Annotated in this window: 53 protein-coding genes, 1 tRNA gene and 1 other annotated feature (1 of these 55 running past the window's edge); of the genes, 51 read left to right on the forward strand and 3 right to left on the reverse strand. The window is 35.0% G+C overall.

Annotated elements, in window-relative coordinates; translation table 11 throughout:
• The first annotated feature begins 192 nt into the window (after positions 1-192).
• The 4 genes from GXX20_01785 to GXX20_01800 all read left to right on the forward strand — a co-directional run bounded on the left by GXX20_01785 (position 193) and on the right by GXX20_01800 (position 4,068).
• Positions 193-268, forward strand: a tRNA-Lys gene (locus tag GXX20_01785).
• Positions 269-490: 222 nt separating this feature from the next.
• Complete coding sequence (locus tag GXX20_01790; protein ID HHW30395.1) at positions 491-1,150, forward strand: response regulator transcription factor; 660 nt, start codon at positions 491-493, stop codon at positions 1,148-1,150.
• A 68-nt stretch (positions 1,151-1,218) separates the two neighbouring features.
• On the forward strand, positions 1,219-1,965 hold the full coding sequence (locus tag GXX20_01795; GenBank protein ID HHW30396.1) for a DUF554 domain-containing protein: 747 nt from the start codon (positions 1,219-1,221) through the stop codon (positions 1,963-1,965).
• Between the two features lie 139 nt (positions 1,966-2,104).
• Positions 2,105-2,333 (forward strand) — a binding site (T-box leader).
• 70 nt (positions 2,334-2,403) lie between these two features.
• Positions 2,404-4,068 carry an AMP-binding protein gene (locus GXX20_01800; GenBank protein ID HHW30397.1) on the forward strand — a complete coding sequence of 555 codons (1,665 nt, stop codon included), beginning with the start codon at positions 2,404-2,406 and terminating at the stop codon, positions 4,066-4,068.
• Between the two features lie 57 nt (positions 4,069-4,125).
• On the opposite strand, the gene GXX20_01805 is transcribed toward GXX20_01800, so the two are convergent.
• Entirely contained in the window at positions 4,126-5,157 is a 1,032-nt protein-coding gene (locus GXX20_01805) for an aldose 1-epimerase (protein ID HHW30398.1), read from the reverse strand.
• Between the two features lie 237 nt (positions 5,158-5,394).
• On the opposite strand from GXX20_01805, the gene GXX20_01810 reads away from it, so the two are divergent.
• The 20 genes from GXX20_01810 to GXX20_01905 all read left to right on the forward strand — a co-directional run bounded on the left by GXX20_01810 (position 5,395) and on the right by GXX20_01905 (position 26,655).
• Positions 5,395-6,708 (forward strand): homocysteine methyltransferase, encoded by a 1,314-nt coding sequence (locus GXX20_01810; GenBank protein HHW30399.1) that lies wholly within the window; start codon positions 5,395-5,397, stop codon positions 6,706-6,708.
• 203 nt (positions 6,709-6,911) lie between these two features.
• Positions 6,912-7,406 (forward strand): DUF177 domain-containing protein, encoded by a 495-nt coding sequence (locus tag GXX20_01815; protein ID HHW30400.1) that lies wholly within the window; start codon positions 6,912-6,914, stop codon positions 7,404-7,406.
• A 99-nt stretch (positions 7,407-7,505) separates the two neighbouring features.
• The gene (gene rpmF, locus GXX20_01820) at positions 7,506-7,691 is read left to right on the forward strand and encodes a 50S ribosomal protein L32 (protein HHW30401.1); all 186 of its coding nucleotides are present in this window, start codon (positions 7,506-7,508) and stop codon (positions 7,689-7,691) included.
• A gap of 57 nt (positions 7,692-7,748) precedes the next feature.
• Positions 7,749-9,095, forward strand: coding sequence for a DUF512 domain-containing protein (locus GXX20_01825; GenBank protein ID HHW30402.1), 1,347 nt, complete (start codon positions 7,749-7,751; stop codon positions 9,093-9,095).
• Positions 9,088-10,410, forward strand: coding sequence for a ribosome biogenesis GTPase Der (locus tag GXX20_01830; GenBank protein ID HHW30403.1), 1,323 nt, complete (start codon positions 9,088-9,090; stop codon positions 10,408-10,410). Before GXX20_01825 ends, GXX20_01830 begins: the two co-directional genes overlap by 8 nt.
• A 14-nt stretch (positions 10,411-10,424) precedes the next feature.
• Positions 10,425-11,027 (forward strand): glycerol-3-phosphate 1-O-acyltransferase PlsY, encoded by a 603-nt coding sequence (gene plsY / locus GXX20_01835; protein HHW30404.1) that lies wholly within the window; start codon positions 10,425-10,427, stop codon positions 11,025-11,027.
• Positions 11,028-11,080: 53 nt separating this feature from the next.
• Positions 11,081-12,103: an NAD(P)H-dependent glycerol-3-phosphate dehydrogenase gene (locus tag GXX20_01840; protein HHW30405.1), complete on the forward strand. Its 1,023-nt coding sequence runs from the start codon at positions 11,081-11,083 to the stop codon at positions 12,101-12,103.
• Between the two features lie 90 nt (positions 12,104-12,193).
• Entirely contained in the window at positions 12,194-13,246 is a 1,053-nt protein-coding gene (gene cobT / locus GXX20_01845) for a nicotinate-nucleotide--dimethylbenzimidazole phosphoribosyltransferase (protein ID HHW30406.1), read from the forward strand.
• Between the two features lie 19 nt (positions 13,247-13,265).
• On the forward strand, positions 13,266-15,104 hold the full coding sequence (locus tag GXX20_01850) for a DUF4445 domain-containing protein (protein HHW30407.1): 1,839 nt from the start codon (positions 13,266-13,268) through the stop codon (positions 15,102-15,104).
• Between the two features lie 73 nt (positions 15,105-15,177).
• Positions 15,178-15,909: a hypothetical protein gene (locus GXX20_01855; GenBank protein ID HHW30408.1), complete on the forward strand. Its 732-nt coding sequence runs from the start codon at positions 15,178-15,180 to the stop codon at positions 15,907-15,909.
• Between the two features lie 203 nt (positions 15,910-16,112).
• Positions 16,113-16,727, forward strand: coding sequence for a 5-formyltetrahydrofolate cyclo-ligase (locus GXX20_01860; protein ID HHW30409.1), 615 nt, complete (start codon positions 16,113-16,115; stop codon positions 16,725-16,727).
• Between the two features lie 20 nt (positions 16,728-16,747).
• The gene (locus tag GXX20_01865; protein HHW30410.1) at positions 16,748-17,686 is read left to right on the forward strand and encodes a CPBP family intramembrane metalloprotease; all 939 of its coding nucleotides are present in this window, start codon (positions 16,748-16,750) and stop codon (positions 17,684-17,686) included.
• A 162-nt stretch (positions 17,687-17,848) separates the two neighbouring features.
• On the forward strand, positions 17,849-17,989 hold the full coding sequence (locus tag GXX20_01870) for a hypothetical protein (GenBank protein HHW30411.1): 141 nt from the start codon (positions 17,849-17,851) through the stop codon (positions 17,987-17,989).
• Positions 17,990-18,001: 12 nt separating this feature from the next.
• On the forward strand, positions 18,002-19,567 hold the full coding sequence (locus GXX20_01875; GenBank protein ID HHW30412.1) for a recombinase family protein: 1,566 nt from the start codon (positions 18,002-18,004) through the stop codon (positions 19,565-19,567).
• A gap of 78 nt (positions 19,568-19,645) precedes the next feature.
• Complete coding sequence (locus GXX20_01880; protein HHW30413.1) at positions 19,646-20,563, forward strand: YegS/Rv2252/BmrU family lipid kinase; 918 nt, start codon at positions 19,646-19,648, stop codon at positions 20,561-20,563.
• Between the two features lie 126 nt (positions 20,564-20,689).
• Positions 20,690-22,168, forward strand: coding sequence for a stage IV sporulation protein A (gene spoIVA, locus GXX20_01885; GenBank protein HHW30414.1), 1,479 nt, complete (start codon positions 20,690-20,692; stop codon positions 22,166-22,168).
• 439 nt (positions 22,169-22,607) lie between these two features.
• On the forward strand, positions 22,608-23,447 hold the full coding sequence (locus GXX20_01890; protein ID HHW30415.1) for a formate/nitrite transporter family protein: 840 nt from the start codon (positions 22,608-22,610) through the stop codon (positions 23,445-23,447).
• Positions 23,448-23,475: 28 nt separating this feature from the next.
• Complete coding sequence (locus tag GXX20_01895) at positions 23,476-25,155, forward strand: formate--tetrahydrofolate ligase (protein HHW30416.1); 1,680 nt, start codon at positions 23,476-23,478, stop codon at positions 25,153-25,155.
• 20 nt (positions 25,156-25,175) lie between these two features.
• Entirely contained in the window at positions 25,176-25,808 is a 633-nt protein-coding gene (locus GXX20_01900) for a cyclodeaminase/cyclohydrolase family protein (GenBank protein ID HHW30417.1), read from the forward strand.
• A gap of 1 nt (position 25,809) precedes the next feature.
• Positions 25,810-26,655, forward strand: a complete 846-nt coding sequence (locus GXX20_01905; GenBank protein ID HHW30418.1) for a bifunctional 5,10-methylene-tetrahydrofolate dehydrogenase/5,10-methylene-tetrahydrofolate cyclohydrolase — start codon at positions 25,810-25,812, stop codon at positions 26,653-26,655.
• Positions 26,656-26,699: 44 nt separating this feature from the next.
• Here the strand turns inward: GXX20_01905 and GXX20_01910 are convergent, their stop codons facing one another.
• Positions 26,700-27,824 (reverse strand): hypothetical protein, encoded by a 1,125-nt coding sequence (locus GXX20_01910; GenBank protein HHW30419.1) that lies wholly within the window; start codon positions 27,822-27,824, stop codon positions 26,700-26,702.
• A 202-nt stretch (positions 27,825-28,026) separates the two neighbouring features.
• Here GXX20_01910 and GXX20_01915 point away from each other — a divergent pair, with 202 nt between their 5' ends.
• From GXX20_01915 to GXX20_01950, 8 genes are all read left to right on the forward strand, one after another.
• Positions 28,027-28,305, forward strand: a complete 279-nt coding sequence (locus tag GXX20_01915) for a hypothetical protein (GenBank protein HHW30420.1) — start codon at positions 28,027-28,029, stop codon at positions 28,303-28,305.
• 182 nt (positions 28,306-28,487) lie between these two features.
• Positions 28,488-29,051 carry a nitroreductase family protein gene (locus tag GXX20_01920; GenBank protein HHW30421.1) on the forward strand — a complete coding sequence of 188 codons (564 nt, stop codon included), beginning with the start codon at positions 28,488-28,490 and terminating at the stop codon, positions 29,049-29,051.
• A gap of 150 nt (positions 29,052-29,201) precedes the next feature.
• Positions 29,202-29,489: an Asp-tRNA(Asn)/Glu-tRNA(Gln) amidotransferase subunit GatC gene (gene gatC, locus GXX20_01925; protein ID HHW30422.1), complete on the forward strand. Its 288-nt coding sequence runs from the start codon at positions 29,202-29,204 to the stop codon at positions 29,487-29,489.
• Positions 29,490-29,500: 11 nt separating this feature from the next.
• Positions 29,501-30,961 carry an Asp-tRNA(Asn)/Glu-tRNA(Gln) amidotransferase subunit GatA gene (gene gatA, locus GXX20_01930; protein HHW30423.1) on the forward strand — a complete coding sequence of 487 codons (1,461 nt, stop codon included), beginning with the start codon at positions 29,501-29,503 and terminating at the stop codon, positions 30,959-30,961.
• Positions 30,962-30,993: 32 nt separating this feature from the next.
• Positions 30,994-32,424: an Asp-tRNA(Asn)/Glu-tRNA(Gln) amidotransferase subunit GatB gene (gene gatB, locus GXX20_01935; protein ID HHW30424.1), complete on the forward strand. Its 1,431-nt coding sequence runs from the start codon at positions 30,994-30,996 to the stop codon at positions 32,422-32,424.
• A 342-nt stretch (positions 32,425-32,766) separates the two neighbouring features.
• Positions 32,767-33,759 (forward strand): phosphate acetyltransferase, encoded by a 993-nt coding sequence (gene pta, locus GXX20_01940; protein ID HHW30425.1) that lies wholly within the window; start codon positions 32,767-32,769, stop codon positions 33,757-33,759.
• A gap of 56 nt (positions 33,760-33,815) precedes the next feature.
• Positions 33,816-35,009, forward strand: a complete 1,194-nt coding sequence (locus GXX20_01945; protein ID HHW30426.1) for an acetate kinase — start codon at positions 33,816-33,818, stop codon at positions 35,007-35,009.
• Between the two features lie 208 nt (positions 35,010-35,217).
• Complete coding sequence (locus GXX20_01950) at positions 35,218-36,315, forward strand: ATPase (GenBank protein ID HHW30427.1); 1,098 nt, start codon at positions 35,218-35,220, stop codon at positions 36,313-36,315.
• 2 nt (positions 36,316-36,317) lie between these two features.
• On the opposite strand, the gene GXX20_01955 is transcribed toward GXX20_01950, so the two are convergent.
• Entirely contained in the window at positions 36,318-38,198 is a 1,881-nt protein-coding gene (locus GXX20_01955) for an LTA synthase family protein (protein ID HHW30428.1), read from the reverse strand.
• Positions 38,199-38,712: 514 nt separating this feature from the next.
• On the opposite strand from GXX20_01955, the gene GXX20_01960 reads away from it, so the two are divergent.
• The 19 genes from GXX20_01960 to fliG form a co-directional block, all read left to right on the forward strand.
• Positions 38,713-39,651, forward strand: coding sequence for a UDP-N-acetylglucosamine 1-carboxyvinyltransferase (locus GXX20_01960; protein HHW30429.1), 939 nt, complete (start codon positions 38,713-38,715; stop codon positions 39,649-39,651).
• 55 nt (positions 39,652-39,706) lie between these two features.
• Positions 39,707-40,564, forward strand: a complete 858-nt coding sequence (locus tag GXX20_01965) for a hypothetical protein (GenBank protein HHW30430.1) — start codon at positions 39,707-39,709, stop codon at positions 40,562-40,564.
• Positions 40,565-40,589: 25 nt separating this feature from the next.
• Positions 40,590-40,946, forward strand: a complete 357-nt coding sequence (locus GXX20_01970; GenBank protein HHW30431.1) for a small basic family protein — start codon at positions 40,590-40,592, stop codon at positions 40,944-40,946.
• A gap of 58 nt (positions 40,947-41,004) precedes the next feature.
• Complete coding sequence (gene ftsA / locus GXX20_01975; GenBank protein ID HHW30432.1) at positions 41,005-42,243, forward strand: cell division protein FtsA; 1,239 nt, start codon at positions 41,005-41,007, stop codon at positions 42,241-42,243.
• Positions 42,244-42,412: 169 nt separating this feature from the next.
• Positions 42,413-43,513 (forward strand): cell division protein FtsZ, encoded by a 1,101-nt coding sequence (gene ftsZ / locus GXX20_01980; GenBank protein ID HHW30433.1) that lies wholly within the window; start codon positions 42,413-42,415, stop codon positions 43,511-43,513.
• Between the two features lie 257 nt (positions 43,514-43,770).
• On the forward strand, positions 43,771-44,673 hold the full coding sequence (gene spoIIGA, locus GXX20_01985) for a sigma-E processing peptidase SpoIIGA (protein ID HHW30434.1): 903 nt from the start codon (positions 43,771-43,773) through the stop codon (positions 44,671-44,673).
• Positions 44,674-44,700: 27 nt separating this feature from the next.
• The gene (sigE, locus tag GXX20_01990; protein ID HHW30435.1) at positions 44,701-45,432 is read left to right on the forward strand and encodes an RNA polymerase sporulation sigma factor SigE; all 732 of its coding nucleotides are present in this window, start codon (positions 44,701-44,703) and stop codon (positions 45,430-45,432) included.
• A 186-nt stretch (positions 45,433-45,618) separates the two neighbouring features.
• Positions 45,619-46,392 carry an RNA polymerase sporulation sigma factor SigG gene (gene sigG, locus GXX20_01995; protein HHW30436.1) on the forward strand — a complete coding sequence of 258 codons (774 nt, stop codon included), beginning with the start codon at positions 45,619-45,621 and terminating at the stop codon, positions 46,390-46,392.
• Positions 46,393-46,491: 99 nt separating this feature from the next.
• On the forward strand, positions 46,492-46,758 hold the full coding sequence (locus tag GXX20_02000) for a YlmC/YmxH family sporulation protein (GenBank protein HHW30437.1): 267 nt from the start codon (positions 46,492-46,494) through the stop codon (positions 46,756-46,758).
• Positions 46,759-46,841: 83 nt separating this feature from the next.
• Positions 46,842-47,297 carry a transcriptional repressor NrdR gene (nrdR, locus tag GXX20_02005; GenBank protein ID HHW30438.1) on the forward strand — a complete coding sequence of 152 codons (456 nt, stop codon included), beginning with the start codon at positions 46,842-46,844 and terminating at the stop codon, positions 47,295-47,297.
• 108 nt (positions 47,298-47,405) lie between these two features.
• Positions 47,406-48,938, forward strand: a complete 1,533-nt coding sequence (locus GXX20_02010; GenBank protein HHW30439.1) for a YifB family Mg chelatase-like AAA ATPase — start codon at positions 47,406-47,408, stop codon at positions 48,936-48,938.
• 5 nt (positions 48,939-48,943) lie between these two features.
• Positions 48,944-50,056 carry a DNA-protecting protein DprA gene (dprA, locus tag GXX20_02015; protein HHW30440.1) on the forward strand — a complete coding sequence of 371 codons (1,113 nt, stop codon included), beginning with the start codon at positions 48,944-48,946 and terminating at the stop codon, positions 50,054-50,056.
• Between the two features lie 102 nt (positions 50,057-50,158).
• On the forward strand, positions 50,159-52,243 hold the full coding sequence (gene topA, locus GXX20_02020; GenBank protein HHW30441.1) for a type I DNA topoisomerase: 2,085 nt from the start codon (positions 50,159-50,161) through the stop codon (positions 52,241-52,243).
• 52 nt (positions 52,244-52,295) lie between these two features.
• Positions 52,296-53,609, forward strand: a complete 1,314-nt coding sequence (locus tag GXX20_02025) for a methylenetetrahydrofolate--tRNA-(uracil(54)-C(5))-methyltransferase (FADH(2)-oxidizing) TrmFO (protein HHW30442.1) — start codon at positions 52,296-52,298, stop codon at positions 53,607-53,609.
• A gap of 242 nt (positions 53,610-53,851) precedes the next feature.
• A complete protein-coding gene (flgB, locus tag GXX20_02030) occupies positions 53,852-54,259 on the forward strand; it encodes a flagellar basal body rod protein FlgB (protein HHW30443.1) in 408 nt (135 codons plus the stop codon).
• Between the two features lie 5 nt (positions 54,260-54,264).
• The gene (gene flgC / locus GXX20_02035) at positions 54,265-54,708 is read left to right on the forward strand and encodes a flagellar basal body rod protein FlgC (GenBank protein HHW30444.1); all 444 of its coding nucleotides are present in this window, start codon (positions 54,265-54,267) and stop codon (positions 54,706-54,708) included.
• 17 nt (positions 54,709-54,725) lie between these two features.
• Positions 54,726-55,037 carry a flagellar hook-basal body complex protein FliE gene (gene fliE, locus GXX20_02040; GenBank protein HHW30445.1) on the forward strand — a complete coding sequence of 104 codons (312 nt, stop codon included), beginning with the start codon at positions 54,726-54,728 and terminating at the stop codon, positions 55,035-55,037.
• A gap of 380 nt (positions 55,038-55,417) precedes the next feature.
• Entirely contained in the window at positions 55,418-57,025 is a 1,608-nt protein-coding gene (fliF, locus tag GXX20_02045; GenBank protein HHW30446.1) for a flagellar M-ring protein FliF, read from the forward strand.
• 25 nt (positions 57,026-57,050) lie between these two features.
• Positions 57,051-57,671, forward strand: the 5' portion of a protein-coding gene (gene fliG / locus GXX20_02050; GenBank protein ID HHW30447.1) for a flagellar motor switch protein FliG. Its footprint extends 402 nt past the window's final position; only the first 621 of its 1,023 coding nucleotides appear in the window; it begins with the start codon at positions 57,051-57,053; the stop codon falls past the right edge of the window.

Genomic DNA, 57,671 nt, shown 5'->3' on the forward strand with positions numbered 1-57,671 from the left:
AGTGTTTTCTCAATGACAGTATACCTTTTAAGCTGCTCTTGTGACATTAGATAATACACCTTGCCCTTCATAGTGACATTTTATCAAAATAATTAACAAGGTGACATTATCATAAAATAAACACACAAAATTTAAAAAAGAGTTGACAACTTAATGCTTTGATTTTATAATATTTAAGTGTTCACGGTTTATGCGCCATTAGCTCAGTTGGTAGAGCACCTGACTCTTAATCAGGGTGTCCCGGGTTCGAGTCCCTGATGGCGCACCAGAGATAGGACTTTGCCATATAGCAAAGCCTTTTTTTTATTTTTGTTTTTCCTCTTATCTTATTAAAATTATTATCATTAATGGTTAAAACTGTTATATCACAAAAATATAATTTTTGCTGAATATTAAAAATGTAAAAATATAACAGAGGAATTGGATGATATTTGTAGAATTCTATCCAGAAATGAGTAATACTAGTTAATAAAATAAAAGGGAGATACAAATGAAGAAAATAAGTATTTTGATTGCTGATGATCATAGTATTATTAGACAGGGTATCAAACAGATTATAGAGCATGAAGAAGATATCATAGTGGTTGCACAGGCATCCAACGGCGGTGAGGCAATAAAACTTGCCAGAGAATACAAACCAGATGTTGTCCTTATGGATATTAATATGCCGGGTATTGATGGTTTACAGGCAATCAAAGAACTAAAGTCAGGTGTAAATAGTATTAAAATAATAGTTCTCACTATTCACGAGGACAGAGAGTATTTATTCAAGACACTCAAAATGGGTGTGGACGGATATGTTCTCAAGGATGCTGAACCTAATGTTTTGATTGAAGCTATTAGAAATGTATACAAAGGACAAACTTACATACAGTCAAATATGACAAAAGAACTGGTGAAGGAATTCACAAGGGTTACTACCCGCGAAAAAAGAAAAGACAGTGTAAATAATCTCACGCAAAGGGAATTGCAGGTTTTGGAACTTATTACCGAAGGTATGATAAATAAAGAAATTGCCCAGCGCCTATATATAAGTGAAAAAACTGTAAAGAACCATATTTCAAGTATTTTCAAAAAATTGAACGTGTCCGACAGGACTCAGGCAGCCGTATATGCCCTAAAGAATAATATAAGATGTTCTAAATACTAATCGATAATTACTAATCGATGTTTGTTTTCAATTTCGTAAACAATGATAACATCTTGGGAGGCTTTTAAATGATCGGAACAGGAACAATAGTAAACGTTGCGGTAGTAATAGCAGGTGGTTTTATTGGATCATTCATTAAGAGAGGTCTGCCTGAAAGATATAAAAATATAGTTGTTCAGGCCATAGGACTTTCTGTATTTATAATAGGTATTTCAGGAACCTTACAAGGAATGTATAAAGTTATAGATGGTGGAAATCTTGACAGGCAATATCTCATGACAATGATTTTCAGCCTTATAATCGGAGGATTGGCAGGAGAACTTATTAATATAGAAGATAAACTTGATAAAATAGGTATCTGGTTTCAGAATAAATTTTCCCGTGAAGGAGGAAATTTTGCTCAGGGTTTTGTAACAGCAAGCCTTATTTTTTGTGTGGGTGCCATGGCTGTAGTAGGTTCCCTTGAAGACGGTTTGACGGGCAATCCTTCTACTTTGTTTGCTAAATCCATTCTAGATGGTGTTATGGCCGTTATCCTGGCATCTACAATGGGTATAGGTGTTGCATTTTCAGCCATACCAGTTTTGGTGTATCAAGGAAGTATAACATTGCTTGCCGGCCTTATAAAACCATTGCTTACTGATACAGTAGTGAGCCAGATGTCTATGGTTGGCAGCATTCTCATACTAGGCATAGGAATAAATATACTTGAAATAAAAAAGATTAAGGTAGGAAACTTGCTTCCGGCATTATTTGTTCCGCTAGCTTATTACATGATAATTCTTTTGTGGAAAACAATATTAGGTCTGGTTTAAATAATATTAATTTACAGGTTAATTAATTATATATTGACTTTGAGTATAGTACATAGTAATATATATTTCAAATGTCAGTTGTTACTACCTTGGTATTTATCGTAACGTAATATTTGGAACATATATCATAAAATATTGCCAATAAACCATGAAGGGGAGTAGTAGTCAAGATAGTTCCTTAAGAGAGTTGCTGTTTGGTGGGAGGCAATGGATTACTTGATGAATCTCGCCCCGGAGTTTTCAAGCTGAAAGTATAGTAGGCTTGAACGGATTTCACCGTTAATGGAAAGTACTATATGTACATAAAGTGGGTACATTTTTGTACCAACTAGAGTGGTACCGCGGAAGGTATGCCTTTCGTCTCTGGAAAAAGGAGATGGAAGGCTTTTATTTTTCTATATTAATAAGTGTAATTTGAAATCGGAATGAGGTGTTAATATGGGTGAATTATTAAATATAACGGTGGGCGATTTACTTGACCAGATTGCAGAAAAATATCCAGATCATGATGCAGTTATTTATACTGACCGGCCATTTAGAAAAACTTATTCACAGTTCAGGGATTTATGCAACCAGGTGGCTAAGGGTATGATTGCCATGGGCATAAAGAAAGGAGACCATGTTGCCATTTGGGCTACAAATTATCCTGAATGGATTCTTGCACAATTTGCCACTGCAAAAATTGGAGCTGTACTTGTAACCGTAAATACAAATTATAAGGTTTTTGAAACTGAATACCTTCTTAGACAGTCTGACGCCAAAACATTAATACTTATTGAAGGTTTTAAGGATTCAAATTATGTAGATATTATTTACCAGATTTGCCCTGAATTAAAGGATTGTGAACCCGGAAAACTTAATTCGTCAACTTTGCCTTATTTGAAAAATGTAATCTATATAGGCGATAAAAAATATCCCGGAATGTACAATTGGAACAATCTTTATGAAATGGCTGATCAAGTAACTGATGAAGAATTATATGAAATTCAGAAAAACCTTGATGTAAATGATGTTATAAACATGCAGTACACATCGGGTACCACCGGTTTTCCTAAGGGAGTAATGCTTACCCATTATAATATAGTAAATAACGGTAAATCTATTGGTGACTGTATGAACCTAACCTATAAAGATAAATTATGTATTCCGGTGCCTTTTTTCCACTGCTTCGGGTGTGTTCTAGGAGTTATGGCATGTGTAACTCATGGGTCAACCATGGTTCCTATTGAGTATTATCAGCCATTAAAAGTATTAGAGGCACTACAGAGTGAGGAATGTACAGCAGTACACGGCGTACCTACAATGTTTATTGCCATGCTGGAACATCCCGAATTTAAAAAGTTCAAATTTACCAAATTACGCACAGGAATTATGGCAGGATCACCTTGCCCTGTAAAAGTAATGAAGCAAGTTGTAGAAGAAATGGGAGCCTCAGAGATTACTATTGCCTATGGGCAGACTGAAGCTTCTCCAGTATGTACCCAGACCAGGTATAATGACTCTTTTGAACATAAAGTTTCAACAGTTGGAAAAGCATTGCCTAATATGGAATGCAGGGTAGTTGACCCCAATACAAATAAAGAAGTACCTTATGGAACTCCAGGAGAGTTCGTAGTAAGGGGTTATAATGTCATGAAGGGATATTATAAAATGCCTGAAGCAACCGCACAGGTTATTGATTCAGAAGGATGGCTTCACACAGGGGATCTTGCTACTATGGATAAAGACGGATATTTCAAGATAACAGGCCGTATAAAAGACATGATAATAAGAGGCGGAGAGAATATTTATCCAAAAGAAATAGAGGAATTTCTGTATACTCATCCTAAAGTAAAGGATGTGCAGGTTGTTGGTGTACCTGACAAGCAGTATGGCGAAGAGATAATGGCTTGTATTATATTAAAGGATGGCGCCGAATGTACGGAAGATGAGATAAAGGAATTTGTCAGATCTCATATGGCAAGGCATAAAACACCTAAATATGTTAAGTTTCTTAGCACTTTCCCAATGACTGCCAGTGGCAAAATACAAAAATTTAAATTAAGAGAAATGGGAATAGAGGAATATGGTTTGCAGGACGCTGCCTCTATAGAAACAGCTTAAAATTGCAAAGGGATGCCTTTTAAAAGGGACACTCCATGAAAGGAGTGTCCCTTAACCTTAAACCTCCTCGGTTTTCATAACCATTATTTTGCAATAATCATTCCACTTTTTACCGGGCTCTATTATGTATAGACCTGTTACTTCGGGAGGCAGCTTAATATTAGGAGCATTTACAGCCCATGTTTGAGGCTCGGGGCATACAAAGCCCTGGTTTCCGTCAGCATTCCATATCATCCAGTGTTTAAATCCTTCACCCACTTCATATACCAGATCTATATTCTTTGAAGTGTCTCTCAGTATTGCACCATGAAATTCACTTGCTCCAATATGTAAAGGTTCAGCTGTAAAATGGCCGTCCATAGGAAATTCTCCTGGATTAATTCCTTCTTTTCTAATAGGTATGTACCTTTCATAAGGAGTCAATAGTCTGCCGGTAGGAAGCATTCGGTCGTTTAACTCCCATAGTTTTCCTGCAGAGACTATCAAGCGGTAATCTTCCTTAGTGCTATCCTTGCGGAAAGGAAAATTAAAAACAGTGTGGAATCCAAACCCCATTGGCATAGGTGAACTGCTGTTATTTTCGATTGTTATTTCCTGCCTGAGCCCTTCAGAGGATAACCTGTTAATGATGGTAATCTTAAATTCATGTGGGAAATATTGATAAAAATCGGTAGAATCATCTGCAACAAAGGTTACCTCCACTTCTGCAGCTCCATCCGGAAGTATTTCCATTCTGGTGGTTTCCCACTTTTGATAGAATAAGAAACCATGGCAATGGTTATTCCTGGATTCTTCGTTTATCGGAAAAACATATTTTCTTCCGGCTGCTTCAAAAATTCCATCTTCAATTCTATTAGGTGGAAAGAGTATAGGAATACCATAAACTACAGGAAAGCCTCTAAATGCATTGACTTCTTCAGGACTTCTTAAAATGTCGCAATCCAGATCAATATTTCTCAAACTTACTACATTTGCACCTACACCAGGCAGCATGACTGCCTCATATCCTCCAGAACAAAACTTTATTGATGGTTCTCCCTGCCAGGAGCCTTTTTCTACTTTTGTTCCACAACAGTATGTTTCTAACATCTCAGCACCTCCAAAAATTTTAATTACTATTGTTAATTAATGTTAACTAATTTATATCAAAGTACCAGAAGGTTTTCAAGAATTCTGAAAAAATAGGTTGAAAGTTTTCAAACATATGAGATTTTATCAGGAATCTCATTAAATTCATGGTATAATATATGAAACAGTTTAGTCCAAAGCATACTGTAAAAAGGTATGGACCCTTAATATTCGATGAGAAAGGGATTGATGCAAATCATGGATTTCATTGAAGAAATAAATAAAAGAGTACTTGTATATGATGGTTCAAAAGGTTATTTACTGCAAAAAATGGGGCTTAAGGGTGGAGAATGTCCTGAACTTTGGAATGTAGACCGAAAAGATGAAGTAAAAAAAATATATACGTCATACAGGGACGCTGGTGCAGATGTAATACAAACCAACACTTTCCAGGGAAACAGATATCAATTGGATAAATATGGCTTAGGTAATAGGACATACGAACTTAACTATGAGGGAACAAAGCTTGCTAAAGAAGTTATGGGGACGAGAGGTTTCGTCGCAGCTTCCATAGGACCTGTTGGAAGACTTTTTGAGCCTTCAGGGGATCTGACTTTTAATGAAGCATATAGTATTTATAAGGAGCAGGTTATGGCTGTAGCAGATGGAGGAGCAGACATAATTAACTTTGAAACATTTACAGATCTGGCAGATATGAGAGTTGCTCTCATTGCTGCAAAGGAAACCTGTGACCTTCCTGTTATATGTTCAATGGCATATGAAGAAAATGGCAGAACTATGATGGGATCAGATCCATATCTTGTAACCGAGGTACTAAAATCACTTGGAGCTGATATGGTAGGTGTTAACTGCTCTTTTGGCCCTGAACATATGATTGGCATAGTTACGGAAATGTCCAGGGCGGGTGGCATTTTTTTTAGCGTAAAGCCTAACGCTGGTTTGCCTGAAATTGTCAATGGCGAGGTTACATATAGAGCTAACCCTGATAATTTTGCAAATCTTTCTCAAAAGTTTATTACCTTTGGAGCAAGACTAATAGGCGGGTGTTGCGGTACTACACCTGAATTTATCAAGGCAATAAAAGAAAAAATTGGCGATACTGAAGTATATAAGGCGGTTTCTCAGGACAGGATAATAATAACGTCACTGACGAAGGTTATTGAGGTGGAAAAAACTGAAAATCTCAGGATTGGCCATTTAAACGTTAATAAGGATGCTGAACTGCTCTATGCTTTGAAAAAAGGGTCGATGGATGAAATTATTGATGCTGTTATGGACTTAATAGGTTCAGATTATGATGCTGTTTATTTGAATGTAGATTCAGCCGGAGGAGGAAAGGATCTATTGGGTAGAGTCCTGGATATTGCACAGGGCTATGTAAAAGATCCCTTTATACTTGAGACCACAAGTCCTGAAGCTTTAGAATACGCTCTGAGATTATACAGGGGTAAAGCCGGAGTTGTTATAAATGATTCAAACAAGAATTACCAAGAAGAGCTTATGGAAGTTGCAGGTTTGTACGGCAGTACTATTCTAAATATTACTGTATGAACTTTAAAGTAGAAATAATTTAAGTTTCATAAAATTTTGTAAAATAAACGTATGATTTTATGCAAGGATTTTGAGATTTTAGAATTATTGACAAAGTATGTATTAGTTAGTATAATTACATTTGTTGGCTTTGTGGTAAAAATAGCAATAATACCCCAACTTCTTTAGGCGGGAAAGGTGGAGAGATACAAGGAGTGGGGCTAATGAAACTGGACGTATCAACTATTACAAAATTAAGCGGCCGCTCAATGGATGTGGAGTTTAATGGAAAAATTGAAGCCTTAAACGATATAGTAAAAGATGGCAAATTTGACACAGTTTTTTTAAAAGGAAAGCTTGTCAATATAGATGGCGTATTAGAGTTAAATGGCCAGATTTCAACCAAGTATAGAACGGGATGCTACAGGTGCCTCAAGGAAGTAACAAAAGAACTGTCTATTAAAGTCAGTGAGAATTTTGTGAGGGAAGGATCCCAAACAGAAAGTGATGAATATACTTATAACGAGAACTATGTAGAATTGGAACAGATGTTAATTGATAATATAGTTCTGCACCTTCCAACGAGAGTGTTATGCTCCGAAAACTGCAAAGGTTTATGTCAAAAATGCGGCTGTGATTTAAACATTAAAAGTTGCCAGTGTAAAGAAGATAATATTGATCCCAGGATGGAAACATTAAAAAAATTTTTTGAAAGTTAATCCATATATAAATTGTTACTGCAATTAATTAAGTACAGGGGCAAGTATCTGTTAAATTGTGATAACTGACCTCTGATATATGATTAGGAGGTGTAATAGATGGCAAATCCGAAACGTAGATGGTCAAAAGCAAGGACCGGCAAGAGAAGGTCACAGTGGAAATTGATGATGCCGACATTGGCTACTTGTCCACAATGTCATGAACTTATGTTGCCTCATAGAGTATGTAAAGCCTGTGGCTACTATGGAGGAAAAGAAGTAGTAAAAAAGGTTGAAGCAAAATAAGAAAATCATTAAAAAAGCAGCAGATAAGACTGCTGCTTTTTGCTAGGAGGAACTTTTTTGAAAAAACAAAATGCGATTGTATCTCACGTTCTTCCAGGAAGTATTGCTGAAGAATCTGGAATTGAAGCCGGGGATATAGTAGTATCCGTTAATGGGGTAAAAATTGAGGATGTATTTGATTATAGATTTCTCATAACAAATGAAAACATTGTATTGGAAGTTTTAAAGAAACACGGTGAGATTTGGGAGATAGAGATCGAAAAAGATGAGTATGAAGATCTTGGCATTGAATTTAATAATTCATTGATGGATGAGTTAAAGCACTGCAGGAATAAATGTATATTTTGTTTTATAGACCAGCTTCCGAAAGGTATGCGTGATACCTTATACTTTAAAGATGATGATTTTAGAATGTCTTTTCTGATGGGCAATTATGTGACTTTAACAAATATTGGGGAGCATGAAATAAATAAGATTATAAAGTACAAGTTGTCTCCTATAAATATCTCTGTTCATACTACCAATCCTGAACTAAGAATATATATGCTTAACAATAGATTTGCAGGTAATATATTAGAAAAGATAAGAAAACTAATAGAAGGCGGTATAACTATAAACTGCCAGATAGTTTTATGCAGGGATATAAATGACGGGAAGGAACTTGACAGGACCATCCAGGATCTCACACAGTTATGCCCGGGCATTAATAGTATTTCTGTAGTCCCTGTAGGAATAACGAAATACAGGCAGAATTTATTTGAATTAAAACCCTTTGACCGGGATTCTTCAGAAAAGGTAATCGAGCAAATAAGTAAGTGGCAAAAAAAATTACTCAATAAATACAGCTCCAGGGCTGTTTACCTGGCAGATGAATTTTATATAATGGCTGGTAAAGATATTCCAGGATATGATGAATATGAGGATTTCCCTCAGATTGAAAATGGGGTAGGATTAATAGCCCTGATGGATTTCGAAGTAAAACAGTATTTTGAGAATATTTTGCAAAATAATAATGATAAAATGATATCAAGGCATGTAAGTATTGCAACGGGAGTTTCAGCTTACGAATATATAAAAAAATGGGCTGATCTGATAGCTGGTGCAATCAAAGGTCTGAAAGTGGATGTTTATAAGATAATAAACAGATTTTTTGGGGAAAATGTTACTGTTGCAGGGCTGATTACCGGCCAGGATTTATTTGATCAATTAAAGGACAAAGTTTTAGGAGAAGAGCTTCTTATAACAAAATCTATGCTAAAATCAGGAGAAGAAGTTTTTCTTGATGATTACACTTTGGATATGCTCAGAAGCAAACTGAATACAAAAATTATTTCAGTGGATAATAAGGGAGAAGATTTTGTAAACAAAATACTGGGAACAGAGGTGAGTTATAACAGTGAGTAAGCCTATTGTTGCAGTAGTTGGAAGGCCGAATGTTGGGAAATCAACATTTTTTAATTATATAATTGGAAAGAGAATATCAATAGTAGAGGATACTCCAGGTGTTACAAGAGATAGAATATATGCAGAAGCTGAATGGAGAAACCGAAAATTTATGTTAATTGATACAGGTGGTATAGAGCCTTATTCTGAAGATATAATTATGCAGCAGGTAAAGAGACAAGCAGAAATAGCTATTGAAACTGCTGATGTTATATTGTTCATGGTTGATGGAAAAGAAGGAATTACTGCAACTGATAAGGAAATTGCCACTATTCTGAGAAAAACTGCGAAACCGGTGGTTCTTGCTGTTAATAAAATAGATAATGTGGGGAACCCTCCTCATGAGGTATATGAATTTTATAATCTTGGCATGGGAGATTTTCAAATAATCTCATCTATTCATGGGCTTGGAATGGGAGATTTACTTGATGAGATTTATGAACATTTTCCCCCCGAAAACCTGGAAAATGCAGATGATGAATATATAAAAGTTGCAGTAATAGGCAAACCTAATTCAGGCAAATCATCACTTATTAACAGGCTGCTTGGAGAGGAACGGGTTATTGTCAGCGACATTCCTGGGACAACAAGGGACGCGATAGATACATATCTTGAAAAAGGTGAAGATAAATTCATCTTCATAGATACCGCAGGCATCAGAAGAAAAAGCAAAATAACAGAAAATATTGAACGGTACAGTACTTTACGTTCATGGACAGCTATTGAAAGAGCTGATGTTTGTCTGTTAATGATAGACGCCGTAGATGGTGTAACAGAACAAGATGCCAGAATCGCAGGATATGCCCATGAGCAGGGTAAAGCTACAATTATTATTATAAATAAATGGGACCTGATTGAAAAAGAAACAGGTACCCTGGAGAAATATAAGAAAAAAGTAACAGAAAAGCTCAGTTTTATGACCTATGCTCCGATTTTATTTATATCAGCAAAAACCGGCCAAAGGACAGGCAAAATATTTGACCTTATAAAATATGTTGTTGACCAGGCAACTTTAAGAATATCCACCGGAATGCTAAATGATGTGATAAGTGAAGCAATTGCGATGGTCCAGCCGCCTTCTGACAAAGGAAAAAATCTGAAGATATATTATGCCAATCAAGTAGGTGTCAAACCACCTTCATTTGTATTTTTTATCAATGATATTGAGTTAATGCATTTTTCATATGAAAGGTATCTGGAAAACCAGTTAAGGAAAAATTTTGGTTTTGAAGGTTCACCTATAAGGTTGATCATGCGTGAAAAAGATAAAAAATAAGGAGCGATTAATATATGAAAATGTTACTGTCCATATTTTGCGGCATTTTGGGGTACCTGCTTGGTAGTGTTAACACTTCCCTTGTTGTTGGGAAATTTTATGGCACTGACATAAGAAATCATGGAAGTGGAAATGCAGGTCTGACAAACTCCTTAAGAGTCCTCGGCAAAAAGGCTGCCTTTCTTGTACTTCTGGGAGATGTTTTGAAGGGCATTGTTTCCTGCATAATTGGTTCTGTTGCAGTTGGAGATATAGGATTGATGGCTGCAGGTGCAGGAGCCATTCTTGGCCATAATTGGCCTGTTTATTTTAATTTCAAAGGCGGTAAAGGAGTACTTGTCTCTGCATCTGTATTTTTTATGATGGACTGGAGAATTGCTCTTATTACTCTAGCAATATTTATTCTTATAGTCGCTTTGACAAGGTATGTATCTTTAGGGTCAATTATTGGTGCCATTGTGTTTCCGATAATTGCTATAATCTATAAAAAAGATATAACTTTCATTTTATTTTCTGCTGTAATTGGATTACTAGCCATTGTTAGGCATAAATCAAATATAGTAAGAATATTGAATGGAACCGAATCCAAATTAAGTTTCAAGAACAGCAAAAAGTAAGCATTGAACAAATTATACCTTTGAATTATGCCATATTACAAGGAGGGAATGAATTGGGAGTTAATATTTCAGTGATTGGTGCAGGCAGCATGGGTACTGCCATTTCTATTTTGTTATCTAAAAACGGCCACATGGTGAATATGTGGACACCATTTGCTGATGAGGCGGTAATGATAAACACATTAAGAGAGCATATACATAAACTTCCGGGAGTACTTATTCCTGAGGGAGTACGCTGTACCACAGATTTACAGGAAAGTTTGAAGGGAGCAGGCGTAATTGTCCTGGCTTTACCTTCTCAAACAGTACGGCAAAATGTAAGAGATATTGCAAAATTAGTCAAAGAAAACATAATTATAGTAAATTGTTCAAAAGGTCTTGAAATTTCCACAGGTTTCATGCTTTCGCAGGTCATCAGACAAGAAATACCCAATGCTAATATTGTTGCTCTTTCAGGTCCAAGCCATGCAGAAGAAATTGCCCGGGATATACCAACCGCCGTTGTTGCAGCATCAGAGGACAAGCAGGTGGCTGAATATGTGCAGGATATATTCATGTCTCCAAAGTTCAGGGTATATACCAGCCCTGACATCATTGGAGTTGAAATTGGGGGAGCCATAAAAAATGTAATTGCACTATGTGCCGGAATTTCCGATGGTCTGGGATATGGTGACAATACCAAAGCAGCTTTAATGACCAGAGGAATCGTAGAAATATCAAGACTTGGAAAGGCTATGGGGGCCAAATCTCAGACATTTACCGGTCTTACCGGGATTGGTGACCTCATAGTTACCTGTACCAGCATGCACAGCAGAAACAGGCGTGCAGGTATATTGATAGGTCAGGGGCGAACTCCTAAAGAAGCCCAGGAGGAAATAAAGATGGTTGTGGAAGGTATTAATACATGCAAACCTGCATGTACACTGGCACTAAGGCATAATGTTTCAATGCCAATTACATTCCAGGCCTATGAAATATTATTTAACGGAAAGAATCCCAAACAGGCTGTTGCAGAATTAATGACGAGAGATAGAACCCATGAAATAGAAGAGGTTGTATTAGAAAGTGACTGGTAAGTATTAATCTTAATATATAAACTTATTGTGTCAGCTTATTAAAGGCATATGGATGTTTAACAGGTTTAAAATAAAAGGAGTGGCAGTGTTATGGAAGAAATTCTCAATAAAATAAGAGGACTTAATACCCAGATCATGGAAGAAGTTCAGATAAGGCTTGACAAGCTAACCAAGCCATTAGGAAGCCTGGGAAGATTAGAGGATATAGTAAAACAAATAGCAGGTATAACAGAACAGGTTTCTCCTGATGTAGATAAAAAGGCTGTAATAATTATGTGTTCCGACAATGGCGTAGTAGATGAGGGAGTTACACAGGCACCTAAAAGCGTTACTTCCTCAGTTACAAGGAACTTTATGAAAGGTATAACCGGAATAAATGTTTTTACAAGACACACTGGTTCTGATATTTTTGTGGTTGATATAGGAGTAGATGACGATATTGAGTGTCCGGGAATTATAAACAGGAAAATAAGGAAAGGTACCTGGAATATAGCAGTAGGGCCTGCCATGACAAAAGAAGAAGCAATCAGGGCAATTAAAACAGGCATTGAGATAGTAGCAGAACTGAAGAATAAAGGATATAATTTACTTGGAACAGGAGAAATGGGAATTGGAAATACCACCACCAGCAGTGCAATAGCAGGAGTGCTTACAGGAGCTGAAGCTGAAGATGTTGTAGGCAGAGGAGCTGGCCTGTCAAGTGAAGGATTAAAAAGGAAAATTCAAGTAGTTAGACAGGCTATAAAAATTAATAACCCAGATAAAGAGGATGCCCTTGACGTACTTCATAAACTCGGAGGTTTTGATATTGCCGGGCTTGTTGGATGCTTTATAGGTGCGGCAGCCTATAGGATACCTATACTGATTGATGGATTTATCTCAGCTACAGCAGCATTATTGGCTGTAAAAATAAAACTTGAAATTAAAGAATTCCTTCTACCTTCACACATGTCATCCGAACCTGGTACAAAAAAGGTGATTGATATGCTGGGACTGGAACCTTATTTGCACCTCAAAATGCGCTTAGGAGAAGGGACAGGAGCTGCATTGGCTTTCCACATAATTGATGCTGCTATAGCTGCATATAAAGAAATGGGCACATTTGATGATGCTAAGATCGAACAATATGTACCTCTAAAATAATAACAAGGATGGTTATCATATGAAATACAATGTGAGGTTATTCGAAAACGGCATAGTTACAGAAGATAAAGTTGATTCAGGAACAAATTTATTAGAATATTTACAAAGTAAGTCAATAAATATTGAATCACCCTGCGGCGGAAAAGGAACCTGCGGGAAATGCAGGGTAAAGTTGGGAGGATCAGAACCTGAACCTACCAAACATGAAATCACAATTCTGGGGAAAAAATTAGTTAATGAAGGCTACAGGCTTGCATGCCATCATATAATTGAAAAAGACTTGGATATTTATTTACACAAGGTTAATGAAGAAGCTAATATAGTTACTGAAGGAAAAGAAAAAAGGATTAAAACTGACCCGATAATTACTAAAGTTTATGCCGAGTTAGAAAAACCAGATATTAATGATCAGAGATCTGATCTTGACAGAATTGCCTCATATTCTGATATGCTCAAGGAAGCCATCCCCCTGAAAGCAATAAAAACTTTGCCAAAAATATTAAGGAAAAGTGATTTCAAGGTTACATTACTTGTAGAGGATAATAAAATAATAGCTGTTGAACCAGGTAACACGACAGATATATTATACGGCATTGCCATTGACATTGGAACAACAACTATAGCAGCTTATTTGTATGATTTAAACAGTGGTGAAAGATTAGGTGTTTATTCACAGCTGAATCCTCAAAAAAAGTATGGGGCTGATGTTCTTACAAGAATTCAATATGCAAGCAGCTCTGAAGAAGCAAAGGATGAGATTTGCAGGATAATTGTTGAATGCATTAACGATATTATAGTAAAACTTACTGACGTACATAACATGTCTAAAAACAGTATTTATTTGGTTTCCATAGTAGGAAATACAACAATGATGCACCTTTTCATGAATATACCGGCTGAAAATATTGCAATTGCACCATTTATTCCGGCAACTACATCACTTCATAAAGTTAAAGCTTGTGAGGTAGGACTTGATATAAATGAAAACGGTATTTGTCTGATATTGCCTTCCGTTTCAGGGTATATAGGCGGTGATATTGTGGCAGGAGTATTGTCCACTGATATGCATTTAAAGAAAGAAATATCTCTTCTTATAGATATCGGGACAAATGGAGAAATGGTATTAGGAAACTGTGATTTTCTGTATTCCTGTTCAACTGCTGCAGGTCCTGCTTTTGAAGGGGCAAACATAAGAAACGGTTTAGGAGGAGTAAAGGGTGCCATAGATAAGGTACGTCTGGTCGATCAGATTGAATATACTACTATTGGAAACGAGAAACCAATAGGTATATGTGGCTCCGGAGTTATTGATGCAGTAGGAGAAATGTTGAAGAAGGGAATAATTGACGAGACAGGAAGAATAATTGATGATGATGAAGCAACAGGTTTATCAGATTATTTCCGCCAGAGAATAGTGGATTTAGACGGCATCAGAGGCTTTCTGATAGAAGGAAACTTTAGCAATATTTCTCAAAATGATATTGTTATTACTCAGAAAGATATAAGGGAAATTCAAAATGCCAAGGCGGCAATTGCGGCAGGAATTATTTCACTTATTAAACACAGCAATATACAGATGAAGGATATTGATAAAGTTTATCTTGCAGGTGGATTTGGAAATTACATTAATACCAGCAGTGCTATTACAATAGGATTGATTCCTGAAGAATTAAAAGGTAAAATAGAGTCTATAGGCAACTCGGCGGGAGCTGGTGCAATAGAGTGCTTATTATCAAAGGAGCGCCTACAAGAAGCTAATGATCTTAAAGAACGTATAGAATATATTGAATTATCTGCATCCCCGGAGTTTACAGACCAATATGTTGAAAATATGTTTTTTAAGAAAGATTTTGAATAATAACTTTTCTGATTAAAAGAATTGCTCATGTGTTGAAATTATTTTATTTATTACTTATGTTGAGGTGAGTTGCTTGGATATAATGGGCAATGAGTATAAAATATGCTATTATTGCGGTGAAAAGATTCAGGTTTATGCCAGACGGTGTGATTACTGCGGCAGCCTTTTAAAACCGGAATTAAACAGGTTACATAATCCAGCCTTTTCTAATGAATTAATAATTTCTGATGAATCATCAAGTCATTTTAAAGAATTTGATGAATCTAATGGAAGCAGCAGTTTAGATTCTGATAAAATATATGAATCTAATGAAAACAGCAATTTAGATTCAGAAAAGATTTATGAATCTAATGAAAACAGCAGTTTAGATTCAGATATGATTTATGAATCTAATGAAAGCAGCAATTCAGATTCTGATATAATTTATGAATCAAGTGAAGAAAGTAAAGAAAAGAAAATTAATGAGTTTAATGTTGACAAAGTTAATCAGCATAATTTAAATAATAACAAGGTTGAGAGGGCTGAAAATAATACAAATCTTGGTGTAAAATTTTATCCTGGTACATATGTTAAGAACAGGTTAAGCAACGGTCTGAAAGTATTTATCACAGTAATATCATCAGTAATCCCAGGATTAGGCCAATTAATAGGAGTGATAATTTCAATTACTTTTATTAATTCAGATGATCATGACATGAGATCCTTTGGAACAGCTTTGCTGGTATCTTCAATGGTTCTCTTTGTAATTTCATGTATTCTGTTTTTTATTATTACGCTGGCGCTATTACAATATATGGCAATGTGACTTAAAATATATGACTATTATATTAATATATACTTTAATATACATTAAAGTATATATTAATTAACATGAAAATATATTAAAGTGATATGAAATATAATTAAGTGGTATATGAATTTTAAGTATAATACAAATATATAGTTTAGTGCAAGAAAAATTATTAAATAATTTAAAATACAATGATTATGGAACAGGAGAAAAACAACTTGATACTTGATAATGATTCCAGAAACATTAATTATAAAAGTAAAAGTTTTTTAAGAAAAGAGTTAATAAGCCTTCGGGAAAAATTATCGCCACAAGAGGTTTCTGATAAGAGTGCCATAATAGCAGATAAATTATTTAAGCTGAGCTGTTATAACAATTCTAGAGTTATAATGGGATATATGAATTTCAGAAATGAAGTAATAACCGAGTCTATACTGGAAAAGAGCCTTAACAGGGGCAAAAGGGTAGTTATACCAAAAATAGAAATTTTAGATGACGGTACTAAAGGTATAATACCTTATGAAATAAAGGATATCCAAAAAGACATAGAATTAGGTACTTTTGGTATCAGGGAGCCCAATAAGGAAGTTGCAGTTGAAATTAACCATGAAGACATAGATCTAATAATAATACCAGGAGTAGGATTTGATGTTAGAGGTTACAGAATAGGTTTTGGTGCAGGATATTATGATAAATTTCTAAAAAAAATTAATCCTCACTGTCTTAAAGTTGCATTGGCTTTTGAAATACAGGTTTTAGAAAAAGTTCCTGAAGAAAAGCATGATATACCCATGGACATGATAATTACTGAAAAGCGGATAGTGATAGTATAATAGGCAGAAAGGGTGTAACAATGAGGAAAAGAATTACTGTAACAGGTGTAAATAAAGTTTTTTTCTTTTTTGCAGTTCTGTTTATGATTTTTCAGTTCATACTGGTTGCATTTACCATAACACAAGGAGAAAACTTCATTACTGAACAAACATACAAGATTATACTTGTTAATGAATATATAATAATATTGATCCCGGTATTAGTATATACTTTTTATAATAAACTTCCTATAAAAGAAACCTTCAGATTTAACAAGCTTGAGCTAGTTCATGCTTTATTAATCATTCTGGCTTCATTTCCTGCATATATGGCAGCATTAATGTTTAATAATATTGCAGTTTACTTTATTCAGTTTTTTGGTGATGTACGCCAGCAGCCAATGCCTGTTCCGCAAAATATCATGGAGCTGATGGTCGGTTTATTTATTATTGCCCTTACTCCAGCCATTTGCGAAGAACTGCTTCATAGGGGCCTCTTATTGAAAGCTTATGAAAAAAGAGGATCTTATAGGGCAGTGGTTATTGTATCAATATTATTCGGTATTTTTCACTTTGATATCACAAATTTTTTCGGGCCTGTATTTCTTGGACTTATTATAGGATATTATGTTATAAGAACAAACTCTATTTTTGCAGGTATACTGGCTCACTTTATGAATAATGCAATTGCTGAGGTTATATTTTATTTTACAGCTGATTTCAGAACTTCTGAAAGTGTTCAGATTAGTGCTGCCGAACTGGGATCTATAATAATACTTGGTTTAGTCAGCTTATTTATTCTTTGGTTAATAATGCTTTTATTTAACAAGGCTACGGAAGGAAAATTTGAAGTAAAACCTCCTATAAGCTCAGTGAAAAATGACATCAGATCCATAACTTCTCACTGGCCAATTACAGTAATATCGCTTCTTTATTTGCTTCTGGCATTGCTTTATATTGTATCTATAGCTTCAATATAATTAATATAATTTTATTTAACAAAATAGTTTAGCAAGCATCAGGAAGATTTCCTGATGCTTGTTTTAATTTAATTCAGTTTTTATATGGACAATATTTATTATTTCTATCTTCTACATATAGATAATATGCAGGTGGAGTTCTTCAAAAAGGAAAATGTGAAAGTGAAGAATAAAAAGAAATCCGTAAACTTATTTGTTATAAAAATATATAAAGGCAAAATCTCTGCTGCCGAGGTTTTGTTCAGAATATTAAAGCTTGCTGTTGAAAGGATGGAAGAAGAGAGTATAAAACAAGAAAAGTGAGGTATACAGGGTTTGCATAAAGAAGGCCACATTCGATACAAGAATATTGGTATATATGTCAGGGAAAGCAGAGATGATAATGAGAAAAACTACGAGACTATAGAAACTCAGAGAGACCTCCTTATTGATTTTATGAAAAAAAACAATATGGGTAAACTATATAAAATATATATTGATAACAATGTTTCAGGATCTGCTTTTGAAAGAAGTGCACTAAACCAATTAAAAGAGGATGTAACTAACGGTAAAATAGATTTGCTGCTTTTGAAAGATCTTTCCAGACTTGGCAGGAATAATGCAAGAACCCTTTTGTTCCTGGATTTTCTTGAAGAACATGGAGTAAGAGTTATTACTTTTGACGGAAGGTATGACAGTATAAAGGATAATGAAACAGTTGGCATAGAGACATGGTTTAACGAAAGGTATTTGCTGGATATTTCCAAGAAGATCAGGGCAAATCTTAGGTTTAAAATACAACGGGGGGAATACATAGGCAAGCCTCCTTTTGGATATAAAAAATCAGCTCATGAAAAAAACAGGCTCTGCATTGATGAAAATACAGCAGCTATTGTAAGAGAGATATTCAGTTTATATCTTGAAGGGTATGGCTATGCCTATATAGCAAATTATTTGAATAATAAAGGATATCTTTCTCCTGCAGGAAGGCAAGGGGGATGGAATGCTGTGGCAGTCCAAAGGATATTATCAAACAGGGTGTATATAGGAGACACTGTCCAGGGAGTAAGTGAAAAAATAAGTTATAAAAGCAAGAAAACGAGGAGATTGCCGGCAAGTAAATGGGTTATTACGAAAAATACCCATGAAGCTTTAGTTGACAAGGATATATTTGAAGAAGTCCAAAAAATTAGAAAGAAAAAAGGGGAAGCTGTTGCTGGACCTCATAAAGGTATAATTCATCTGTTCAGAGGACTTATTTTTTGCGGCAAGTGCGACAGCGTGATGTACGCCAGGGTAAGGAAAAACAGACCAATGGGATATATCTGCGGAAATTATTGCAGAAATGGCAAGGCTTATTGCACCAGTCATCACGTTGGAGAAGATATTATAAAAGAAATATTGATAAATGAACTTAAGGAATTATTGAATAACGAGGAAATATTTGACCAGGCAAAACTTCTTTTACAGGAAAGCATGGAGAAAGAAAGCAATATAGAGGATGAGATAAAATATTTGGAGAAGCAGTTACAGCAGAAAAAAAGGCAGCAGGAAATATTATATATGGACAGGTTAGAAGGAAAGGTTACACTGGAGTTTTTTACAAGGATAAACGAGGGACTGGAAAAAAACATTCAAAATATCTCTTATAAGCTTGAAAGATTAAGGAATGCAATATCTATTAAAATAAATGTTGACTCAAAGGTTAAACAGTGTATTGATAATATTATCAAAGAAGGTATTTCCAATAAAATGGCGCGGGAACTGATTGAAAAGGTTACGGTATACGATATGGAAACAGACGGACATGAAATTGTATCTGGATTAACAGGCAATGATTTAATTATACTACCCGAAGAGGGGAAAGTCATTGTAGTTGATTTCAAGTTTAATAAGGAATAATATAAATATATAATCAACATATATTTTAGAATTATTGACCTGTTAATGAATATTATTTTACTTAAGTTTGGAGGCGTCATGTTGGAAAAAGCATTTTTTATATATAATCCTTTGTCGGGTAACAGAGCGGTACCATTAAAACTTGACTACATTATTAACAGATTTTTTCAAAAGGATATCCTGCTGATACCTTACAGAATTAGCGACCATGACCATGGAAGGCTTATGGACATATTTGAAAAGGAGGATTTCTCAAGAGTAATAGTTTCCGGAGGGGATGGCACCATAAGTTCTGTGGTAAACTTATTGCTGAAAAATAATATTAATCTTCCTATTGGTATTATACCATCAGGGACATGTAATGACCTGGCAAGAAGCCTTGAAATACCACATAACCTTAAAAACTGTCTTGATGTGATTTTGGAAGGTCATGTTGAAGAGATTGATGCAGGACTTATTAATGAAGATACCTATTTTTTAAATACTTGTGCGGGAGGAATATTCGTTGAGGCTTCCTATTGTACAAGCAATGAGCTAAAAAAGAATTTAGGTGCCCTGGCTTACTATCTGAAAGCCCTTGATGAGGTAACCAATATAAAGCCTTTTAAACTTACGGTTCAAACAGAATCTGATATTATAGATGGTGAATTTTTACTTTTTCTTATATTAAACGGGAAACATGTCGCAGGATTTAATAATATTGTTAAGAAAGCTGATTTGTCAGACGGACTTATGGATATTTTATTGGTAAAGAATTGTCTGCCTCTAGATATTGCAGGATTGTTTTTTAAAGTATTAAGCAATGATTTCCTGAATGATAGGAATGTTATCTGGCTGAAAACCAAGAGCTGTACTATATCCGGAAGCAGCAATGTGGCCTTAAGCATAGATGGAGAAAAAGGATCAGGTCTTCCTATATCAATCAGGTTTATTAATAAAGCAGTTAAAGTTTTTACCGGCTCTACACCTCATACCCCCTCATCATTTAATAAGTAATCATAAAGATTACATTATCTAATTATTTTTGTAATATTAGTTAAATTTGTACATATATTTATAATAAAAAAGTACTAGTACAATTACTTTATTGTGTTGTGTTATAAAATTAAAGGGGGTAAGCCGGTGGAAATGTACAACATATACGAACAGATAGCAGAAAGAACACAAGGCGATATTTATATTGGTGTAGTTGGCCCTGTCAGAACAGGTAAATCAACATTTATAAAAAGATTTATGGACCTGCTTGTCATACCTAATATAGAAAATACATACATCAAAGAGAGAGCTAAAGATGAGCTTCCCCAAAGTGCCACAGGACGCACTATCATGACAACTGAGCCGAAATTTGTGCCCAATGAAGCGGTTGAAATTATTCTGGATGAAAATATACAGTTAAAGGTTAGACTTGTGGACTGTGTCGGCTACCTGGTAAAAGGAGCTATCGGATACATGGAAAATAATGCTTCCAGAATGGTATCAACGCCCTGGTTTGACAGCCAGATACCTTTTGAAGAGGCTGCCGAAATTGGCACAAAAAAAGTTATAAATGACCATTCTACCATAGGCCTTGTTGTTACCACAGATGGAAGCATCACTGATATTGAACGCTGGGAATACATAGAAGCTGAAAAGCGCGTTATAGATGAACTAAAGGCTATTAATAAGCCATTTATAATTGTATTAAACTCTGTAAATCCTTACGATAGTGAAACACTGAAGCTGAGAGAGGAATTGGAAGTTCAGTATTCAGTTCCTGTAGTAAGCGTAAATTGCGCCCAAATGAGAATTGAAGATATTAATTCTATTATTGAAAAAGTATTATTAGAATTCCCTGTATCTGAGATTGGAATAAATATACCAAAGTGGGTGGAAACTCTTGAAGAAGATCACCAATTAAGGTTGGATTTTATCAATGCAGTTAAAGATACCTTTAAGGATGTAAATAATATCCGTGAAGCTAAAAAATCGGCAGGCATGTTTGATCAATATGATTTTATTAAGAAAGCAAGCATTGATAAAATAGACCTGGGAACCGGAAAGATTTTAATTGAGCTGGGAGCTCCTGAAGGATTGTTCTACCAGGTATTAAGTGAAACTACAGGTCTTGACATTGATGGCGAGCATAAGCTTATAGGATTGATGAGAGAACTTGCCAGGGTAAAGAAAGAATATGAAAGAGTGGAATATGCTCTTCATGAGGTAAAAGTAAAGGGTTATGGTATAGTAGCTCCTAGAAAGGAAGAGTTAAAGCTTGACGAACCAGAAATCATAAAACAGGGTGGCAGATTTGGAGTTAAGCTTCGTGCTAGTGCTCCATCGATTCATATGATACGTGCGGATATTGAAACAGAAGTTGCCCCGCTGGTAGGAACTGAAAAACAATCTGAAGAATTGGTTTCTTATTTACTTAAGGAATTTGAAGGTGAGCCCGGTAAGATATGGGAATCAAATATTTTTGGAAAGTCCTTGCATGAACTGGTTACAGAAGGACTGTATAATAAACTTCATAGAATGCCTGAAGATGCTCAGCAGAAGTTGCAGGAGACTTTAACAAGAATAATAAACGAAGGCAGTGCAGGGTTGATTTGCATAATTTTATAAGGAAAAGGGACACTCCTTTTCTTTGAAGGAATACTTTCCTGCTCGAGGAAGGAGTGTCCCTTTTCATTTATCTAGGGACATTCCTTTACTCAAGAGAAATACTTCTTTACTTGAGGAAGGAGTGTCCATTTTCATTAATTAAGGGACACTCCTTAACATAAAAGGAATGCTTCCCTGCTCGAGGAAGGAATGTCCTTTTCCTTATAATAAATGCTATTTTTTTTGTATTTTTTTATGATAATTTCATAACTTAGATAAAAGAAAAAAGGTTTGTGTTATAATAAAAACGTCCATTTTTAGTTATAATTTGATTCTCAAAATAAACTAGATATGTATTTTACTGGCATTTGTTATGACATAAATGATCACAATTTTCCAAATATAATAAATAATAACTATTACAGGTTTACCATATTCGCAGGCTGAAGGTGGTGTATAAATGGAAAACAATTATCTTACTCCATTAGAAATAGCAGAAAAGTATGTTACAATAGGTGCTAAAAAAGCATATCAGCCCTTCATCAAACTATTTCCGCTGAGTATATTGGCAGGAGCATTTATTGCTTTAGCTTCACAAGGCTCTAATGTTGCAATTCATACAATTGGTTCAATAGGATTGGCAAAAGCATTGGCAGGTCTCCTTTTTTCAACAGGTCTTATAATGGTAATAATTACTGGAGCCGAACTATTTACAGGTAATACACTCATTATTGTGTCCTGCCTGGATAAAAAAGTAAGTTGGTCTCAAATGCTAAGGAAATGGCTAATTGTTTATATAGGTAACTTTATTGGTTCAATAATTGTTGTATATTTTATTTACAAATCAGGCCAACTTAATACAAGTGATAGCTTATTAGGAGGTTTTACAATAAAAACTGCTGTAAATAAAGTAAGTTATGAATTCGGACATGCCTTTTTTATGGGGATATTATGTAACTGGCTTGTTTGTATGGCAGTCTGGATGTCTGCGGCAGCAAAGGATATTACAGGTAAAATATGGGCAATATTCTTCCCTATATGGTTATTCATTACCTCTGGATTTGAACATAGCGTTGCAAACATGTATTATATACCAATAGGAATCTTTGCAAAATCTAACTCTAACTGGGTGCAGGCTGCAATATCAATGGGTATTGCTCAGGAAAAGCTTGATAGCCTGAACTGGGCTAATATGATTATAAAGAATTTGCTTCCGGTAACTCTAGGAAATATTATTGGAGGCGCTATTTTTGTAGGTGCTTTTTATTGGTTTAGTTTTTTATTTAAAAAAGATGAATAAAATAATTAATTTTTTAGGAGGAATACATATGAGTTACAAAAGTGATATTGAAATTGCCCAAGAAGCAAAACTGGAACCTATTGAAAACATTGCCCTGAAACTGGGAATAGGTAAGGAAAATCTTGAACTATACGGCAATTATAAGGCGAAGGTAAACTATAACATACTAAAAAACATGAAAGATAAAGAGGATGGGAAACTTATACTCGTCACGGCAATTAATCCTACACCTGCAGGAGAAGGAAAGACAACAACATCGGTAGGACTTGGGGATGCATTAAACAAGCTTGGGAAAAAAGTAATGGTAGCCTTAAGAGAACCCTCACTGGGACCTGTTTTTGGAATAAAAGGCGGTGCTGCAGGAGGCGGCTATGCACAGGTTGTGCCGATGGAGGATATAAATTTACACTTTACCGGAGACTTACATGCAATAGGTGCTGCAAATAATCTTCTGGCTGCAATGCTTGATAATCATATATACCACGGAAATGCTCTGGGAATTGATCCAAGAAGGATTACCTGGAAAAGATGCATAGATATGAATGACAGGCAGTTAAGGTATATTGTAAACGGTCTTAACGGAAGGACTAACGGAACACCGAGAGAGGATGGATTTGACATTACAGTTGCTTCTGAAGTTATGGCAATACTTTGTTTATCAAGGGATTTGGATCATTTAAAGGAAAAATTAAGGAATATTGTTGTAGGTTACACCTATGATGATAAACCTGTAACTGCGGGAGATTTAAAGGCTGAGGGAGCTATGGCTGCGTTATTAAAAGACGCTCTGAAACCAAATCTTGTTCAGACATTAGAAAATACTCCTGCTTTTGTGCATGGAGGGCCCTTTGCCAATATTGCTCATGGATGCAATAGTATTATGGCAACCAAAATGGCACTAAAGCTTGCTGACTATGTTGTTACAGAAGCAGGTTTCGGTGCAGATCTGGGCGCTGAGAAATTTTTCAATATAAAATGCAGAATAGCAGGTCTTAAGCCATCTGCAGTAGTTATAGTAGCTACTGTTAAAGCTCTTAAACATCATGGAGGTGCCACTAAGGAAGAATGGGGTAAGGAGAACCTCGAGGCTCTTGAAAGAGGATTGCCCAATCTTCTTAAGCATATTGATAATGTTACAAATAAATTCGGACTTCCTGCAGTTGTTGCAATTAACAGATTCCCAACCGATACAGAGGCTGAACTGAAACTTATTGAAGAAAAATGCAAGAGTTACGGAGCAAATGTTGCATTATCTGAAGTATGGGCCAAAGGCGGTGAAGGTGGAATTGAATTAGCAAAAGAAGTAATAAGGCTTATTGAAGAAGGAAAAGGAAACTTAGAGTTCACTTATAATGATAATGAATCCATAAAAGAAAAAATTAATAAAATAGTTAAAGTGGTTTATGGAGGAACCGGAGTTGAATATTCAACTTCAGCCAATAAAGAAATAAGCAGGCTTGAGAGCCTCGGTTTTGGCAACCTGCCAATCTGTATGGCTAAAACGCAGTATTCTCTGACTGATGATCCTAAGAAAACAGGGAGACCTGAAGACTTTAAAATTACAGTAAGAAATGTTAAGGTCTCTGCAGGAGCCGGATTTATAGTTGTGCTTACTGGTGATATTATGACAATGCCTGGTTTGCCAAAGGAACCCGCTGCTGAAAAAATTGACGTAGATTCTGACGGAAGAATAAGCGGCCTGTTTTAAGTTTACTGGGAGGGAATAAAATGGTAGAAAAAAGCTGTAAAGAATTTGTTGAAATGCTGGCATCCAGTGCTCCTGTACCAGGTGGAGGGGGAGCTTCAGCAATGGTAGGTTCCCTTGGTGTCGCACTTGCAAGTATGGTTGGTAACCTTACTTTAGGGAAAAAGAAATATGAACATTTTCAGGATGACATAAAAAGAATTCTTGAAAAAGCTAAAGAATTGCAAAAAGAACTGCTTCTTTTAGTAGAGAAGGATGCTGAAGTTTTCGAGCCTCTTTCAAAGGCTTACGGACTTCCCAAAAATACTGAAGAAGAGAGAAAAATAAAAGATGAAATACTGGAAAATGCTTTGAAATCAGCCTGCAGTGTTCCTATTGAAATAATGAAAAAATCACTGGAAGCAATTTATCTTCATGAAGAATTATTAACTAAAGGCTCAAGAATAGTATTGAGCGATGTTGGCGTTGGAGTACTTTTCTGTAAAGCATCTTTAGTTGGAGCAAGCCTGAATGTTTTCATTAATACTAAAATGATGAAAGACAGGGAATACGCTTCAAAGATTAATGAGGAAGCCATAAAGATGCTGGAGGAAGGAAAAGAAAAAGCTGATGCTGTTTACACTGCAGTTGAGGATTGTTTCCTGGAGGTGAAATAACATGGCTATATTAATGAAAGGTTCCGAAGTTGTTAATTCCATGAAGGAAAAAATGCTGGTTGAAGTAGAAGAATTAAAAGCAAAAGGTATAATACCAGGACTGGCAATTGTAAGAATAGGTTCTAATCCTGATGATATATCCTATGAGCGTGGAGCAATAAAAAGATGTGAAAGCCTGGGAATTATGTGCAGAGTATATGAATATCCTTCGGATATAAGCCAGGAGAAGTTCGTTTATGAACTGAAAAAAATCAATGAAGATGAATCAATCCATGGAATATTGTTGTTCAGGCCTTTGCCAAAGCATATTGACGAAAACTTAGTAAAGTATATTATTGATCCTAAAAAAGATATAGACTGTTTTAACCCAATTAACCTTGCTAAGGTTTTTGAAGGTGATGAGACAGGTTTTGCACCCTGTACACCAGAAGCAGTCATTGAAATAATGGACCATTACGGCATAGAAGCGAGAGGGAAAAGAGTAGTAATAATAGGCAGAAGTCTTGTTGTCGGTAAGCCTTTATCCATGCTCTTATTAAAAAGGAACGCCACTATAACTATTTGCCACACAAAAACCCGCAATATTGAGGAAATATGCAAGAACGCAGAGATTCTTATTGCAGCTGCAGGAAAAGCCAAAATGGTAACTAAGGATTTTATTTCAAAAGGACAGATAATCATTGACGTTGGTATCAATGTTGATGAGAACGGCAAGCTATGCGGAGATGTCAATTTTGAAGAAGCAGAAATGCTGGCAGATTATATAACTCCTGTGCCAGGAGGAGTTGGAACAGTTACGACTTCCGTCCTTGCCAAGCACATTATTCAGGCGGCTAAAAACTCCTGATTGTTATAAAGTATCTGTTTTTATTATAAAAGGAGAAGGCTGTTTCAGCCTTCTCCACCACCACTTTTTCCACCGCTTTTTCCTTCGCCGCTACTTTCTCCTCCGCCTCCAGTCTGGTTCGTACTGCCCTTCGGTTGATTTTTAACAGCTTCTTCAAGGGCGTCAACATTTGAAAGAGCAACCCTGGATTTTATATCAATCAACTGAACATTCCTTTCATTTACTACCTTCTCAAGCTCATAGATGGAAAAATCCAGCTTACTGGCAGGTTCTTGAACTTCATTATTTATAGTATTCTTATACAGAGACCAGGATGATTTAAGGCTTTTAACATTTAAATCACATTTTTCCCAATCTCCGGTAACCGCGCTTAGAGCTGAATTCCTAATGAAGTATCTAACTCTTTTTATTTCGGGGGAATTCTGCTCCTTATACAGCATATAAAAATCTGGCAGATAGCCATATAAATGATTTGCAGATAACAATGTATTTTGAGTATTTTTCTCTTTTGCGCTGGTTGTTAAATTATTCAGTGCTTTGCCAAAACTATCTATCAGCGAGCTGTTTGCACCGGATTTGACTGCCTTTGGCGTATAACTACTCCAGTCATAATGCAGCTTATCTATAGTACTGGATATTTTTTGCCAAGGATCTTTTTGACCGGCTTTCTCATCTTCTTTTTTCTCAGCTCCACCTTTATCTTGGACTTCCTGGTTTTTATTTTCATCAGATTTGCTTTTTTCGTCCTGTTTCTTCTTATCTTCTTCTTTTTGTTCAGAAGATTCTTCACTCTTGCCTTTTTCTATATCATCTGAATCAGATTGATTTTTTTCAGACTCAGTTTCTTCTTGCTGATCTGTTTCCTTTTTGGATTCAGTTTCTTTTTTGCTCTGTCCGGATTTTTCTCCTCCTTCTTTTTCATCCTCTTTCTTAGACTTAGCCGGACCTCCTAATTCGCTGATAATTTCTTCAATGCTTTCTTCGATATCCTCTAATTCATCAGGTACTTTTTGTAAATCTATATTTTCTTCTGCAGATTGTTTTTGAATTTCAGGACTATTTTGGCCTTGTCCACTTTTATTGCACCCAGTTATAAAAAAAGCAACAACAAGGCATAAGCAGAATGCTGAGTTTAATATTTTCAATTTGGCAGATTTTCTCATAAGCATATTCAACCTCCATATTTATTATTATTCAATTAACGATAAAAATACCTCAACCTCTATTTACCAGGTTATAAAAACGGTAAATATTACATAAAGGAGAAATTGAATTTATGTCAAATATTGATATTTGGAATTTAAATTGATATTAAAAAACAATGTAAAAAGATACTTTTTATTTATTTTACTAATTAGGGAGGTTATTAAAATGTCAATAACAGTTAATTTATGTTCAGAAAAAAAAGGTGAATTAAAAAATTTCCTTGAGAAATACTTTAATCATGAAGTTTCAATAGATGAAGATGTGAATACATGGATATATGTGTATAAAAAACCATTGGAAGCTATTGATATTATCAGCGCAGTAATTGATAATAATCACAAATATAGTATCACTGTAGGTATTGATATGGGGAACAGTATTTATATGGTTTCTCCGGAAAACCATGACGGAGTTATAAAGGATTTTTATAATTTATTTTATTAATTTTTTTATACAATAAGACAAGTGGATTTAAAGGTACCTTGTTAATATGACACAATAAGGAAGCATAAAGCAAAATAGACAACATTAAATTATTTTTTTATGGTAAAATATTGATATAATCAATACTATAATACAATATTATTTGTCATATTAATGTAAATAATGTTATTTAGGAGGTACTTATGAGCGTCTATGAAATGATACTTAAGAGAAGGTCTATAAGAAAATTTAAGCAAGATAAAATTTCCATTGAAGTATTAGAAAAACTTGTTAATGCAGCGCGTTTCGCACCATCCGGCGGAAACATGCAACCACTAAAGTACAGAATAGTAAATAAACCTGATGAAGTGGAAGGAGTTTTTAATAACGTTAAATGGGCATTTCACATAGCGCCCAAAGGTACTCCTGGTAAAGGGGAAGAACCTGTCGCTTATATTGTAATCTTAGTTGACAGTGAAATCAGACCACAGGGTTATGAGTTTGATGTTGGTGCTGCATCACAGAATATCTTATTAACTGCCCTTGAAGAAGGAATAGGAACTTGTTGGATTGCCTCGGTAAATAGGGAAAAAGTAAGAGCTTTACTTGAAATACCGGATAAATACATAATTGAATCCGTTATTGCTTTAGGATACCCGGCTGAATCCCCTATAGTCGAGGAAGAAAACGGAAGCACAAAATATTATAAAGATGAATGTGATGTCCTGCATGTTCCAAAAAGAAAGCTTAAGGATATAATTATTTAATATATTCAGGTCATATAAATATTTGCAACTATTAACCAATAACATCATTGACGTAAATTTCCTGATTTAATATAATTACTACGTCGTGGTTTTTTATGCAAAATTTTATTTTAAGAGCAATATCTCTACGCAAGACGGGGAGGGAGCAGAATGAAAATCGGGCGAGAAAATATTGAGGAGTTGGCGGATTTATCCAAATTAAATCTGACAGAAGAAGAAATAGAACTTATGGTCCATGATATGAATAATGTACTTTTATTTATAAATAAGTTAGATGAGCTTGACACTTCAAATGTTGAACCTATGGATCAGGTTGTAGTTTTAAAAAATGTTTTCAGAGAAGACGAAGTAATTTCTACTTTTGACAGGGAAAGGCTTCTCAAAGGAGCACCCTCAATAGAAGATGGGTGTTTCAAAGTACCCAGGGTTGTGGAATAGGAGGAATTAATTTGGAAATACATGAATATACAGCACATGAATTAAGTAAGATGTTGAAAAACAAAGAAATTAAAGTAAAAGAGCTGACTGAATCTGTATTAAATAGAATTGACAATATTGATAAGGAGTTAGGAAGTTTTATTACTATTTGCAGGGAGGAAGCCCTAAAAAAGTCAGTGGAAGTTCAGCACAAAATTGATAATAGGCAGGCTACATCACCTTTAGCAGGAATTCCTATGTTGCTGAGTGATAATATTTGTACCAGAGAAATACTTACTACATGTTCCTCTAAAATGTTACATAACTTTGTTCCTCCATATGGCGCCACTGTTGCTAATAAATTAGATAGCCAGGGTTCTGTCTTAATCGGTAAGGGAAATATAGATGAATTTGGTATAGGTGGGACCACTGAAACCTCATATTATAAGACTACTAAAAATCCATGGAACCTGGAAAAATTGGCAGGTGGTTCTTGCGGAGGCGCAGCTTCTGCAGTTGCTTCAGGAGAAGTTGTTTTTTCTCTGGGTTCTGATACAGGAGGTTCTATCAGGCAGCCATCATCTTTTTGTGGTGTGGTTGGAATGAAACCGACCTACGGAGCCGTATCCAGATTTGGCGTAATACCATTCGCTTCATCATTTGATCAGGTAGGGCCGGTAACAAAAGATGTTGAAGATTGTGCCCTTGTATTAAATGCAATTACAGGCCATGATCCTCTTGATTCTACCTCAGTTAATAAAGATTATCCTGACTTTACAAAGGCTTTGGAGCAGGATATTAAAGGTTTGAAAATTGGAATTCCAAAAGAGTGGGTTGAAACAAAAATAGATCCTGACGTCAAAAAATCTTTTTATGACTCCGTTAAAGTACTGGAAGAATTGGGCGCGGTATGTGAGTACTTTTCTTTTTCATTAACTGACTATATTGCACCTACATACTATATTCTTACTTCAGCAGAAGTGAGTTCTAATCTTGCAAGGTTTGATGGTATAAAATACGGATACCGGGCAGAAAAATTTTCTGATCTGCAGGAGTTATATAAGAAAACAAGAGCAGAGGGTTTTGGTGAAGAAGCAAAGAGACGAATTCTTTTAGGCACATATGTACTCAGTTCAGGTTGTTATGAGAAATATTTCAAAAAGGCCCTTAAAGTCAGAACAATGATATGTGAAGAGTTTAATAAAGCTTTCGATAAATATAATCTCATTATTTCACCAACGACACCCAGAACTGCCTATTCATTGGGAGAAATGAATAAAGACTTCCTGTCTATGTGCCAGGATGATGTTTATACAGCTTCAGCTAATATTGCCGGACTGCCTGCAATATCAATTCCCTGCGGCTTTGGCAGCAATAATATACCTTTTGGACTGCAATTTATTGGTAAGCAATTTGATGATTTCACTTTAATCAAAGCAGCCTATAATTTTGAACAAAATACCGAATACCATAAGAAAAGACCAAGTTTATAAACATAACCGGCTAACAGAACGAGGTGAAAATAATGGAATATGAAGTAGTTATTGGACTTGAAGTTCATGCGGAGCTTTCAACAAAATCAAAATTATATTGTTCTTGTACAACCGAGTTTGGAGGAGAACCAAATACCCATTGTTGTCCTATATGTATGGGAATGCCCGGAACTCTTCCGGTGCTTAATAAAAAAGCTGTAGAATATGCTGTACGGGCAGGGCTTGCTACTAACTGCACGATATCAGAATATAGCAGAAAGGACAGAAAGAACTATTTTTACCCTGATCTTCCAAAAGCATATCAAAATTCCCAGTACTATTACCCCATATGTAAAAATGGCTATATAGAGATAGAAACCGAAAATGGTTCAAAACGGATTGGAATAACAAGAATACATATAGAAGAAGACGCAGGCAAACTATTGCATGATGAATGGGGAACAGGTACATTGGTTGACTGCAACAGAGGAGGAGTTCCTCTGATTGAAATTGTAAGCGAGCCTGATATGAGGTCTGCTGAAGAGGCAAGAGCTTATCTCGAAAATCTTAAAGCAATTCTTCAATATATAGGAGTATCAGATTGCAAAATGCAGGAAGGCTCTCTCAGGGCTGATGTAAATCTTTCCGTCAGACGTAAAGGCGATACAAAATTTGGAGTCAGAACGGAAATGAAAAATCTTAATTCATTTAAGGCCATAACCAGAGCCATAGAAAGCGAAGCAAAAAGGCATATTTATGAAATCGAATCAGGTGGTACCCTGGTTCAGGAAACGAGAAGATGGGACGATGAAAAAGGATTAAGCTTTTCAATGCGAAATAAGGAAGAAGCAAAAGATTACAGGTATTTTCCTGATCCTGATCTTCCACCGGTAGTTTTATCAAAAGAGTGGATAGAGGAAATAATGAGGTCTCTTCCAGAATTACCTGAAGCAAGGAGAAAAAGATATATTGCAGAATATTCTCTTCCTGAATATGATGCTTCCCTGATAACTAAATCTAAAGCACTTGCAGACTTTTTTGAAGAAGCTGTCGCGTTATGCAATAACCCCAAATCAGTGAGCAATTGGATTATGGGAGATATTTTAAGAAAGATGAAGGATGAAGAACAAGAGACAGAAGAAATACCAATTCCGGCACAATATCTGGCTGACCTTATAATTCTGGTGGATAAAGGAGTTATTAGTAATACCATCGCTAAGAAGGTATTTAATAAAATGTATGAAACTAAAAAGGATCCAAAGGTTATTGTAAAAGAAGAAGGACTTGAAGTTGTAAATGATGAAAGTGCACTGATAGAAATTGTAAAAAAAGTAATAGAAAAGAATCCTCAATCTGTAGCAGATTTTAAGAGCGGGAAAGAAAAGGCATTTGGATTCCTTGTAGGCCAAGCCATGAAAGAAACTAAAGGAAAGGCAAATCCACAGCTTATTAACAAACTGCTCAGAGAAGAGCTTTCAAGGTAGTGATGCACTCCTGTCCCGGGCAAAAAAGGATTCCTTTGATAAATTATAGAAATAAGGCAACTCTAATTTTGAGTTGCTTTTATTATGTCATGTAACAGAATGACAGTAAATTATACAGATGATAGTTTGTTGCAAATGATAATTTATAACATATTTATGTTAGTTTTGATATTATTTAATTATTATGTAAATGATTCTTGTATACAATGAACATTTTGTATATAATAGTTATTGGTTTTAAAGCCTCATTTTTATTGGCTTGTATTAATACCAGGTAATATATAAATTTATAAATTACATAAAGTTAAATTTTAACATGAACAATGTGAAAGGAGAATTAGTATGAAATTTTTAGAAAGAATCTCTGAACGGGCAAAATCAGATGTAAAAACCATAGTACTTCCTGAGGGCAATGATCCAAGAGTTGTTAAAGCAGCTTCCATTGTTCTTGAAAGAGGAATTGCTAATGTAATAATAATTGGTAATCCGGATGAAGTTAAAAAACTTGCCGGTGACCTGGATATATCAAAAGCAAAAATAATTGACCCCTTGAATTCCGAATATTATGAGGATTTTGTTGAGTCATTATATGAAATGAGAAAAGAAAAAGGAATGACTCCTGAAAAAGCAAGAGAAACCATGAAAAACCCGTTGTATTTTGGTGTTATGATGGTTAAAAAAGGCATGGCTGACGGTATGGTTGCCGGTGCAGCTCATTCCACGGCAGATACTTTAAGACCGTCCCTGCAAATTGTAAAAACCGCTCCTGGTACAAAACTGGTTTCAGCATTCTTTGTGATGGTAGTTCCCGATTGTGAATATGGTCATAATGGCACATTCATATATGCAGACAGTGGTCTTGTTGAAAATCCTGATGCTGAAGCACTGTCCGAGATAGCTATTTCCTCTGCAAAATCCTTTAAGACTCTCGTAGAAGCTGAGCCAAATATTGCGATGTTATCATACTCTTCCTATGGAAGCGCAAAAAGTGAGTTGACTGAAAAAGTAATTAAAGCTACACAGCTGGCAAAAGAAAAAGCGCCTCATTTAAACATTGACGGTGAATTACAAGCTGATGCAGCACTTGTACCATCTGTAGCTAAATCAAAAGCACCTGGAAGCCCTGTGGCCGGTAAAGCAAATGTATTAATATTCCCGGATTTAAACTGTGGAAATATTGCTTATAAGTTAACCCAGAGATTAGCAAAAGCTGAAGCATACGGGCCAATCACCCAAGGTCTTGCAAAACCAATAAATGACTTGTCAAGAGGCTGCAGTGCTGAAGATATAGTGGGTGTTGTAGCCATCACAGCAGTTCAGGCACAAAACCTGTAAATAACAGTTCAATTTTTGAATTGAATTGTTAACAATAAAAATTGGGGGATTGTATCATGAAAATATTAATAATTAATAGCGGAAGTTCATCTTTGAAGTACCAACTTATTGATATGAAAGATGAGACAGTTTTAGCTAAGGGTTTATGTGACAGGATAGGAATAGATAATTCATTTCTCAAACATACCAAAAATGGATCGGAAACAAAAATTCTTGAGAAAGAATTACCTAATCACAAAGTTGCTATTCAAGAGGTTATTAACGCCTTATCTGACCCGGAAATCGGTGTAATATCAAATATGAGTGAAATTTCAGCAGTTGGGCACAGAGTGGTTCACGGAGGAGAAAAATTCCACGACTCTGTTCTCATAGACGATAGTGTAATAGATGCAATAAGGGATTGTATCGGTCTTGCTCCACTTCATAACCCGCCAAATATTACCGGTATCGAAGCATGTAAGGCATTAATGCCAAATGTTCCAATGGTTGCAGTATTTGATACTGCATTTCATCAAACAATGCCGAAACACGCATACTTATATGCATTACCCTATGAAGTATATGAAAAATATGGCGTAAGAAAATACGGTTTTCATGGAACTTCACATAAATATGTTTCTGAGAGAGCAGCAAAATTACTTAATAAACCTTTGGACCAATTGAAAATAATAGTCTGCCATCTGGGCAACGGAGCAAGCATATGTGCGGTTAAAAATGGCAAGTCTATTGATACAAGTATGGGTTTCACTCCCCTTGATGGTTTAGTTATGGGAACCAGATGCGGCACAATAGACCCTGCTGTTGTTACATTCTTAATGGAAAAGGATAACATGTCTATAAGTGAAATTAATTCCATGCTTAACAAAAAATCAGGAGTCCTGGGCATCTCAGGCGTAAGCAGCGACTTCAGGGATCTCCATGATGCTGCAGATAATGGCAATGACAGAGCTCAACTTGCAATTGATATATTCTGCTATAGAGTAAGGCAATATATAGGAGAGTATGCCGCTGTTATGGGTGGTGTTGATGCTATAGTATTTACCGCAGGAATAGGCGAAAATAATGCCATTGTCAGAAAACAGATTGTTGAAGGTCTGGAATTCTTAGGTATATCTATTGATTTGGAAAAGAATAATATAAGAGGTAAAGAAATAGATATAAGCACTCAGGATGCTAAGATAAGGACTCTGGTTATTCCAACAAATGAAGAACTGGCTATAGCCAGAGAAACATTGAAGCTGATAAAATAAATTGCTTAATCAATAAATAATTTATTACGGTATATGCAAGAGAAGGTTAATCTTTTTTACCTTCTCTTTTTTTGTAAATTTCAAACTAAAAACAAAGCAAGCTCAAAATCACATAAAATATTAATTTTGCATATAATAATTTTGTTAAAAATATTGCTTGAATAAACTTGGAATGTAATAAACTTAAAATGTTCCGGAGGTATCACACATGGCTAAAGGTGGAATTAGAAGAGCTTTTTTAGGGGGGAATACCGAGAAAGGTTTTTACAGCTATTATAATTATATTTTACATAAAGAAGAGGCAATAAAAACATTTATAATAAAAGGTGGTCCCGGTACCGGTAAAAGCACCCTTATGAAAAAAATAGGAGAGGTTCTAAATGAAAAGGGGTATAATGTTGAATATATGCATTGTTCCAGTGATCCAAACAGCATTGATGGAATTGTAATTCCAGAAATAAAGGTTGCCCTATTGGACGGAACTGCTCCCCATATTGTGGAACCAACCTATCCGGGAGCAGTTGATGAAATAATAGATTTAGGAAGATTTTGGAATACAGATAAAATTGAGACACATAAAAAAGAGATTATTAATAAATCGAAGGAAAAATCCAGGCTATTTGCAATGGCTTACAGATATTTAAAGGCTGCCGGAGCAATTCATGATAATATATGTGACTTAGTCAGTATGTCGGTTAACGTAAAAAAATTGAATGCAATAGCAAAAGAAATGACTGATGAAATTTTTACACAACAAGAAAAGTCCTTTGAAGAGGGAAGGGAAAGAAAACTATTTGCAAGTGCAATAACTCCTGAAGGGTTGGTAAATTATATAAATACACTACTTTCAAAAGGAAAAGTATACGGCTTATTAAGTGAAATTGGATCAGGTAGTGAATACATTTTATCTAAAATCAAACATGTAGCTATTGAAAAAGGCGTAAATATTGAATGTTTTTACTGCGGGTTAAAACCTGAGAAAATAGAGCATTTGTTAATACCTGAGAAAAAAATCTTTTTTACAACAATAAATAAGTATCATAATTCTGATATTAAAACAGACAGGTTAATTGACCTGAATGAACTCAGAAACAGCAAAATATATGAAAAAAACAAAGAAGATATAAAATATAATACCAGCTTATTTGAAGAACTGCTTAATAAAGCTGTAAATACAATTAAAAAAGCAAAGGCTGTACATAGTGCTCTGGAAGACTATTACAGCCCAAGTATGGATTTTGATAAACTTAAAGCATACAGGGATGCTTTATTTTATCGGATAATAAAATATACTGAAAACAGATAATTTTAATTCTGTTTGTAATTTTTATTAATATATTTTAAAGCATCCTTCTGATTTATTATATCAGATATACGGAGTTCATAGTGATATGTTTCCAATTCACTTTTGTACTCCTCCTGTGACATTTCTCTTCCGGTAGATAATTCAAAAGCTTTATCCATACTACATATATAAATAAAATTATCTGTTATAACTGTGCCGTCCCTCAAAACTGCATAGCCCTCTTCCGGGGCAGTGTTCAATAAATCTTTTCCAAGAACAAAGGGGGCCTCTAAATTCATAAGATTTGCAATTGTTGGGTAAATATCAATTTCTCCGCCAATTGTACTTATCACTTTGTCATTTTCTATACCAGGTCCGTGAATTATTAATGGCACTTTTTGTTCTTTTATCCAATTAATTTCATTATATTCTTCTCCAATAAAATCAAATAATTCTTCAGAGTGACTCTTTATTATGGCCTGGTGATCACCATATATAACAAGAAGAGTATTGTCATATAGCCCTTGTTCTTTAAGCATTTCTATGAATCTGCCCAGAGCTGAATCCGCATAGTTTATAGCTTTTAAATAATCTCCAAGAAGGGTGCCTTCATATTTTCCTACATCAAATTCATAGGTTTGAAAATATTCAAAATTAAAAGGATGATGACTTGATAATGTTATTAAGAAGCTGTAAAATGGCTTTGTTTTATCAATAAAATCCAACGATTGCCTGAAAAACGAAGTGTCTCCCAGACCCCAACCTATATATTCATCAAGTACATAATCCCGGTTACTTATAAAGTAATCAAAGCCCACAGCCTGATACATTGCGGATCTGTTCCAAAAACTGGAGTTGTTGGCATGAAAAGCATAGGTATTATAACCTTTTGCTTTTAAAGCTTTTGGAAGAGAGAAGAAGGTATTACCTGGATACCTGAAATATATACTCCCATCTCTGAGAGGATATAATGAATTATTTGAAAGAAATTCAGCATCAGAAGTATTACCGCTGCCGATCTGAAAGTATATATTATCAAAGTAAGTGCTTTCTTTAAGTAATTTATTCAGATTTGGTGTAATCTCAGCGCCAGCCTCTGTTTTTCTGTTAATAACAAAGTGCTGCAAGGCTTCTACTTGCACTATTATCAGGTTTTTTCCTTCAGCTACACCTTTGAAGTTTTCACCAGTCTTTTTCTTATTTTCAAAAAATTGTTCCAATTCAGCCTTATCATCAGAGGTTAAATTCCTGTCGATAAGATAATTGTCTTTTACGAACTCTCGTGCGTCATAATAATGATAGTACAGTAATCCCATTTGTTTTATAACGTGATTTGTATCATAATTGTAAATATCATTATCTGTTTTGCCATAAACAGTTTTAATGGTAAATATACTAAAGGCCGCTAATGTTACAGAAATTATTATTCTAAAAGAAAATTTTGTAACTTTCTGAACTTTTCTTTGATATTTGCTTAAACATATAAGAATTATAAGCATAACCGGTAAATCAGCTAATAATAAAAGATCAGATTTATTAAGAAGATCCTTTATGCTATCACCAATAGAACCTACGAGACCTACCTGATATATAAGAGATACGGTCATCGCGCTATAATAGTAGCGGAAGTAAATAGTGTCGGCCAGAACAAGTATTGTAATTAAAATATTTACAACAAATAATGCAGTTTTTCTCCCTTTAAAGAAAATTAAGGATATTATTGCTATAATGGCAAATATTACAGCAATTGAGGAAATTATCATATTCTTGTTTATCTCTGTAAATTCAAGGTTACCATTTAATCTTGAATCATACTGAAAATAAAAACATTTAAAAGCAACTGAAACAGTAAAAAGCAACAGGAAAAGTATTTCTCCAAAATCTATTGAATTAAAAATATTAATTTTTTTAACGCTGTGGTTAATTCTGTCACTCTTATTGTTTTTTTTGTTTAATGCAATTGTATTAAGCAATTCGGGTCTCCTTTCTAAACAGCCTACCAAAGTTGTACCTATAATTGTCTGATTACAATAGTAAACTGCAAAGATTTAATGTATATTTTTATCCATCCCATTTTACGAGTAGAATTAATTTCAAATCAAATAAAATTCTTCACATTTTTTCACTGTGAAGAATTCTTATTTGAATTTCCCATTCTAAATCATACGGATTCAATTTTAACTCAAGAATTTGATTTTTACAACGATAGTAAAATGCTCCCTAGGGGAGATAATCAGAGTATTTTTGATATAATTGAATTTCATGCAAAATATTCTATATCATCCTTCAATTCTTGAAGTAAAATAGGTTCTTCATATTTTTACACTATTTAAAATATCTGATAAATACATTGATAGGTTTTTCCCTTAGTGGTAAAATAATCAATGTATTCTTTATATAAGCTTATGGCTCCATAAAATAACACATCCGGGTGGATGTGAAATAGGCCCCAGACCTATTAATCTCCACTTAAAAGCCTTAAGAAATATGGGAGCAAAAGTATTTGATGCGCAGCGTGGCTTTATATACTGCGAGGCATACCAACTTAAGGGTTGTGATATTCATCTGGAATACCCGAGTGTTGGTGCCACGGAAAATATAATGCTTGCATCAGTGTTTGCTGAAGGGGATACATACATTCATAATGCAGCAAAAGAACCTGAAATTGTTGATTTGCAGGAATATCTGAAGAGGCTGGGGGTAGAAGTTTCAGGAGCAGGAACAAGTGTCATAAGTATCAGAGGTAATAGCAGGAAGTCAAAAGATATAGAACACACTGTGATTCCTGACAGAATAGTTGCTTCAACTTATGCCACTGCTGCAGCAATAACAGGAGGAGATATCCTGCTTAAGAACGTTATAACTGAGCATATAAATTCAGTTATATCTGTATTAAAAGAATGTGGATGCAATGTAGAAGTAATTGATAAAAATGCTATACGTGTACGTGGCAGTGCGAGACCCATGGCAGTAGACATGATCAGAACTCTTCCATATCCAGGTTTTCCTACGGATATGCAGCCTCAGATAGTTTCATTGCTGTCGATTGCAAAAGGCACCAGTATTGTGGTTGAAACTGTATTTGAAAACAGGTACAGGCATGTAGAAGAACTATTAAGGATGGGTGCTAATATTAAACTTGAAGGACGAATTGCAATAATTAAAGGTGTTGACAAATTAATCGGAGCAGAAGTTTGTTCCAGAGATTTAAGAGGAGGCGCAGCACTGGTACTTGCCGGGCTTGTGGCAGACGGAGAAACAACAATTACCGGACTTAAGCATATTGAAAGAGGATATGAAAATATTGAAAACAAGCTGGCACAGGTAGGTGCATCAATTATCAGAGTTGATGACTAATAAAAAATGAACAGTTTGCCATGGTTTGCCATAGTATTGGCGCGGAGGAAGATAAATGGTAATTCAGAAGATGAATGATGCAAATGAAATCTATCCCCATGAGCCAAAAAAAGTTAAAGCTAAGTTTCAAAAACCTTTATTTTGTTTTAAAATAATATTAATGCTATCCTTGATTATTGCACTACTTGTATTGTTTGGTATGTCGCCATTATTTAGCATTGCGGGTTTTAGAATCCAGGACAGCTTATACTATGAGGAAGAAACATTTATAAATTTATCCGGTGTTTCCATTGGGGATAACGGATTTAAACATGTAGGAACAAATTTTATGCAAATACTGGAATTAAGATATGGTAAAAGCGAGTATAATATTTTACAGAATTGTCCATATATTAAGGAAGTAAAAGTAAAATTTAATATGCCTAATATTGTTGACATTAGTTTTACAGAAAGAGAACCTACGGGATATGTACCTTATCTTGGTACATATCTTTTAGTGGACAACGAAAGCTATGTTCTTGAGATAATGGGCCAAGCCTCCCTTGATGAACTACCTGTTATTAAAGGTTTGGAGTTCAGCTATTATGAACTCGGGAAAAAACTTGCTACAGAGAATACCAAAAATCTTGATGCGGCAATGTATGTTTTAAATGTAATAAGACTTTCGGATAAAAACGACAGGTTTAAGCTTTTAAAAATAGTAGACTCAATTGATGTAGCAAATTTGGACAAGATATGCTTATCTGTAGACTCAAGAATTATTGTTAACTTTGGCAATATGGAAGAACTGGACTACAAGATATCGGCAGCAAAGCAAATATTACTCAAGAACATTAAAGAAACCGAAAAGGGACTTTTGGATTTCACATTAGGAGAAAACCCGACCTTTATACCTGACTCAGATGTGAATTGACTAATAACTTACAGGAGGGGATAAATTGTTACCATTATTAGGATTAATTATAGGTATTTTAATTGGAGTATTTTTTATAGATGTAAATATTCCTCAACAATATTCAAATTATGTTGCCGTTGCCATTCTGGCTGCTATTGATTCAGTCTTTGGCGGTCTTGCTTCAATAGCCAAAGAACAATTTAATATGAAAATATTTTTATCCGGTTTTTTTGGAAATGCACTTCTTGCAGCAGGTATGGCTTATTTAGGAGATCAACTGGGAATACAGATTTACCTTGCGGCAATTTTCGCCTTTGGAAACAGAATATTTTTGAATTTTGCTATAATTCGCAGATACATATTGAACAAGTTGTCAAAAAAAGAAAATATAGAATTATAAGTTCTAATTTTAATTTTTCATATTATTAAGGTAATATATTTTCCAGGGGGACGCTTTTGTGGAGGATTATATAGTTAGTATAGATATTGGGACTTCGAAGATATGTGTTCTCGTAGGGCGTGTAGATAAAACAAACTATATAGAAATATTAGCAAAAGAAATTGCTGCGAATAACGGAGTAAAAAAAGGAATTATAGTTGATGTAGATCATACTGCCGAAATCATTAGATCATGTCTTGACAGAATTGAAAGTTCTAAAGGTATCCTGATTAATTCAGCCTTTGTCAATATTATAGGTATGCATGTTAGTGTGATTAATAATACATATTCAATCAGAATAGATAATCCCGGTCATGAGATAACCAAAAGTGATGTTGAAAAACTGCTTTATGAAGTTGGTAATATTCAGATACCTGAGGGAAGAGAAATAATTGATGTTATCCCGAGATTTTACAGTATAGACGGATACGATGATATAACCGATCCGGTTGGCATGGTAGGAACAAATCTCCAGGTCCATGCAGATATTATTATAGGAAGAATTACTTCTGTAAAAAACATAATCAAAAGTGTTGAGAAAGCAGGTATAAAAATTGACGGAATTGTCACAGAGGCTTATGCTGAAGGGCAATTGTTGCTCACTGACGATGAGAGGGAAGCAGGTTCTATATTGATCGATGTTGGAGCCGGTATAACTGACGTATCAATTTTTTGGAACAAAATGCTTATATTTTATGATTCCATGCCGGTTGGCGGAGATCATATTACCAATGATATATCTATAGGCCTTAAGATTTCATATCAGGAAGCTGAAGCCATAAAAAGGAAATATGAACTTGCTCTTACTTCACTAATCAATAATGACCAGGAATTAGAAGTTGTTGACATTAACCAGGATCATAGTAAATCGATTATGGTTTCAGATGTAGTTGAAATAATAGAGGCAAGAGTCTATGAGATTTTTTCTTTATGCAGAGATATTATAGAAAAAGCAGGACTTAATACTATGAATTTTTCCAATGTTGTTCTCACCGGCGGTGGAATTTCGTATGTGGACGGCAATAAACAGATTGCTGAAGAAGTATTTGGTATACCTGCAAGAGTTGCTGTATATAAAACATCCGTTAGTTTAAAGCCAGAATTATATGCGGCTGCTGGAATAATAAAGTATGTTTCTACTTACTACAAAGGAAATATTGCTCAACTTAACCAAGTGGTAATTAAGAAACAAAAATCATCAATGGCTAAAACATCATTTTTTGATAAGCTTCTGAGCTGGATAAAAGGACTTTTTTAATTTTTCCACAGATTATATATTGCTTAAACAATTAAAATAATATATATTTACTTGTATACGGGGATTCTGTTATTATAAATAGTATAAATAATAGTTTTTATTAAAGTTATGGAATAATTATTTAAATATTTATTTTTATTTAAACAAAGGATAGTTAGGGGGGCTTAATTTGCTGGAATTTGATATTGACTTGGAACAATTTGCCCAAATTAAGGTAGTTGGGGTCGGCGGTGGAGGAAATAACGCTGTTAACAGAATGATAGATGCAGGCCTCCGAGGAGTAGAATTTATAGCTGTCAATACTGATAAACAGGCTTTGTTTTTATCAAAAGCCAATATAAAAATCCAAATAGGTGATAAGATAACTAAAGGTCTTGGAGCAGGCGCCAATCCTGAAATTGGTGAAAAAGCTGCAACAGAAAGTAAGGATGAAATTGCTCAGGCAATTAAAGGGGCAGATTTAGTATTTGTTACAGCAGGTATGGGTGGAGGTACCGGTACAGGTGCGGCTCCGGTTGTATCGCAGATTGCCAGGGAAATGGGAATTTTAACTGTAGGTGTTGTCACAAAGCCTTTTATGTTTGAAGGAAGAAAAAGAATGCAACACGCAGAAAGAGGAATTGAAAACTTAAAAAATACTGTAGATACATTAGTTACCATACCAAACGACAGGCTCTTACAGATAGCTGAGAAGAAGACCACAATAGTTGAAGCTTTTAGAATAGCAGATGATGTTTTAAGACAAGGTGTCCAGGGTATATCTGATTTAATTGCCGTCCCCGGACTGGTAAATCTGGATTTTGCGGATGTAAAAACCATAATGATGAATACAGGGTTGGCTCACATGGGTATTGGACGGGCATCAGGAGAAGGCAGGGCTGAGGAAGCAGCTAAACAGGCAATTCATAGTCCTCTTCTTGAAACTTCTATTGAAGGAGCAAGAGGTGTACTACTTAACATAACCGGTGGTCCGGATCTTGGGTTACTTGAAGTAAATATAGCAGCGGAATTGATTCAAAAATCTGCTGATCCGGATGCCAATATTATTTTCGGTGCGGTTATCGATGAAAATCTAAAAGATGAAATATTAATTACTGTAATAGCCACCGGTTTTGAAAAAGGCCCGGTGATTAAGAAAACTGAAAAGGCTCCCGAAAAAACTACCAAGCCTTCACTTAATAAGCCCTCTTTTGATAAAGTCCCTTTTAATGACTTTTCAGGTGATGACCTTGATATACCTACATTTTTAAGAAGGAACAGATTTAGATAATATTACAATTCCAATCTTTATGATATAAAATATAATGTAAAACATTTAGATTTTAAGCGCTATCATAGAAAGGTAGCGCTTTTTTCCATTTTATTACATTTATTTGACTTTTACTTTGACAAAATCAGCAGTATTAATGGTGTATGATAGTTTTAGTATGAAGAATTAATTTTAAAAAATAGATAGTTTTCCACATAAACGTACAGGCATTTGAATATATGTAAAATAGGGGATTGTCTGATTGTGAGGTATAGCGTATGGAGATTTTTGTTTATCTGGATATTCTCCTTATTGAGAATATAGTTATAAATTATTTTATACTCTTGGTTACATCTAAATTTTCCAAGAATAGATCTTCAAATCTCAGGCTTTTCCTTGGAGCATTAACAGGTGCTGCATATGTTGCAATGATGGTTTGTTTTCCGGTTATTGCATCTAATTATAACATGTGGTCAAAAATTCTTCTGTCAGCACTAATAGTTGCAATATCATTTTCCCATGAAAGTATATCAGGTTTCTTTAAAACTCTGGCAATATTCTATGTATCTACCTTTATTTTTGCAGGTTCAGCCTATGCCTTTATGACATTTAACCAAAGCGGCGGATTTATAAAAAACGGAATATATTATAACTTAAGCCAGTCAAAGTGGAGCAGTCTTGTTCTTTCCATTATTCTTGCAGGTATCATAATTAGAATTTTCATGGAAATTATTCAGTTTAGATTTGCTAAAGATAAACTTTTGGTAAAACTTAAGATTAGCTTTGAAAATCAATCTATTGATCTTTCTGCTTTGATTGATACTGGCAATTCTCTATATGATCCACTGACAAATATGCCTGTGGTTGTAGTTGAATATGGAGCAATTAAAGATATTCTACCACAAGAGATAAGAGAAATATTTGAAAAATATAAGGACAGTGACCTTGCATGCGTAACCGCCATGATTGCAAATTCAAAATGGTTGTCAAGATTCAGGCTGATTCCATTCTCTTCCCTGGGTAAAGATAATGGAATGCTGATAGGGTTTAAACCAGACTATATAAAAATTGGCGAAGACAAGGAGAAAAAGGGTATAAACAATGTAATTGTAGGTATCTATAATAACATACTTTCAAAAAACTCCAGATATAGGGCATTGTTAAGTCCTGAACTTATATAAAGAAAAATTGCAGAGGAGATGAACGTCATGAATTTTAACAAAAAGCTACAGTATAATTTACGTATTAAACTGATAACTTTCTTGTCAAAAATCGGTATTTATAAAAAACTCCCGATATTTTATATAGGTGGAAGCGAAGCATTACCTCCTCCATTAAGTAATGAGGAGGAAAACTATTTATTGGCAAAACTTGAAGAAAGCGATTTAGGAGTAAAGACAATATTAATTGAAAGGAACCTGAGATTAGTGGTATATATTGCAAGAAAATTTGAAAACACAGGTGTTGGAGTGGAGGACCTTGTTTCTATTGGAACAATTGGTTTAATAAAAGCAATAAATACCTTTAATCCTTCGAGAAATATTAAGCTGGCTACATATGCTTCAAGATGCATTGAAAATGAAATTTTGATGTACCTGAGAAGAAGTAACAGGATAAAAACTGAAATATCAATTGATGAACCCTTAAATATTGATTGGGATGGTAATGAGCTTCTTTTATCAGATATATTAGGAACCGAAAATGATATTGTATACCGGAACATAGAAGACGAGGTTGATAAAGAGCTTCTGGATTCAGCTATGGATAAACTGTCCAACAGGGAAAAGAAAATAATGGAGCTTAGATTCGGCCTGGCTAATGGGGAAGAAAAGACTCAAAAGGAAGTTGCAGACATGTTGGGAATATCCCAATCCTATATATCCAGATTGGAAAAAAGAATCATAAACAGATTGAAAAAAGAGATAACAAGGATGATTTAAGTTTAAATTAAATTATCTATTTTTTAAAAAATTTTTTTAAATGCATAGTAGTATTTTCAAGGTTTGAAAAATTTACGATTTATTGTCAAGGTATTTTCAAGAAATATATTGGAGCATAAGACAGTATAAAAAATAACCCGGTGGCAATAATGATACTGACATAATTTTAGCTACCGGGAGGTTTTTATGCTTACCAATAAAGTTGAGATATGTGGAGTTAACACTTCAAAACTGCCGGTTTTAACGAATGAACAGAAAAAAGCCTTATTCGAAAGAATGCATAAAGGCGATAACTCGGCAAGAGAAGAGTTTATCAATGGAAACCTCAGATTGGTTTTGAGTGTTATACAAAGATTTAACAACAGAGGTGAACATGTTGATGATCTTTTTCAAGTCGGGTGCATTGGTCTTATAAAAGCAATTGATAATTTCGATGTTTCACAGAATGTTAAATTTTCAACATATGCAGTACCCATGATCATCGGTGAAATAAGAAGATATCTGAGGGACAATAACTCGATAAGAGTTAGCCGTTCTTTAAGAGATGTTGCCTATAAAGCCTTACAGGTAAAAGAAAAGCTTACCAGTATGAATTCAAAGGAACCTTCAATAGAAGATATCGCAAATGAATTAAATGTGCCCAAGGAAGACGTGGTTCTTGCATTAAATGCCATCCAGGATCCAATTTCTTTATTTGAATCCGTATACCATGACGGAGGAGACGCCATTTTTGTAATGGATCAGGTTAGTGATGAAAAGAATATGGATGAAAACTGGCTTGAAGGTATATCAATTAAAGAAGCAATGAGGAAACTAAACGATAGGGAAAAACTCATATTAAATTTACGTTTCTTTGAAGGAAAAACACAGATGGAAGTAGCTGAAGAAATAGGAATTTCGCAGGCTCAAGTTTCACGGTTGGAAAAAACAGCCCTTGCCCACATGAGAAAGCATATATAACCTTGGATTTTCATATATTACAAGTCCTAATCATATAATATAACTGGTATGTAATACAATAATGCTGATTTTTATGCCCTATTGAAAGGCTGTGGTATTATGAACCGTACTGCTGATCTGAAAAATAAAGAAATCATCAATATCTCAGATGGCAGGAGACTTGGGTTTGTCAGTGATGTAGAAATTAATTTTGAAAATGGTACCATTGAAGGGCTTGTAATCCTAGGGGGAGGAAGGTTGTTTGGATTTATCGGAAGAGAAAATGAATTAGTCATTCCCTGGGATAAAATTAAAAAAATTGGTGAAGACATTATTTTGGTTGATATGGATGAAAGATTTATCAGAAAGTATTTCGACTGCTATTAAATTCCTAAAAAATAGTGACAGTCCTCTTTTTTTATGGTATTAATAGAATTGGTTACCAATTGTTTCGACCGGGAGGATTGCTAATGAAATGTCCGTTTTGCGGTCATGAAGAAGACCGTGTAATTGATTCAAGGCCAACTGATGAAGGTACTTCTATAAGAAGGCGCAGGGAATGTACCAACTGTTTAAAAAGGTTTACAACTTATGAGAAAGTAGAAAACCTTCCTCTTATAGTCATTAAGAAAGATAAAACCAGGCAGATTTTTAGCAGGGAAAAGATATTAAACGGGCTTCTTAGGGCCTGTGAAAAAAGGCCTGTGTCAATTAGTGATTTGGAAAAGCTTGTAGACGAAATCGAAAGCAAAATATATAACTCATTGCAAAAAGAAATCACATCTCAGGCAATCGGAGAAATGGTAATGGCAGGATTAAAAAAGCTCGATGAAGTGGCATATGTTAGGTTTGCATCAGTTTACAGGCAGTTTAAGGATATTAATACATTCATGGAGGAACTAAGAAAACTCCTTGACGAAAAATAACCTATTGCGGAGATATCTAAAAAAATTGTTGAATTATACAATTTATTGTTGTATAATTTTTCATAAAGAGTAAATTATTGTTAATTTTATCGAAGTAAGGTATCTCCAATGATTTCAAAATTGTTAAGTTGCGGGCTTATAGGTATTGAAGGACATATTATACAAGTAGAGATTGATATTAGTGGCGGAATCCCTTCTTTTGAAATAGTTGGGCTGGCAGATGCAGCTGTAAAGGAATCAAAAGAAAGAGTAAGGGCTGCAATAAAAAATTCAGGTTTTATTTTCCCTTCAAAAAAAATAATCGTTAATCTTGCTCCTGCAGATATAAGAAAAGAAGGTTCTTGCTTTGACCTGCCTATAGCGTTAGGAATTCTCATTTCAACAGGACAAGTAAATAGCCCTGAACCTGGAAATTATTTGTTTACAGGTGAATTATCCCTTGACGGACAGGTCCGTCAGGTTAAGGGTATACTTCCAATGGCTGTAACCGCATTGAAAAATGGAATCAAAAATCTGGTAGTTCCTACTGTTAATGCTGACGAAGCTGCAGTTGTAAATGGGTTGAACGTACTTCCTGTTAATTCTCTTTTGGAAATAGCAAGCCATTTAAATATGGAATATACTATACAACCACATATAGTGGATATAGAGTCCATTTTTAATAAATCAGTTTATTATGAACTTGATTTTGCAGATGTGAAAGGTCAGGCTAATGCAAAAAGAGCTCTTGAAGTGGCTGTTTCAGGTGGGCATAACATTCTTATGATTGGTTCTCCCGGCTGCGGGAAAACCATGCTGGCAAGGCGCCTGCCTACCATAATGCCTCCCCTGACTTTCGAGGAATCCCTGGAGGTTACGAAAATTTACAGCATTACCGGAATGCTTCCTCCAGGGACTTCGTTAGTAACTACCCGTCCCTTCCGCTCTCCTCATCACACTATTAGTAAAATCAGCCTGGCAGGTGGAGGAAAAATTCCAAAGCCAGGCGAGATAAGCCTTTCTCACCATGGGGTGTTATTTCTTGATGAACTACCTGAGTTTAACAGTGAAACCCTTGAAGTCCTCAGGCAGCCGCTTGAGGATGGGTTTGTTACCATTTCAAGGATAAATACCAGTATTACATATCCTGCCATGACTACATTAGTGTGCGCTGCAAATCCATGCAAATGCGGAAATTATCTTGACAGCACAAAGGAATGTACTTGTACCTCCAGGGAAGTAAGACAATATATTTCCAGAATCAGCGGTCCTCTTCTCGACAGGATTGATATTCAAATAGAGATTCCTTCGGTAAAATATGATGAGCTAGACAGTACAAAAAAAGAAGAACCTTCCCATATAATAAGGGATAGGGTAAAAAAGGCCAGAGAAATTCAACAGGAAAGATATAAGGGTACAAACATATATTCAAATTCACAATTACTTCCTTCCATGTTGAATAAGTATTGCAGGCTGGACCCAAAAGGAAGAGAAATTCTGAGAAATGCTTTTGAAAAGCTTGGTATGAGTGCAAGGGCACATCATAAAATACTAAAAATCGCAAGAACCATAGCGGATATGGAGGGAAGTATTTCTATTAAACCAAAACATCTGGCAGAGGCCATTCAATACAGAAGTCTGGACAGAAAATATTGGAGTTGATAGAAATGAATCAGGACATTATATACTGGGTATGGTTATCATCCTTGCTCCAAATAAGTCCCAGGAAAAAAATAGAATTAATACAGTACTTCAAAGAACCTCAATATATTTGGCATTCAAGAAATGAGGATTTAAAAAACCTACCTTTTATCTCAGAAAGTATGTTTAAACAGCTTACAGACCCTGAACCCAGGAAAAAGGTTGATAAACTGATTGAAATTATATACAGGGAAGATATACATATTTATAGGTACAATTACGATAAATCTTATCCGGATATACTATATAACATGTATGATCCTCCTTTAATACTTTATTCAAAAGGTTGTATAAACCTGAACGAAATGGCGGTTGCAATTGTAGGTGCAAGAAAAGCTACCTCCTACGGACTTAAAACTGCTGAGAAATTTGCCTTTGAGCTTGCATCTTATGGTATAACAGTAATTAGTGGCATGGCAAGGGGAATTGACTCCCAGGCACATATAGGTGCCCTTAAAGCTGGTGGAAAGACAATTGCGGTTCTAGGATGCGGGCTTGATATAGTGTATCCTCCTGAAAACAGGCAGTTAATGGAGAATATTATCAATAACGGGGCGGTTGTTTCTGAATATCCTCCTGGTACTCAGCCATTGCCATATAATTTCCCGGCAAGGAACAGAATAATAAGTGGCTTAAGCCATGGTGTGGTTGTAGTTGAGGCAGCCAGTAAAAGCGGTTCACTTATAACTGCAGATTTTGCTCTGGAACAGGGAAAAGAGGTTTTTGCAGTGCCGGGAAATATTAATAATATTAATAGCAGGGGCACTAATAAATTAATAAAGGAAGGAGCAAAACTGGTAAGTGATGTAGAAGACATCCTGGAAGAAATAATAGAATTCAGTGTACAAAAAATTCCTGAAAAAAAGAGGAAAAACCTAATTTACAGTAGTATTTATAAAGAGTTAAATACTGTAGAAAAAAGTATTTTAAAAGAATTAAAATATGAACCTCTTCATATAGATAGAATTGCAGAAAAATGCAATATTAGTATTCAGGATGCCAATGTTTTGCTTACAACGCTGGAATTAAAAGGAATTATAGAGCAATTGCCTGGGAAGGTTTTCTGCATTAGTCAATAAAATACTGGATTTTATTTATGAATGTTGCTAATATATAAAATACAGGTTTTAATAAGCCTGCAATCTTACCATAAAATGGTAATTTAATATCCGGAGGTTATAATGGCAAACAATTTGATAATAGTAGAGTCTCCTGCGAAAGCAAAAACTTTAAGCAAATTTTTAGGAAAAGAATATAAAATAGAGGCTTCAGTGGGACATGTTAGGGATTTGCCAAAAAGTCAGATGGGAATTGAAATTGAAAATAATTTCAAACCCAAGTATATTACCATCAGAGGCAAGGGCGATATATTAAACAAATTAAAAAAAGAAGCCAAAAATGCTAAAAGAATATATCTTGCTACCGACCCTGACAGGGAAGGTGAAGCTATATCATGGCATCTCACAAAATTATTGAGTATTGATGAATCTGAAAAATGCAGAATAACTTTTAATGAAATTACCAAAAATGCTGTAAAAAACGCCATTAAATCTCCAAGACAAATTGATATGGATCTAGTTGATGCACAGCAAGCGAGAAGAGTGCTTGACAGGCTGGTTGGATATAAGATCAGCCCACTTTTATGGAAGAATGTTCGTAAAGGGTTAAGTGCAGGCAGAGTTCAGTCTGTAGCCACAAGGATTATTTGTGACAGGGAAGAGGAAATTGAAAATTTCGTACCTGAGGAATACTGGACACTGGCTGTATTATTGGCCAAAGAAGGAAGTAAAAATACCTTTGAAGCCAGGTTTCATGGCAGAACTGATGAAAAAATTGAACTTAAAGATGAAGAACAAGTTAAAAAAATAATGGCTGACTTAGAAGGAGCCGATTATATCGTCAGTAAAGTAAAAAAAGGTGAAAAGAAGAAAACACCTCCACCTGTTTTTACAACAAGTACCCTCCAGCAAGAGGCTTCAAGAAAACTAGGTTTTTCAACCAAAAAAACCATGATGGTTGCCCAGCAGTTATATGAGGGAATAGAAATAAAGGATATGGGAGCCCTGGGTTTAGTTACTTATATCCGTACAGATTCTATCAGGATTTCCGATGAGGCAGTTAAGGAGGCCGCACAAATAATTAAAAGCAGGTTTGGAGACGATTACCTGCCCAAAGAAGCAAGAGTATATAAAAACAAGAGCAATGCCCAGGATGCTCATGAAGGAATACGCCCTACCAATGTTGCATTGCATCCTGATTCAATCAGGGATTCTCTCAGTAACGATCAATATAAATTGTATAAGCTTATATGGGAAAGGTTTCTATCAAGCCAAATGGCACAAGCTGTTTATGATACACTGACAGTTGAGATTACTGCAGGAGATTATATTTTCAAAGCGGTTGGATCAACAGTAAAATTCCCTGGTTTTATGGCTGTATATACTGAAGACAGGGATGATGGACAGGAAGAAGAAAATACAAATATACCTTCTCTAGAAGAGAAAGAAAAACTTAATCTCAAAAAAATTGATCCTAAACAGCATTTTACTCAGCCACCTTTAAGATATACAGAAGCAACTTTAGTAAAAGCGCTGGAAGAAAAAGGTATAGGCCGGCCAAGCACTTACGCTCCTACTATAACAACAATATTGTCGCGAGGATATGTCGTCAAAGAAAAGAAATACTTAAAGCCTACTGAATTGGGCAAAATTGTTAATGATATAATGAAGAAATATTTTAAAGATATAGTGGACATTGAGTTTACTGCACAGATGGAAGAAAAACTTGATGCAATTGAAGAAGGAGAAAAGGATTGGGTTACTGTAATTAAAGAATTTTATGACAGTTTTGTACAAGATCTTAAAGAAGCAGAGGAAACGATTGGAAAAGTAGAAATAAAGGACGAGGAAACTGACATAATTTGTGAGAAATGCGGAAGAAAAATGGTAATAAAGCAAGGCAAATATGGTAAATTCCTTGCTTGTCCTGGATTTCCCGAATGCAGAAATGCCAGGCCAATTTTTGAAGAGGCAGGGGTTAATTGCCCGTTATGTTCTGGCAAGGTACTTATCAAGAAAACAAAGAAAGGCCGAAAGTACCTAGGTTGTGAGAGATATCCGGAATGCAGTTTTATGACCTGGGATATGCCTGCAGGCAAAAATTGCCCTAAATGTGGTAATTTTCTTGTTAAGAAGTCCTCAGGTAAAAATGGGACATTGAAGTGCAGCAATGAAGCATGTGATTATGTAACAGATGAAAAAAATTAACAAGTGCAACATAAAGTCTTAACATTATCAAAAGGTCTGAAGGGAATAAAATATGCCGGATTATATAAACGTAATTGGTGCCGGGCTGGCTGGTTGCGAAGCTGCCTGGCAGATAGCCAAAAGAGGAATTAAAGTAAAGCTGTATGAAATTAAACCAAAACAATTTACTCCAGCTCACCACAGTCCGGATTTTGCCGAGTTGGTTTGCAGCAACTCTTTAAGGGCTGATTCTTTAGAAAACGCAGTGGGGTTGTTAAAAGAAGAAATGAGGCTTTTGGATTCGATTATCATTAAATGTGCCGACATTACCAAAGTTCCGGCTGGTGGTGCTTTAGCAGTAGACAGATATAGATTTTCCAGGATTATTACTGAAAAGATTAAGAATCATAAAAATATTACCGTTATAAATGAAGAAGTTACAAATATACCGGATAATGCAATCACGGTAATAGCTACCGGACCTCTGACTTCTGCTGCCCTGTCCCGGCATATATCAGAATTTATAGGACATGATTATTTATATTTTTATGATGCTGCAGCACCTATTGTAACAAGTGAATCAATAAATATGAAAAAGGCTTTCCTGGCTGCACGCTATGGTAAGGGACAGGAAGATTATATTAACTGCCCTATGAACAAAGATGAATATGATTTGTTTTATAAAGAGCTTGTCAATGCAGAAAGAGTTCAGATGAAAAAATTTGAAAAAGAAATATTATTTGAAGGATGTATGCCTGTAGAAAGCCTTGCTGACAGAGGTTATGATACATTAAGGTTTGGACCAATGAAACCTGTTGGCTTAATAGACCCTGCAACAGGAAAAATTCCTTATGCTGTAGTTCAGCTAAGGCAGGACAACTCCGAAGGAACACTATATAATATTGTAGGTTTTCAAACCCGTTTAAAATGGCCTGAACAAAAAAGAGTATTTAGACTTATCCCCGGGCTTGAAAATGCAGAGTTTGTAAGATATGGTGTAATGCATAGGAATACTTTTATTAATTCACCATTGTTACTGGACCAGACTTATAATATGGTTAAGAGGCCTAATATCTATTTTGCAGGACAAATTACCGGGGTTGAGGGTTATGTAGAATCAGCATCTTCCGGCCTTGTGGCTGGAATAAATGCAATTTTTAAATATACTGGAAAGAGTCCCCTGGTATTTCCAGGCAATACTGCTATTGGTGCCTTGAGCAGATACATATCAAAATCTTCCATTAAGGATTTTCAACCAATGAACATTAATTTTGGGCTTATAGATGATGGCGACTTGAAAATAAAGGATAAAAAAAATAAAAAGCTTGAAATCTCCAAACGTGCTTTAGACGAAATTAAAAAAATTATTAGTACACATAATCTGTAGAAGTTTGTTGTTCTTATTTTAATATTCATGGTGTTACATCCTCTCTTTAATTCATTCAAGAGAGAATGTCATATGTCGATTACATTATCAACATCGACAAATAACAATTTATTTCTGTATATTACTACAAAATGTTTTAATATATTATTGTTTTCTAAAAAAATTTATGTTAAAATCATGATGGCATGGAAAATATTCCATGTAAAATATTTTTGTTTACTACTCTGGAAAGTGGGTAAGTTATGATACGTGGTTTATTTAATAATACCAGGATTATAGAAAAAGCATTAGATGCTTCTTTCCTGAGAAATGAAATTATTTCACATAATATTGCAAATGTTGATACTCCAGGATATAAAAGGTATTCTGTTCAATTTGAAGAAATATTGAATGGTAACATGGAAGCAAGGATATCAGGATTAAGAACAAATGATGTTCATATTCCTATAGGAAAAGACAGGAAAGAAGATATACAACCAAAAGTAATAAGAGACAACAGGGAATCAAGCATGAGAATAGATGGAAATAATGTGGATATTGAAAAAGAAATGGCTGAAATGGCTAAAAACAGCATTAAATATCAAATTATGATACAAAATATCAATTCCAGCTTCAGAAGACTTAAAAATGTGATTAATGAAGGGAGATGATTTAATTGGGTTTTTTGGATTCATTGGATATAGGAGCTTCTGCATTAACAGCTCAGAGGCTCAGGATGGATATAATAGCTCAGAATATTGCTAATGTTAATACCACAAGAACAGAAAATGGTACACCTTATAAAAGAAAAACAGTAGTTTTTGAAGAAAGGAATTCAAAGGAATCCTTTTCAAGCCTTTTATCTTCCGGTAACCAAGGAAATCTTACTGGTAAGGGAGTTAAAGTGTCAGGTATTGTGGAAGACAACTCACCCTTTAAAAGAGTATATGAACCGGGACATCCTGACGCAAATGAAGAAGGATATGTACTTATGCCAAATGTAGATATTGTTACAGAAATGGTTAATATGATATCCGCATCAAGAGTATATGAAGCCAATGTAACTTCAATTAATACAGCCAAGAGCATGGCACTGAAAGCACTCGAAATAGGAAGATAATTCAACGGAGGGTAAATATGGCTATAAACCTTGTGACACAGCAGTTAGGTAATCAGGTATCATCTGTAAGTAATAGTAAAGTCAGTTCAAAAAACAGCGTAGGAAATGACAATAGCTTTCAAACAATATTCAATGATGTATTAAATAAAACAAATTCACTCATTCTCGAGTCAGAAAAACTAACAAAGGAAGCTTCACTGGGTAATATTGACAACATTCATCAGGTTCTTATTGCTAGTGAAAAGGCGGATATTGCCTTGCAGCTTACTTTACAAATACGAAATAAGGTTTTGGATGCTTACAATGACATAATGAGAATGCAAATTTAAGTTATCTGAAACTAATAACAAATAGATTGAAAATAATAAATGAATATAGAATATAAAAATATAACAGATAGAGATAAATAATATAAACAGATAGATATATAAATAAATAAATAATTCATCTCAATAAACAAATGTCCTGAAATGCTAATCAGATAGAAACTTTTCAAAGAGAAATGCTAATCAAAATGCTATTCAAAGAGAAATGTTAATCTAAGAGAAATGCTAATCAAAAATGCTATTCAAAGAGAAATGCTAATTAAATAGTGAAACTTATACAAAAAAGGTAATCAAATTTTTAAGGTATACATAAAACTTAATGTTAGTACACTATTCTATTATAGTTTACTAATTTTGTATTACCTTGTAGAGAGGTGTAATAGTTGCCTGAAGAGATACTAAAATTCCGACAGAGAATTGCCGAATTCTGGAATGGACTGGAAAAAGGCCAAAAGATCAGGATTTATATAACTTCTATTATTGTTACATTATGTGTAGTTTTAGGCTTAATTCTATTAAACAAGCCTAACCGGATAACTTTAATAAGAGATTATGATCCTAAAGATATTGGGGAAATGAGTGCTATTCTAAATGAAAATAACATTTGGAATAGTATTGAGAATAACGGGACCAGTATTGTAATTAATGCCAGGGATAACAACAAGGCTCAGGTAGTTCTTGCTCAAAAGGGATACCCCAAAAGCGGTATGACTTTTGAAGATGCTATTTCCATGATAGGAATGAGCACCACTGAAAGTGATAAAAAATATATTTGGAAACAGCAAAAGACCGCAGATATTGAGAGCAAGCTGAAGATGCTGGACAATATTGAAAATGCTTCTGTAATTTTAGCTTTACCAGAACGGTCCATTTTCATGCTGCCTCAAGAGGAAGCAAGCATGCCTACTGCTTATGTAATGATTAAACCAAAAGAAAAGCTTACTCCCAAACAGGTAGAGGCTGTAGTCATGATAGTATCACGCAGTGTAGAAAATTTAAAACCTGAGAATATTACGGTTGTTGATAATAATCTAAACATTCTGAATAACTACTATAAGGATACGGCTTTTGAAATGGTTAATACTCAGGAAGAAATGAGGTATAAAAAAACACTTGAATTACAAAACAGGGTATATGAGTATTTCAGCGTAGGAGAGTTTGACAACTTCGATACCATCAGAGTTGTTGCAAATCCTGTTTTGGATTTTGATACTTTGAAAGAGCAAAAAAAGACCATATCCAATCCCGAGGGTATGACCGAAGGAGCAGTTATAAGCAGCGAATCAACAAACGAACAGCTATTTAACAGTACGGGTGAAGATATACCTGCCCCAGGTATAGACGCAAATCCAGGTACTGATTTAGTAGATACTCCCACATACCAAATTGGAGAGCAGGAAAATTCATCTTATAGCAAACAACATGATATCAGGAATTATGCTTATAACGAAACCATTAGCGAAACTGAAAAAGCAGTTGGTGTTTTAATACCTGAAAAGTCTACCATGGCTATCTCATTATGGTATGGGAAAAGAGTCACTGATCAGAATAAGTTGTCAGATGAATTCCTGGAGAGTGTAAAAATAGCTGCAAGTACTGCAACAGGAATTCCTGTGGAAAATATATCAGTACACAGAATGCGCTTGGCAGAAGAAAAAGTTGAAGAAGTAACCGAAACCAGAGAAGATATAATCAGGGAGCTGATTACCATATATGGCTTGCCAATACTTGGACTTCAATTTGCAATAATAATAGTAATGATTATTTTAATCAGAAATAGGAAAAGAAAGAAGCAAGAAGAAATGGTTCAAGCAGTTGATAATTCACAACAAGAATCTGCTGAAAGTCCCAAAATTGAGGAGAGCATCCCTGAAATAGTTGTTGAGGAAAAATCAGAGATAAAGAAGCAATTAGATAAATTTGTACAGCAAAAACCTGAAGCTGTAGCCCAACTATTAAAGAACTGGCTTGCAGAAGACTGGGATTACTAATGACAGCTGAAAGGAGGAGATTGCATTGATACGTACCAGCCAGTCCAGAAAGATAAAAAGCGGTAAAGAAAAGGCAGCCATGTTGTTAATTGCCTTAGGACCTGAAAAATCAGCCAGGATTTTCAGGTATTTAAAAGAAGAAGAAATAGAACAATTAACACTTGAGATAGCTAATATAAGGACTGTGGCTCCGGAAGAAAAAGAAGCAGTATTAGAGGAGTTTTATCAGTTATGTATAGCTCAGGAATATATAGCTGAGGGTGGCATAAGCTATGCAAAAGAAGTACTTGAAAAGGCTCTTGGTACCCAAAAAGCACTCGAAATTATAAATAAACTGACAGCCTCTCTCCAGGTAAGGCCTTTTGATTTTGTTAAAAAGGCTGATCCTTCCCAATTACTTAATTTTATTCAAAAAGAGCACCCTCAAACCATTGCTCTTATACTAGCTTACCTGCATCCACAACAAGCAGCAGCAATCCTTTCTGCTCTTCCACAGGATAAACAGGTCGATGTTGCTAAAAGAATCGCAGTAATGGACCGCACTTCACCTGAAATCATAAAAGAAGTTGAAAGGATCTTAGAAAAAAATCTGTCTACTCTTGTGGTGGAAGATTATACTGTAGCAGGTGGTATACAATCAATTGTA

The sequence above is a fragment of the Clostridiaceae bacterium genome (genome assembly GCA_012840395.1).
Classification (GTDB): Bacteria; Bacillota; Clostridia; order Acetivibrionales; family DULL01; genus DULL01.

What these genes read in the sequence shown, in the direction of transcription:
- flgB (HHW30443.1), top strand. Translation starts at nt 53,852, where the DNA reads ATGATACGTGGTTTATTTAATAATACCAGGATTATAGAAAAAGCATTA.
- GXX20_01850 (HHW30407.1), top strand. Translation starts at nt 13,266, where the DNA reads ATGAAATACAATGTGAGGTTATTCGAAAACGGCATAGTTACAGAAGAT.
- GXX20_02025 (HHW30442.1), top strand. Translation starts at nt 52,296, where the DNA reads ATGCCGGATTATATAAACGTAATTGGTGCCGGGCTGGCTGGTTGCGAA.
- cobT (HHW30406.1), top strand. Translation starts at nt 12,194, where the DNA reads ATGGAAGAAATTCTCAATAAAATAAGAGGACTTAATACCCAGATCATG.
- GXX20_01815 (HHW30400.1), top strand. Translation starts at nt 6,912, where the DNA reads ATGAAACTGGACGTATCAACTATTACAAAATTAAGCGGCCGCTCAATG.
- gatC (HHW30422.1), top strand. Translation starts at nt 29,202, where the DNA reads ATGAAAATCGGGCGAGAAAATATTGAGGAGTTGGCGGATTTATCCAAA.
- GXX20_02010 (HHW30439.1), top strand. Translation starts at nt 47,406, where the DNA reads ATGATTTCAAAATTGTTAAGTTGCGGGCTTATAGGTATTGAAGGACAT.
- sigG (HHW30436.1), top strand. Translation starts at nt 45,619, where the DNA reads ATGCTTACCAATAAAGTTGAGATATGTGGAGTTAACACTTCAAAACTG.
- GXX20_02000 (HHW30437.1), top strand. Translation starts at nt 46,492, where the DNA reads ATGAACCGTACTGCTGATCTGAAAAATAAAGAAATCATCAATATCTCA.
- fliE (HHW30445.1), top strand. Translation starts at nt 54,726, where the DNA reads ATGGCTATAAACCTTGTGACACAGCAGTTAGGTAATCAGGTATCATCT.
- GXX20_01800 (HHW30397.1), top strand. Translation starts at nt 2,404, where the DNA reads ATGGGTGAATTATTAAATATAACGGTGGGCGATTTACTTGACCAGATT.
- GXX20_01795 (HHW30396.1), top strand. Translation starts at nt 1,219, where the DNA reads ATGATCGGAACAGGAACAATAGTAAACGTTGCGGTAGTAATAGCAGGT.
- GXX20_01880 (HHW30413.1), top strand. Translation starts at nt 19,646, where the DNA reads ATGTTGGAAAAAGCATTTTTTATATATAATCCTTTGTCGGGTAACAGA.
- GXX20_01915 (HHW30420.1), top strand. Translation starts at nt 28,027, where the DNA reads ATGTCAATAACAGTTAATTTATGTTCAGAAAAAAAAGGTGAATTAAAA.
- GXX20_01920 (HHW30421.1), top strand. Translation starts at nt 28,488, where the DNA reads ATGAGCGTCTATGAAATGATACTTAAGAGAAGGTCTATAAGAAAATTT.
- GXX20_01810 (HHW30399.1), top strand. Translation starts at nt 5,395, where the DNA reads ATGGATTTCATTGAAGAAATAAATAAAAGAGTACTTGTATATGATGGT.
- rpmF (HHW30401.1), top strand. Translation starts at nt 7,506, where the DNA reads ATGGCAAATCCGAAACGTAGATGGTCAAAAGCAAGGACCGGCAAGAGA.
- pta (HHW30425.1), top strand. Translation starts at nt 32,767, where the DNA reads ATGAAATTTTTAGAAAGAATCTCTGAACGGGCAAAATCAGATGTAAAA.
- GXX20_01895 (HHW30416.1), top strand. Translation starts at nt 23,476, where the DNA reads ATGAGTTACAAAAGTGATATTGAAATTGCCCAAGAAGCAAAACTGGAA.
- plsY (HHW30404.1), top strand. Translation starts at nt 10,425, where the DNA reads ATGAAAATGTTACTGTCCATATTTTGCGGCATTTTGGGGTACCTGCTT.
- gatB (HHW30424.1), top strand. Translation starts at nt 30,994, where the DNA reads ATGGAATATGAAGTAGTTATTGGACTTGAAGTTCATGCGGAGCTTTCA.
- sigE (HHW30435.1), top strand. Translation starts at nt 44,701, where the DNA reads ATGAATTTTAACAAAAAGCTACAGTATAATTTACGTATTAAACTGATA.
- GXX20_01805 (HHW30398.1), bottom strand. Translation starts at nt 5,157, where the DNA reads ATGTTAGAAACATACTGTTGTGGAACAAAAGTAGAAAAAGGCTCCTGG.
- GXX20_01950 (HHW30427.1), top strand. Translation starts at nt 35,218, where the DNA reads ATGGCTAAAGGTGGAATTAGAAGAGCTTTTTTAGGGGGGAATACCGAG.
- GXX20_01900 (HHW30417.1), top strand. Translation starts at nt 25,176, where the DNA reads ATGGTAGAAAAAAGCTGTAAAGAATTTGTTGAAATGCTGGCATCCAGT.
- spoIIGA (HHW30434.1), top strand. Translation starts at nt 43,771, where the DNA reads ATGGAGATTTTTGTTTATCTGGATATTCTCCTTATTGAGAATATAGTT.
- GXX20_01910 (HHW30419.1), bottom strand. Translation starts at nt 27,824, where the DNA reads ATGCTTATGAGAAAATCTGCCAAATTGAAAATATTAAACTCAGCATTC.
- GXX20_01890 (HHW30415.1), top strand. Translation starts at nt 22,608, where the DNA reads ATGGAAAACAATTATCTTACTCCATTAGAAATAGCAGAAAAGTATGTT.
- GXX20_01945 (HHW30426.1), top strand. Translation starts at nt 33,816, where the DNA reads ATGAAAATATTAATAATTAATAGCGGAAGTTCATCTTTGAAGTACCAA.
- GXX20_01905 (HHW30418.1), top strand. Translation starts at nt 25,810, where the DNA reads ATGGCTATATTAATGAAAGGTTCCGAAGTTGTTAATTCCATGAAGGAA.
- dprA (HHW30440.1), top strand. Translation starts at nt 48,944, where the DNA reads ATGAATCAGGACATTATATACTGGGTATGGTTATCATCCTTGCTCCAA.
- GXX20_01965 (HHW30430.1), top strand. Translation starts at nt 39,707, where the DNA reads ATGGTAATTCAGAAGATGAATGATGCAAATGAAATCTATCCCCATGAG.
- topA (HHW30441.1), top strand. Translation starts at nt 50,159, where the DNA reads ATGGCAAACAATTTGATAATAGTAGAGTCTCCTGCGAAAGCAAAAACT.
- GXX20_01790 (HHW30395.1), top strand. Translation starts at nt 491, where the DNA reads ATGAAGAAAATAAGTATTTTGATTGCTGATGATCATAGTATTATTAGA.
- nrdR (HHW30438.1), top strand. Translation starts at nt 46,842, where the DNA reads ATGAAATGTCCGTTTTGCGGTCATGAAGAAGACCGTGTAATTGATTCA.
- GXX20_01865 (HHW30410.1), top strand. Translation starts at nt 16,748, where the DNA reads ATGAGGAAAAGAATTACTGTAACAGGTGTAAATAAAGTTTTTTTCTTT.